Annotated in this window: 72 protein-coding genes and 2 other annotated features (1 of these 74 cut by a window edge); of the genes, 70 read left to right on the top strand and 2 right to left on the bottom strand. The window is 41.9% G+C overall.

The window, feature by feature from the left end:
* The 67 genes from clpC to LQ226_RS19950 all read left to right on the top strand — a co-directional run.
* Positions 1 to 1194, top strand: partial view of an ATP-dependent protease ATP-binding subunit ClpC gene (gene clpC, locus LQ226_RS20280; RefSeq protein ID WP_231419850.1) — the end only. Its footprint begins 1242 nt before the window's first position; only the last 1194 of its 2436 coding nucleotides appear in the window; its start codon lies beyond the left edge, outside the window; its stop codon occupies positions 1192 to 1194.
* Positions 1195 to 1410: 216 nt separating this feature from the next.
* Positions 1411 to 2793: a DNA repair protein RadA gene (gene radA / locus LQ226_RS20275; protein ID WP_231419849.1), complete on the top strand. Its 1383-nt coding sequence runs from the start codon at positions 1411 to 1413 to the stop codon at positions 2791 to 2793.
* Positions 2794 to 3867 (top strand): DNA integrity scanning diadenylate cyclase DisA, encoded by a 1074-nt coding sequence (disA, locus tag LQ226_RS20270; protein ID WP_231419848.1) that lies wholly within the window; start codon positions 2794 to 2796, stop codon positions 3865 to 3867.
* A gap of 162 nt (positions 3868 to 4029) precedes the next feature.
* A complete protein-coding gene (locus tag LQ226_RS20265) occupies positions 4030 to 5142 on the top strand; it encodes a PIN/TRAM domain-containing protein (RefSeq protein WP_231419847.1) in 1113 nt (370 codons plus the stop codon).
* Positions 5143 to 5186: 44 nt separating this feature from the next.
* Positions 5187 to 6437, top strand: a complete 1251-nt coding sequence (locus LQ226_RS20260; RefSeq protein WP_370635554.1) for a bifunctional 2-C-methyl-D-erythritol 4-phosphate cytidylyltransferase/2-C-methyl-D-erythritol 2,4-cyclodiphosphate synthase — start codon at positions 5187 to 5189, stop codon at positions 6435 to 6437.
* A 96-nt stretch (positions 6438 to 6533) separates the two neighbouring features.
* Positions 6534 to 8003, top strand: coding sequence for a glutamate--tRNA ligase (gene gltX / locus LQ226_RS20255; RefSeq protein WP_231419846.1), 1470 nt, complete (start codon positions 6534 to 6536; stop codon positions 8001 to 8003).
* 43 nt (positions 8004 to 8046) lie between these two features.
* Positions 8047 to 8264, top strand: a binding site (T-box leader).
* Between the two features lie 92 nt (positions 8265 to 8356).
* A complete protein-coding gene (gene cysE / locus LQ226_RS20250) occupies positions 8357 to 9028 on the top strand; it encodes a serine O-acetyltransferase (protein ID WP_231419845.1) in 672 nt (223 codons plus the stop codon).
* On the top strand, positions 9009 to 10409 hold the full coding sequence (cysS, locus tag LQ226_RS20245; RefSeq protein ID WP_231419855.1) for a cysteine--tRNA ligase: 1401 nt from the start codon (positions 9009 to 9011) through the stop codon (positions 10407 to 10409). The genes cysE and cysS overlap by 20 nt, the downstream gene beginning before the upstream one ends.
* Position 10410: 1 nt before the next feature.
* A complete protein-coding gene (locus tag LQ226_RS20240; RefSeq protein ID WP_231419844.1) occupies positions 10411 to 10824 on the top strand; it encodes a Mini-ribonuclease 3 in 414 nt (137 codons plus the stop codon).
* Positions 10821 to 11564: a 23S rRNA (guanosine(2251)-2'-O)-methyltransferase RlmB gene (rlmB, locus tag LQ226_RS20235; protein ID WP_231419843.1), complete on the top strand. Its 744-nt coding sequence runs from the start codon at positions 10821 to 10823 to the stop codon at positions 11562 to 11564. Before LQ226_RS20240 ends, rlmB begins: the two co-directional genes overlap by 4 nt.
* A 2-nt stretch (positions 11565 to 11566) precedes the next feature.
* Positions 11567 to 12076: an NYN domain-containing protein gene (locus LQ226_RS20230; RefSeq protein ID WP_231419842.1), complete on the top strand. Its 510-nt coding sequence runs from the start codon at positions 11567 to 11569 to the stop codon at positions 12074 to 12076.
* Between the two features lie 85 nt (positions 12077 to 12161).
* The gene (sigH, locus tag LQ226_RS20225; protein ID WP_231419841.1) at positions 12162 to 12818 is read left to right on the top strand and encodes an RNA polymerase sporulation sigma factor SigH; all 657 of its coding nucleotides are present in this window, start codon (positions 12162 to 12164) and stop codon (positions 12816 to 12818) included.
* Between the two features lie 60 nt (positions 12819 to 12878).
* Complete coding sequence (rpmG, locus tag LQ226_RS20220) at positions 12879 to 13043, top strand: 50S ribosomal protein L33 (protein ID WP_255688880.1); 165 nt, start codon at positions 12879 to 12881, stop codon at positions 13041 to 13043.
* Between the two features lie 38 nt (positions 13044 to 13081).
* Positions 13082 to 13255, top strand: a complete 174-nt coding sequence (gene secE, locus LQ226_RS20215) for a preprotein translocase subunit SecE (protein WP_036787619.1) — start codon at positions 13082 to 13084, stop codon at positions 13253 to 13255.
* A gap of 135 nt (positions 13256 to 13390) precedes the next feature.
* Positions 13391 to 13924, top strand: a complete 534-nt coding sequence (gene nusG / locus LQ226_RS20210; RefSeq protein WP_036787617.1) for a transcription termination/antitermination protein NusG — start codon at positions 13391 to 13393, stop codon at positions 13922 to 13924.
* Positions 13925 to 14068: 144 nt separating this feature from the next.
* Positions 14069 to 14494, top strand: a complete 426-nt coding sequence (gene rplK / locus LQ226_RS20205) for a 50S ribosomal protein L11 (RefSeq protein WP_036787615.1) — start codon at positions 14069 to 14071, stop codon at positions 14492 to 14494.
* 113 nt (positions 14495 to 14607) lie between these two features.
* Positions 14608 to 15303 carry a 50S ribosomal protein L1 gene (rplA, locus tag LQ226_RS20200; RefSeq protein ID WP_231419839.1) on the top strand — a complete coding sequence of 232 codons (696 nt, stop codon included), beginning with the start codon at positions 14608 to 14610 and terminating at the stop codon, positions 15301 to 15303.
* 48 nt (positions 15304 to 15351) lie between these two features.
* Positions 15352 to 15503 (top strand) — a sequence feature (ribosomal protein L10 leader region).
* A gap of 67 nt (positions 15504 to 15570) precedes the next feature.
* Positions 15571 to 16071, top strand: coding sequence for a 50S ribosomal protein L10 (gene rplJ / locus LQ226_RS20195; RefSeq protein WP_231419838.1), 501 nt, complete (start codon positions 15571 to 15573; stop codon positions 16069 to 16071).
* Positions 16072 to 16122: 51 nt separating this feature from the next.
* The gene (rplL, locus tag LQ226_RS20190; RefSeq protein ID WP_231419837.1) at positions 16123 to 16485 is read left to right on the top strand and encodes a 50S ribosomal protein L7/L12; all 363 of its coding nucleotides are present in this window, start codon (positions 16123 to 16125) and stop codon (positions 16483 to 16485) included.
* Between the two features lie 120 nt (positions 16486 to 16605).
* On the top strand, positions 16606 to 17220 hold the full coding sequence (locus LQ226_RS20185; RefSeq protein ID WP_231419836.1) for a class I SAM-dependent methyltransferase: 615 nt from the start codon (positions 16606 to 16608) through the stop codon (positions 17218 to 17220).
* 322 nt (positions 17221 to 17542) lie between these two features.
* Positions 17543 to 21091 (top strand): DNA-directed RNA polymerase subunit beta, encoded by a 3549-nt coding sequence (gene rpoB, locus LQ226_RS20180; protein WP_231419835.1) that lies wholly within the window; start codon positions 17543 to 17545, stop codon positions 21089 to 21091.
* A gap of 64 nt (positions 21092 to 21155) precedes the next feature.
* On the top strand, positions 21156 to 24773 hold the full coding sequence (rpoC, locus tag LQ226_RS20175; RefSeq protein WP_231419834.1) for a DNA-directed RNA polymerase subunit beta': 3618 nt from the start codon (positions 21156 to 21158) through the stop codon (positions 24771 to 24773).
* Between the two features lie 146 nt (positions 24774 to 24919).
* Positions 24920 to 25171, top strand: coding sequence for a 50S ribosomal protein L7ae-like protein (locus LQ226_RS20170; RefSeq protein ID WP_231419833.1), 252 nt, complete (start codon positions 24920 to 24922; stop codon positions 25169 to 25171).
* A 108-nt stretch (positions 25172 to 25279) separates the two neighbouring features.
* A complete protein-coding gene (rpsL, locus tag LQ226_RS20165; RefSeq protein ID WP_231419832.1) occupies positions 25280 to 25693 on the top strand; it encodes a 30S ribosomal protein S12 in 414 nt (137 codons plus the stop codon).
* Positions 25694 to 25748: 55 nt separating this feature from the next.
* Positions 25749 to 26219: a 30S ribosomal protein S7 gene (gene rpsG / locus LQ226_RS20160; protein WP_188655924.1), complete on the top strand. Its 471-nt coding sequence runs from the start codon at positions 25749 to 25751 to the stop codon at positions 26217 to 26219.
* A 45-nt stretch (positions 26220 to 26264) separates the two neighbouring features.
* A complete protein-coding gene (gene fusA / locus LQ226_RS20155; protein WP_231419831.1) occupies positions 26265 to 28343 on the top strand; it encodes an elongation factor G in 2079 nt (692 codons plus the stop codon).
* A 132-nt stretch (positions 28344 to 28475) separates the two neighbouring features.
* Entirely contained in the window at positions 28476 to 29666 is a 1191-nt protein-coding gene (gene tuf, locus LQ226_RS20150) for an elongation factor Tu (RefSeq protein WP_207528831.1), read from the top strand.
* A gap of 409 nt (positions 29667 to 30075) precedes the next feature.
* On the top strand, positions 30076 to 30384 hold the full coding sequence (gene rpsJ, locus LQ226_RS20145; protein ID WP_036787781.1) for a 30S ribosomal protein S10: 309 nt from the start codon (positions 30076 to 30078) through the stop codon (positions 30382 to 30384).
* 29 nt (positions 30385 to 30413) lie between these two features.
* Positions 30414 to 31043, top strand: a complete 630-nt coding sequence (gene rplC / locus LQ226_RS20140; protein WP_231419830.1) for a 50S ribosomal protein L3 — start codon at positions 30414 to 30416, stop codon at positions 31041 to 31043.
* A 24-nt stretch (positions 31044 to 31067) separates the two neighbouring features.
* Entirely contained in the window at positions 31068 to 31688 is a 621-nt protein-coding gene (gene rplD, locus LQ226_RS20135; protein WP_231419829.1) for a 50S ribosomal protein L4, read from the top strand.
* Positions 31688 to 31978 carry a 50S ribosomal protein L23 gene (rplW, locus tag LQ226_RS20130; RefSeq protein ID WP_231419828.1) on the top strand — a complete coding sequence of 97 codons (291 nt, stop codon included), beginning with the start codon at positions 31688 to 31690 and terminating at the stop codon, positions 31976 to 31978. The genes rplD and rplW overlap by 1 nt, the downstream gene beginning before the upstream one ends.
* 33 nt (positions 31979 to 32011) lie before the next feature.
* On the top strand, positions 32012 to 32842 hold the full coding sequence (rplB, locus tag LQ226_RS20125) for a 50S ribosomal protein L2 (RefSeq protein ID WP_231419827.1): 831 nt from the start codon (positions 32012 to 32014) through the stop codon (positions 32840 to 32842).
* A gap of 57 nt (positions 32843 to 32899) precedes the next feature.
* Positions 32900 to 33178 carry a 30S ribosomal protein S19 gene (gene rpsS, locus LQ226_RS20120; RefSeq protein ID WP_036787770.1) on the top strand — a complete coding sequence of 93 codons (279 nt, stop codon included), beginning with the start codon at positions 32900 to 32902 and terminating at the stop codon, positions 33176 to 33178.
* A 19-nt stretch (positions 33179 to 33197) separates the two neighbouring features.
* Positions 33198 to 33539, top strand: a complete 342-nt coding sequence (gene rplV / locus LQ226_RS20115) for a 50S ribosomal protein L22 (RefSeq protein WP_231419826.1) — start codon at positions 33198 to 33200, stop codon at positions 33537 to 33539.
* A 3-nt stretch (positions 33540 to 33542) separates the two neighbouring features.
* Positions 33543 to 34181, top strand: a complete 639-nt coding sequence (rpsC, locus tag LQ226_RS20110) for a 30S ribosomal protein S3 (RefSeq protein ID WP_231419825.1) — start codon at positions 33543 to 33545, stop codon at positions 34179 to 34181.
* 18 nt (positions 34182 to 34199) lie between these two features.
* Positions 34200 to 34634 (top strand): 50S ribosomal protein L16, encoded by a 435-nt coding sequence (rplP, locus tag LQ226_RS20105; RefSeq protein WP_231419824.1) that lies wholly within the window; start codon positions 34200 to 34202, stop codon positions 34632 to 34634.
* Entirely contained in the window at positions 34624 to 34821 is a 198-nt protein-coding gene (gene rpmC / locus LQ226_RS20100) for a 50S ribosomal protein L29 (RefSeq protein WP_036787762.1), read from the top strand. Before rplP ends, rpmC begins: the two co-directional genes overlap by 11 nt.
* Positions 34822 to 34849: 28 nt before the next feature.
* Positions 34850 to 35113: a 30S ribosomal protein S17 gene (gene rpsQ, locus LQ226_RS20095; protein WP_036787760.1), complete on the top strand. Its 264-nt coding sequence runs from the start codon at positions 34850 to 34852 to the stop codon at positions 35111 to 35113.
* A 43-nt stretch (positions 35114 to 35156) separates the two neighbouring features.
* On the top strand, positions 35157 to 35525 hold the full coding sequence (gene rplN / locus LQ226_RS20090) for a 50S ribosomal protein L14 (protein WP_036787758.1): 369 nt from the start codon (positions 35157 to 35159) through the stop codon (positions 35523 to 35525).
* 38 nt (positions 35526 to 35563) lie between these two features.
* Positions 35564 to 35875 (top strand): 50S ribosomal protein L24, encoded by a 312-nt coding sequence (gene rplX / locus LQ226_RS20085; protein ID WP_231419823.1) that lies wholly within the window; start codon positions 35564 to 35566, stop codon positions 35873 to 35875.
* Between the two features lie 25 nt (positions 35876 to 35900).
* The gene (rplE, locus tag LQ226_RS20080; RefSeq protein WP_036787754.1) at positions 35901 to 36440 is read left to right on the top strand and encodes a 50S ribosomal protein L5; all 540 of its coding nucleotides are present in this window, start codon (positions 35901 to 35903) and stop codon (positions 36438 to 36440) included.
* A 31-nt stretch (positions 36441 to 36471) separates the two neighbouring features.
* Positions 36472 to 36657: a 30S ribosomal protein S14 gene (rpsN, locus tag LQ226_RS20075; protein WP_036787751.1), complete on the top strand. Its 186-nt coding sequence runs from the start codon at positions 36472 to 36474 to the stop codon at positions 36655 to 36657.
* A 29-nt stretch (positions 36658 to 36686) separates the two neighbouring features.
* On the top strand, positions 36687 to 37085 hold the full coding sequence (gene rpsH / locus LQ226_RS20070; RefSeq protein ID WP_036787748.1) for a 30S ribosomal protein S8: 399 nt from the start codon (positions 36687 to 36689) through the stop codon (positions 37083 to 37085).
* A gap of 30 nt (positions 37086 to 37115) precedes the next feature.
* Entirely contained in the window at positions 37116 to 37652 is a 537-nt protein-coding gene (gene rplF / locus LQ226_RS20065; protein WP_231419822.1) for a 50S ribosomal protein L6, read from the top strand.
* A gap of 32 nt (positions 37653 to 37684) precedes the next feature.
* Entirely contained in the window at positions 37685 to 38047 is a 363-nt protein-coding gene (gene rplR / locus LQ226_RS20060) for a 50S ribosomal protein L18 (RefSeq protein WP_231419821.1), read from the top strand.
* A 20-nt stretch (positions 38048 to 38067) separates the two neighbouring features.
* Positions 38068 to 38574 carry a 30S ribosomal protein S5 gene (gene rpsE / locus LQ226_RS20055; RefSeq protein WP_231419820.1) on the top strand — a complete coding sequence of 169 codons (507 nt, stop codon included), beginning with the start codon at positions 38068 to 38070 and terminating at the stop codon, positions 38572 to 38574.
* A 13-nt stretch (positions 38575 to 38587) separates the two neighbouring features.
* Positions 38588 to 38770, top strand: a complete 183-nt coding sequence (rpmD, locus tag LQ226_RS20050) for a 50S ribosomal protein L30 (protein ID WP_231419819.1) — start codon at positions 38588 to 38590, stop codon at positions 38768 to 38770.
* Positions 38771 to 38802: 32 nt separating this feature from the next.
* On the top strand, positions 38803 to 39243 hold the full coding sequence (rplO, locus tag LQ226_RS20045; RefSeq protein ID WP_231419818.1) for a 50S ribosomal protein L15: 441 nt from the start codon (positions 38803 to 38805) through the stop codon (positions 39241 to 39243).
* A complete protein-coding gene (secY, locus tag LQ226_RS20040) occupies positions 39243 to 40535 on the top strand; it encodes a preprotein translocase subunit SecY (protein WP_231419817.1) in 1293 nt (430 codons plus the stop codon). The genes rplO and secY overlap by 1 nt, the downstream gene beginning before the upstream one ends.
* Before the next feature lie 44 nt (positions 40536 to 40579).
* Positions 40580 to 41233, top strand: a complete 654-nt coding sequence (locus LQ226_RS20035; RefSeq protein ID WP_231419816.1) for an adenylate kinase — start codon at positions 40580 to 40582, stop codon at positions 41231 to 41233.
* Positions 41230 to 41976: a type I methionyl aminopeptidase gene (gene map / locus LQ226_RS20030; RefSeq protein WP_231419815.1), complete on the top strand. Its 747-nt coding sequence runs from the start codon at positions 41230 to 41232 to the stop codon at positions 41974 to 41976. Before LQ226_RS20035 ends, map begins: the two co-directional genes overlap by 4 nt.
* Positions 41977 to 41992: 16 nt before the next feature.
* Positions 41993 to 42328 carry a KOW domain-containing RNA-binding protein gene (locus tag LQ226_RS20025; RefSeq protein WP_036787722.1) on the top strand — a complete coding sequence of 112 codons (336 nt, stop codon included), beginning with the start codon at positions 41993 to 41995 and terminating at the stop codon, positions 42326 to 42328.
* Positions 42306 to 42524, top strand: coding sequence for a translation initiation factor IF-1 (infA, locus tag LQ226_RS20020; RefSeq protein WP_036787719.1), 219 nt, complete (start codon positions 42306 to 42308; stop codon positions 42522 to 42524). The genes LQ226_RS20025 and infA overlap by 23 nt, the downstream gene beginning before the upstream one ends.
* A 39-nt stretch (positions 42525 to 42563) precedes the next feature.
* Positions 42564 to 42677, top strand: coding sequence for a 50S ribosomal protein L36 (gene rpmJ, locus LQ226_RS20015; protein ID WP_036787716.1), 114 nt, complete (start codon positions 42564 to 42566; stop codon positions 42675 to 42677).
* 24 nt (positions 42678 to 42701) lie between these two features.
* A complete protein-coding gene (gene rpsM / locus LQ226_RS20010; protein ID WP_231419814.1) occupies positions 42702 to 43067 on the top strand; it encodes a 30S ribosomal protein S13 in 366 nt (121 codons plus the stop codon).
* A 25-nt stretch (positions 43068 to 43092) separates the two neighbouring features.
* The gene (gene rpsK / locus LQ226_RS20005; protein WP_231419813.1) at positions 43093 to 43482 is read left to right on the top strand and encodes a 30S ribosomal protein S11; all 390 of its coding nucleotides are present in this window, start codon (positions 43093 to 43095) and stop codon (positions 43480 to 43482) included.
* A 180-nt stretch (positions 43483 to 43662) separates the two neighbouring features.
* On the top strand, positions 43663 to 44607 hold the full coding sequence (locus LQ226_RS20000) for a DNA-directed RNA polymerase subunit alpha (RefSeq protein WP_231419812.1): 945 nt from the start codon (positions 43663 to 43665) through the stop codon (positions 44605 to 44607).
* 43 nt (positions 44608 to 44650) lie between these two features.
* Entirely contained in the window at positions 44651 to 45010 is a 360-nt protein-coding gene (gene rplQ / locus LQ226_RS19995) for a 50S ribosomal protein L17 (protein ID WP_231419811.1), read from the top strand.
* Positions 45011 to 45181: 171 nt separating this feature from the next.
* Positions 45182 to 46021, top strand: coding sequence for an energy-coupling factor ABC transporter ATP-binding protein (locus LQ226_RS19990; protein WP_231419810.1), 840 nt, complete (start codon positions 45182 to 45184; stop codon positions 46019 to 46021).
* Positions 45997 to 46863, top strand: a complete 867-nt coding sequence (locus LQ226_RS19985; protein ID WP_231419809.1) for an energy-coupling factor ABC transporter ATP-binding protein — start codon at positions 45997 to 45999, stop codon at positions 46861 to 46863. Before LQ226_RS19990 ends, LQ226_RS19985 begins: the two co-directional genes overlap by 25 nt.
* On the top strand, positions 46860 to 47657 hold the full coding sequence (locus LQ226_RS19980; protein WP_231419808.1) for an energy-coupling factor transporter transmembrane component T family protein: 798 nt from the start codon (positions 46860 to 46862) through the stop codon (positions 47655 to 47657). The genes LQ226_RS19985 and LQ226_RS19980 overlap by 4 nt, the downstream gene beginning before the upstream one ends.
* Before the next feature lie 13 nt (positions 47658 to 47670).
* Positions 47671 to 48414, top strand: coding sequence for a tRNA pseudouridine(38-40) synthase TruA (gene truA, locus LQ226_RS19975; RefSeq protein WP_231419807.1), 744 nt, complete (start codon positions 47671 to 47673; stop codon positions 48412 to 48414).
* 163 nt (positions 48415 to 48577) lie between these two features.
* Positions 48578 to 49015 carry a 50S ribosomal protein L13 gene (gene rplM, locus LQ226_RS19970; RefSeq protein ID WP_231419806.1) on the top strand — a complete coding sequence of 146 codons (438 nt, stop codon included), beginning with the start codon at positions 48578 to 48580 and terminating at the stop codon, positions 49013 to 49015.
* 22 nt (positions 49016 to 49037) lie between these two features.
* On the top strand, positions 49038 to 49430 hold the full coding sequence (rpsI, locus tag LQ226_RS19965) for a 30S ribosomal protein S9 (protein ID WP_231419805.1): 393 nt from the start codon (positions 49038 to 49040) through the stop codon (positions 49428 to 49430).
* Positions 49431 to 49620: 190 nt separating this feature from the next.
* The gene (locus LQ226_RS19960) at positions 49621 to 50064 is read left to right on the top strand and encodes a DUF2521 family protein (RefSeq protein ID WP_231419804.1); all 444 of its coding nucleotides are present in this window, start codon (positions 49621 to 49623) and stop codon (positions 50062 to 50064) included.
* Positions 50065 to 50128: 64 nt separating this feature from the next.
* Positions 50129 to 50842 carry an N-acetylmuramoyl-L-alanine amidase CwlD gene (gene cwlD / locus LQ226_RS19955; RefSeq protein ID WP_231419803.1) on the top strand — a complete coding sequence of 238 codons (714 nt, stop codon included), beginning with the start codon at positions 50129 to 50131 and terminating at the stop codon, positions 50840 to 50842.
* A 100-nt stretch (positions 50843 to 50942) separates the two neighbouring features.
* The gene (locus LQ226_RS19950) at positions 50943 to 51995 is read left to right on the top strand and encodes an Mrp/NBP35 family ATP-binding protein (protein WP_231419802.1); all 1053 of its coding nucleotides are present in this window, start codon (positions 50943 to 50945) and stop codon (positions 51993 to 51995) included.
* 99 nt (positions 51996 to 52094) lie between these two features.
* Here the strand turns inward: LQ226_RS19950 and gerD are convergent, their stop codons facing one another.
* On the bottom strand, positions 52095 to 52745 hold the full coding sequence (gerD, locus tag LQ226_RS19945) for a spore germination lipoprotein GerD (RefSeq protein ID WP_231419801.1): 651 nt from the start codon (positions 52743 to 52745) through the stop codon (positions 52095 to 52097).
* 143 nt (positions 52746 to 52888) lie between these two features.
* Here gerD and LQ226_RS19940 point away from each other — a divergent pair, with 143 nt between their 5' ends.
* Positions 52889 to 53563 carry a KinB-signaling pathway activation protein gene (locus LQ226_RS19940; protein ID WP_231419800.1) on the top strand — a complete coding sequence of 225 codons (675 nt, stop codon included), beginning with the start codon at positions 52889 to 52891 and terminating at the stop codon, positions 53561 to 53563.
* Between the two features lie 14 nt (positions 53564 to 53577).
* Here LQ226_RS19940 and pdaB read toward each other — a convergent pair whose 3' ends face one another.
* On the bottom strand, positions 53578 to 54339 hold the full coding sequence (gene pdaB / locus LQ226_RS19935) for a polysaccharide deacetylase family sporulation protein PdaB (protein WP_231419799.1): 762 nt from the start codon (positions 54337 to 54339) through the stop codon (positions 53578 to 53580).
* 146 nt (positions 54340 to 54485) lie between these two features.
* On the opposite strand from pdaB, the gene LQ226_RS19930 reads away from it, so the two are divergent.
* Both LQ226_RS19930 and pgmB read left to right on the top strand, forming a co-directional pair.
* Positions 54486 to 54707, top strand: coding sequence for a hypothetical protein (locus LQ226_RS19930; RefSeq protein ID WP_231419798.1), 222 nt, complete (start codon positions 54486 to 54488; stop codon positions 54705 to 54707).
* Positions 54708 to 54770: 63 nt separating this feature from the next.
* A complete protein-coding gene (gene pgmB / locus LQ226_RS19925; protein ID WP_231419797.1) occupies positions 54771 to 55427 on the top strand; it encodes a beta-phosphoglucomutase in 657 nt (218 codons plus the stop codon).
* The last annotated feature ends 350 nt before the right edge of the window (positions 55428 to 55777 follow it).

Here is a 55777-nt window from a genome sequence, read left to right as displayed (position 1 = left end):
AACTTAAAAGAGTTAGAGCAGAAATTAGAAGAAGTTCGTAAAGAGAAAGATGCCGCTGTTCAAAGTCAAGAATTTGAAAAAGCCGCTTCTTTACGAGATAACGAACAAAAGCTTCGTGAAGAACTAGATAAGACAAAAGATGAATGGAAAGAAAAGCAAGGTCAGGAAAACTCAGAAGTTACAGTTGAAGATATCGCTTCAGTGGTGTCCATCTGGACGGGAGTTCCGGTTTCTAAATTAGCGAAGGATGAGAGTGAGCGTCTTCTGAATATGGAAGAAGTTCTGCATAACCGAGTGATTGGGCAGCAAGAAGCTGTTAAATCAATCTCGAAAGCTATCCGTCGTGCACGTGCAGGATTAAAAGATCCAAAACGTCCAATTGGCTCCTTTATCTTCTTAGGGCCAACAGGTGTCGGGAAAACCGAATTAGCGCGTGCGGTTGCTGAGTCTATGTTTGGTGAAGAGGATGCAATGATTCGAATTGATATGTCTGAGTACATGGAGAAACACTCCACGTCACGCCTTGTTGGTTCACCTCCAGGTTATGTTGGATATGATGAGGGTGGACAACTGACAGAGAAAGTACGACAAAAGCCTTATTCTGTTATCTTGTTAGATGAGATTGAAAAGGCTCACCCTGATGTCTTCAATACGTTACTACAAGTTCTTGAAGACGGACGATTAACGGATTCTAAAGGTCGTACTGTAGACTTCCGCAATACGGTCATTATTATGACTTCAAACGTCGGGGCTACTGAACTGAAAACGAACAAATATGCTGGATTCACCATGGGAGATGCTAATCAGGACTATAAGGACATGAAATCTAAAGTTATGGATGAAATGAAACGTGCATTCCGTCCTGAGTTCTTAAACCGTATCGATGAAATCATTGTCTTCCACTCTCTAGAGAAGGAGCATATGAAAGAGATTGTTACGTTAATGGTAGACCAACTTCAAAAACGTCTCACAGAATTGGATGTTGACTTTACTCTGACTGACAAAGCACTCAACAAAATTGCAGACGAAGGGTTTGACCCTGAGTACGGAGCTCGACCATTACGTCGTTCTCTGCAAAAAAATGTTGAAGATCTACTGTCTGAAGAGCTGCTAAAAGAGAACATCTCAACCGGTCAAAATGTTGTGATCGACGTGGATGACAATGGAGAATTTGCGGTTACCACTCATTCATGATCCGAAACAATAGATCATAAATAGATAATCATTTAAAATCGGAAGGTGAGAGCCTTCCGATTTTTTTATAAGGTAACGTATTGAAGGCGAATTCTAATGTGTTTTTAGGTAAATACGTAATGATATTGTAAAAACATTGTAACTGATTCATTCATAATACGTATGAGATAATAAGGAGAGTAAAAGGCTCTTCTTAGTAAGTAAGGAGAGATCGTTGTGGCGAAGCAAAAGTCAAAGTTTGTATGTCAAGAGTGCGGTTATGAAACTGCTAAATGGATGGGGAAATGTCCAAGTTGTAACCAGTGGAACACACTAGTTGAAGAACGGGTAGCATCTAAATCAACTGGAAGGCATACATTTGTAACAAGTGATGCACAAACTAGCAAGAAACCAGAAAAAATTACAGCAATCGAAACCAAAGAAGAGCCTCGTATTAAAACAGACATGCCTGAGGTGAATCGTGTATTAGGTGGCGGGATTGTACCTGGCTCCCTAGTGTTAATTGGGGGTGACCCCGGTATTGGTAAATCGACATTGTTGTTACAAGTGTCATCTCAACTTGCTCATAAACAAGATGTGAGTGTTCTGTATATATCAGGTGAAGAATCGACGAGACAAACGAAATTAAGAGCGGATCGTCTTGGTGTTTTATCTGATGATCTGTATGTGTTGTCAGAAACGAATATGGTAGATGTTGCTCACCATATTGATCAAATTCAGCCTTCATTTGTCGTGATTGACTCGATTCAAACAATCTATAAAGAGGACGTTAACTCTGCTCCTGGTAGTGTAACGCAAGTTCGTGAGTGTACAAGTGAACTTATGCGGATAGCTAAAAATAATGGTATTCCAATCTTTATAGTTGGGCACGTTACGAAAGAGGGGTCAATTGCCGGGCCACGCTTACTCGAGCACATGGTGGATGCTGTGCTTTACTTTGAAGGAGAGCGTCATCATACCTTCCGTATATTACGCAGCGTAAAAAACCGTTTCGGGAGCACTCATGAGATGGGAATCTTTGAGATGAAGGAAGAAGGGCTGAAAGAAGTAGCGAATCCTTCAGAAATATTCCTAGAAGAACGGTCACAAGGGGCAGCAGGTTCCGTGGTTGTAGCCTCTATGGAAGGCACTCGACCTGTGCTCGTTGAAATCCAGTCCCTTATATCGCCGACAAGCTACGGGAATCCACGGCGTATGGCGACCGGATTAGACCATAACCGTGTTCCATTGTTAATGGCTGTTTTAGAAAAGCGTGTAGGGTTACTTTTACAGAACCAAGATGCTTATGTAAAAGTAGCAGGCGGTGTGAAATTAGATGAACCAGCCATTGACCTTGCCGTGGCAGTAAGCATCGCATCAAGCTTTCAGGATCGCCCCTCTAAGCCAGATGATGTCCTAGTTGGAGAAGTGGGGCTGACAGGAGAGATTCGCCGAGTTGCACGAATTGAGCAACGTGTGCAGGAAGCAGCGAAGTTAGGATTTAAACGCGCGATTGTCCCGAAGAAGAATCTGAGCGGTTGGACTCTCCCTGATGACATCGAGATAATAGGAGTTAATTCAGTTCAAGAAGCTTTAAAAGCTACGTTGGGAGGCGCTTAGATGGAATGGGTAGAAGGAAAAGAGTCCATGATAGGAGACATTCTAAAATTTGTAGCACCTGGTACACCATTACGAGAAGGCATTGATAATGTCCTGCGCGCTAACACTGGTGGACTGATTGTACTTGGATATAATGATAAAGTGCAGCAACTTGTAGATGGTGGTTTTCACATTCAATCATCCTTTACACCTGCACACCTGTATGAATTGGCGAAGATGGACGGGGCGCTCATTTTAAATGAAAAAGCCTCCGAGATTCTATTTGCTAATGCACAATTAATACCTGATCCTTCGATTTCTTCAACAGAAACTGGAATGCGACATCGAACGGCAGAGCGGGTTGCTAAACAGACAGGTGAATTAGTTATTGCGATTTCCCAAAGGCGTAATGTGATTACCCTATATAAAAGTAATTTGAAATATTCTCTAAAAGACATTGGGGTTATCTTAACAAAAGCTAATCAAGCGATGCAGACGTTAGAGAAGTATAAGAATGTATTGGATCAGGGGGTAACCAACCTTGGTGCTTTAGAGTTTGAAGAGATGGTTACATTCTCTGAAGTCCTACAAGTTATTCATCGAATAGAAATGGTTCTCCGCATAAAGAATGAAATTTTGGGGTATGTAAATGAATTAGGTACAGAAGGACGTTTAATTCAGCTCCAGTTAACAGAACTGGTATCGAATATCGAAAATGAAGCTCGATTATTATTAAAAGATTATAGTAAGTATGGCGACTATGAGCCTCATTACATTTTAAAAAAGCTTCAAGAGGTGGCCAACACAGAGCTTATGGAAGATGCTAAAATCTTAAAGCTTCTAGGGTATCCTTCATCTACCAAACCGGATGACCCTGTCATTCCAAGAGGATACAGGATCTTAGATAAGATCCCACGACTCCCGTTCTTAATCGTAGAATCCATGGTGGATGAGTTTGGTACGTTAAATGATGTGGTGAAAGCTTCTCCGAAAGAGCTAGTAAAAGTAGATGGAATAGGGGAAGTCAGAGCGGGGAAAATCAAAGAAGGTTTAAACCGTATCCAAGAACAATTATTTATTGACCGTCACATTTGATCACACAATTGACACATTTTCAAATGTTTGCTATCATACAACGTTTATTTAATTGACTATATTTGTAAGGTGTGATACCGTTTCGACTATATAAATGGATTTAATTCTTTCATTATAATTTATAGAAAACATGGTAATACTGCATGTTAGGAGGTGACCGTGGTGCTTAAGAAAGTGGTCCAATTATTTATTGTTATCGCAGGTGGTACCATAGGATTTTTGTTTATACCAGACTTAGTTGTGAGTCTGTCTGATGTCGGCGAAAAATCCTGGATGGCCAATGAGTACATCGGGATGGTGCTAGGAGCCATAATATTATTTTTATTAACATTTTGGTTTGTTGATTATATTGTCGATTTCTTTATGTGGGTAGAAGAAACACTAGTGAAAGTGCCTGTAGCAGATTTGTTATTCGGAAGTTTAGGGTTAATTGTAGGGTTGATTGTAGCCTTCTTAGTAAATATCCCCCTTCAGGAAAATCCTATAATGGTAGTATCACAGGTATTGCCGATTTTCCTAACTGTGATATTAGGATATTTAGGATTTCAGGTAGGTTTCAAGCGACGTGATGAATTCATCAATCTACTTTCATTAGCCAACAAAAAGGAAAAAGAGAAAGATCGCAAGAAGACTTCCGAAGATGACGATGACGAGGGAGATTTCGCACCAAAAACTAAGATATTAGATACAAGTGTTATTATTGATGGACGAATCGCAGATATTTGTCAGACTCATTTTCTAGAAGGAACCATCTTAATTCCGCAATTTGTGCTCGAAGAACTTCAGCATATTGCTGACTCTTCTGATGTATTGAAGCGGAACCGAGGACGCCGTGGTTTAGATGTTCTGAATCGGATGCAAAAAGAGTTACCAGTAAACGTAGAGATCTACGAGGGTGATATTGAAGACGTTCAGGAAGTTGATAGTAAACTTGTGAAGCTAGCAAAGCTTATTAATGGCATAGTGGTAACGAATGACTTTAACTTAAATAAAGTTTGTGAGTTTCAAAATGTTCAAGTACTCAATATTAATGATTTAGCAAATGCCGTTAAACCTGTGGTATTACCAGGAGAAGAATTGACGGTTCAGGTCATTAAAGACGGGAAAGAGCAAAACCAAGGAGTTGCTTATCTTGATGACGGCACGATGATTGTCGTTGAAGAAGGTAAGGATTATATTGGGCGTACGATTGAGGTGCTCGTAACAAGTGTGTTACAAACCTCTGCTGGTCGTATGATCTTTGCAAAGCCTAAACTACTTGAAAAAGCCCTATAAAAAGGGTATAAACAAAATAGAGTTAAGCAAAAGTGATAACAGCCATGTTATCGCTTTTGTTTTGTATAAATTTTTATCATACGTATAGGATGGGGTTTATGAGTTCGTATCAAGTTATCATACTAGCTGCCGGACAAGGCAAACGAATGAAGGCAGGCCGCAATAAGCAGTTCTTATCCATTGATGGAAAGCCGCTTCTCATTCATACTGTTGAAGCTTTTAATCACGATGATTTATGTGATAAGCGGATCTTAGTGATTAATCCAAATGAACGGTCAGAGATAGAAGAGTTATTACGAGAGTACGGATACGAGGACCTGGTTACACTTGTGGACGGTGGGAAAGAGCGACAGGACAGCGTCTTGGCTGGGCTAGAAGCAGTCTCTCGTCAAGATTCCATTGTTCTTATTCATGACGGGGCAAGACCTTTTGTGACGTATGAGTCCATTCAGAAGTTGGTCAAGGAAGCAGATCACCATGGAGCAGCCCTTTTGGCTGTGCCAGTAACGGACACCATTAAGCAGTATCAAGGCGGAGTACTTACAACGTTAAAGAGAGATGAACTCTGGGCTGCTCAAACTCCTCAAGCCTTTCAATATTCATTGATTATTGAAGCGCATCAAAAGGCTAAAAATGATCAGTACCTTGGGACAGACGATACGTCTCTAGTAGAACGAATCGGAGGACATATTGAAGTGGTTCAAGGGAGTTATGATAATATTAAGCTTACAACACCTGAAGATATTGAAAAAGCTGAAACGATCATTCATAAACGCTCTGCTAGCACAAGAACGAAGGAGGAAATGGATATGTTTCGTGTCGGACAAGGATTCGATGTTCATCAATTAGTAGATGGAAGACCTTGTATCATTGGTGGTGTAGAAATTCCATACGAAAAAGGATTGCTCGGTCATTCAGATGCTGATGTATTGTTACATACTGTAGCGGATGCATGCCTGGGGGCGATCGGTGAAGGGGATATTGGAAAGCATTTTCCCGATACAGATCCGGAATTCAAGGATGCAGATTCAATGAAGTTGCTTGAGCATGTATGGCAGATCGTTCAGGAGAGAGGATATGAGCTTGGGAATATTGATTGTACCATTATAGCTCAAGCTCCGAAGATGTCTCCTTATACGGCTTCTATGCAGGCAAATATTGCGCGCATACTAGGAGCGGAATCTTCACAAGTTAACGTTAAAGCTACAACGACGGAAAAATTAGGGTTTCCTGGACGTAAAGAAGGAATTGCTTCACAAGCCACGGTTTTACTTACACGCTCACAATCGCTATAATGAGCATGGTAATTAACAAATTTCGTTATCAAGCACGTGCTTGAGATGATAAAATGAAGGTAGACTATCATTCGGTAGAAAGAAGGGAAACTAATCATGACAAATGAAATTCGTGTGCGTTATGCGCCAAGCCCAACCGGTCATCTACATATCGGAAATGCGCGTACAGCACTTTTTAATTATTTATATGCACGCCATCTAGGTGGTAAATTTATTATTCGTATTGAAGATACGGATGAGAAGCGTAACGTAGCTGGTGGGGAACAAAGCCAGATGCAATACTTAAAATGGCTTGGGATCGACTGGGACGAGAGTGTTGATGTTGGCGGCGAGTATGGACCATACCGCCAAATGGAACGCCTTGACCTTTATCAAAAATATATTGATGAACTATTAGACCGTAATCTTGCGTATAAATGTTATATGACAGAAGAAGAATTAGAAGCAGAGCGTGAAGGGCAGCGTGAACGAGGAGAGGTTCCGATGTATTCGGGAGCTCACCGTGATCTGACAGAAGATCAAATAAAACAGTTCGAAGCAGAAGGTCGTCAACCTAGTATTCGTATTCGCGTACCTGAAGGTGTAACCTACAAGTGGAATGACCTTGTTCGCGGTGAAATCACATTTGATTCTAGTGATTTCGGTGATTGGGTTATTGCTAAGAAAAATGGAACACCAACGTATAATTTTGCTGTGGCTGTGGATGATTATCTTATGAAGATCACAGACGTTTTACGCGGTGAGGAGCACATTTCCAATACGCCAAAACAAATGATGGTGTACGATGCACTTGGTTGGGAAGCACCGCGCTTTGGCCACATGGCATTAATTCTAAATGAGCAACGCAAGAAGCTAAGTAAACGCGACGAGCATATCCTTCAGTTTATTGGTCAGTATGAACAACTTGGTTATCTGCCTGAGTCGTTATTTAACTTTATTACCCTTCTTGGCTGGTCTCCTGTTGGGGAAGAAGAGATCTTCACATCAGACCAATTAATTGAAATCTTTGATTCAAATCGCTTATCCTCTTCGCCGGCAGTGTTTGATCCTCAAAAGTTAAAATGGATCAACAATCAATACATTAAAGCGGCTGATCTAGATCGTGTTGTGGAGTTAGCTCTTCCTCACCTAGTTGAAGCAGGTCGCCTGCCAGAAGATATGAACGATGAACAGCGTACTTGGGCTCGTGAATTGATCGCTCTTTATCAAGAGCAACTCAATTATTCAGCTGAGATTGTTGAACTTACTGAATTATTCTTTAAAGAAGAAATTGATTATGATGAAGAAGCAATGGCTGTTCTTAAAGAGGAGCAAGTACCAGAGGTGCTAGAAACGTATAGTCAAAAGCTAGATGACTTAGAGGCCTTTGAACCTGATGCGATTAAAAAAGCCGTAAAAGCTGTCCAAAAAGAAACAGGGCACAAAGGAAAAAAACTATTCATGCCTATTCGTGTAGCGACTACTGGCCAGACTCATGGTCCAGAGTTACCAAATGCGATTCATTTGTTAGGGAAAGACACGGTTCAGAAACGACTAAAAAATGCCGTTGAGCAGCTTCAGGCATAGAAATTCACATTTTTCGTGAAATGTAATATAGTAGCATTAATAACCTAGAACGTTGAAGAGGAGAAGTAAAAGGGTCGCTTCTTTTAGCAGAGACAATCACCCCGGCTGAAAGTGGTTGAAGGAGCTCTTTTGAAATGCACCTCTGAGTCTCATGTTGAATTGTAGTAAATATGAGCGGTACTCTCCCGTTATGAGAGGCGAGTTGGAGATAATGTTGTATTATCTCAAACAGAGTGGAACCGCGCAAAAAGCGTCTCTGTGTTTTAAAGCACAGAGGCGCTTTTTTTCTGTCTCGCATAAAGGTTTGCCGTTTGTTCACCTTATGCTCATGATGAAGTATTGGAGGGATATGAATGGGGCTATTCCAGATGCTCAAGGAAGATGTTGATGTTGTATTTGATCAGGATCCGGCAGCCAGAAGTCGTTTCGAAGTCATTCTAACTTACTCAGGACTGCATGCAATATGGGGACATCGTCTTGCTCATGCCTGTTATATAAAGAAATTTTTCTTCTTAGCACGAGTGATTTCACAATTGAGTCGTTTTTTCACAGGGATTGAGATTCACCCAGGTGCCCAAATTGGCCGTCGCTTTTTCATTGATCACGGCATGGGCGTAGTCATTGGAGAAACGTGTGAAATCGGAGATAATGTGACCCTATTCCAAGGGGTTACATTAGGTGGTACCGGAAAAGAAAAAGGCAAGCGACACCCAACTCTTAAAGATCACGCCCTTGTCGCTACAGGAGCTAAAGTTCTTGGTTCCATCACCATCGGGGAAAACTCAAAAGTGGGAGCAGGTTCGGTGGTATTAAACGATGTACCTGATAATTCTACTGTGGTTGGTATACCAGGGACGATTGTAATTCGTGACGGGAAGAAAGTGCGAAAAGATTTAGATCACCATAAGATGCCTGACCCCGTGGCTGACCGATTTGAAAAGATGGATGAAGAAATTACCCGATTACAAAAACAAATAGAAGATATGAAACAAGGAGTGAAACATGATGGGGATTCAGATCTATAATACCCTTACACGTCAGAAAGAAGCGTTCAAACCGATTGAAGAAGGAAAGGTCAGCATGTATGTATGTGGCCCAACGGTTTACAATTACATTCATATTGGAAATGCGCGCCCTGCAATTGTGTTTGATACGGTCCGTAAGTATTTTCAGTACCAAAATTATGACGTTCAATACGTATTGAATTTCACGGATGTAGATGACAAGTTAATTAAAGCAGCCAATGAATTAGGCTCTGAAGTTCCTGAGATTGCAGAGCGATTTATCGAAGCGTATAAGGAAGATGTTGGGGCCTTTGGTGTGGAAGAAGCGGTTCATCATCCGCGTGTAACAGAGAATATGTCTGAAATTATTGAGTTTATCAACACGCTGGTTGAGAAAGGTCATGCTTATGAATCAGGTGGAGATGTTTATTTCCGAACTCGTTCCTTTGATTCTTACGGAAAACTTTCACAGCAATCAATAGATGAGCTTCGAACTGGAGCCCGTATTGAAGTGGGAGAGAAGAAGGAAGACCCGCTCGATTTCACACTTTGGAAGACAACGAAAGATGGCGAAATTGCTTGGGACAGTCCTTGGGGTGAAGGGCGACCTGGCTGGCATATTGAATGCTCGGCTATGGCGAAGAAATACCTTGGCGATACGATTGATATCCATGCAGGGGGACAGGACTTAACCTTCCCTCACCATGAAAATGAAATTGCTCAATCTGAAGCTTTAAACGAAAAGCAGTTTGCAAACTACTGGATGCATAATGGCTACATTAAGATTGAAAACGAAAAGATGTCCAAATCACTCGGGAATTTCGTTCTCGTTCATGACATTATCAAACACCATGACCCGCAAGTGATCCGCTTCTTTATGCTAAGCGTTCATTACCGTCATCCGATTAACTTTAGTGAGGCCCTTCTTGAAGGGGCAAAGAATAGCCTGGACCGGATTAAAAATGCTTATGAAAACCTTGAACACCGTAAACAATCCAGCACGGATCAAACAGATAACGATACGGAGTGGCTTGAGAAGACAGAAGGGTATAAAGAAACATTTATCAAGGAAATGGATGATGATTTCAATACGGCAAACGCCATTTCTGTTCTGTTTGACGTAACAAAGGATGCGAACGTTTACCTGCAATCATCCCATACTTCTGAAAAAGTGATTTCAGCCTTTCAGCATACACTCACTGAATTAGCGGGCGTATTAGGAATCCGTGTTGCTACAGAAGATGAACTTCTTGATGAAGAAATCGATGCTTTAATTCAAGAACGAATTGATGCCCGGAAGAATCGTGATTTCCAACGAGCGGATGAAATTCGAGACAATCTGAAAGAACAAGGGATCTTTTTAGAAGATACGCCTCAAGGAACCAGATGGAAGAGAGGTTAATATGAACCAGCAAGAAGTCGATGTAAGACAATTGAAAAGCTTAACCCTCGCCTATATGGGAGATGTCGTGTACGAACAATTTGTCAGGGAACATCTGATCAGGAGCGGAAGCGTTAAACCGCAGCAGCTGCACCAAGCTGCGGTGCGCTTCGTTTCTGCTAAATCCCAATCCGCTGTTATTCGTACCTGGCTCGATGGTGACTTATTGACAGAAGCGGAAGAAGCTGTTGTGAGAAGAGGGCGAAACGCCAAGGGTGGCTCCACGCCAAAGAATACAGATGTACAAACCTATCGATACAGCACAGCTTTTGAAGCTCTGTTAGGATATTTGTATTTCTTAAATCAGAATGACCGCTTGGTCGAATTAGTAACACTAGCTATACAACATGTAGAAGAAAGGAGCGCGACAACATGAAAGAAGAGTGGATTATTGGGAAGAATGCCGTGTCTGAGGCTCTTAAATCGGGCAGGTCCATTAATAAAGTCATGGTTTCCGATCAACTCCAACATAAAGCAACTCAGAACCTCCAAAAGATTGCTAAGGAGAACGGTGTTCAAGTTCAAAAAGTTCCAAAGAAGAAGCTTGATCAACTCGTAGATGGCAGCCATCAGGGGGTTATTGCTTCCGTTGCTGCATATGACTACAGCGAGCTAGATGACTTATTTGAACACGCCAGAAGAAAAGGAGAAGCTCCCTTTTTCTTAATTCTAGATGAAATAGAAGACCCCCATAACCTTGGTTCCATCCTTCGCACAGCCGATGCTTCAGGCGTACACGGAGTGATCATTCCTAAAAGAAGATCGGTAGGGTTAACCGCGACTGTAGCGAAAACGTCTACTGGAGCCATTGAATATATCCCTGTCGTTCGTGTAACCAATTTAGCTCGTACCATAGAAGATTTAAAGAAAGAACACGTGTGGGTGGTAGGTACAGACGCTAAAGGAGAAGAAGACTACCGTGAACTAAAAGGGGACATGCCTGTCGCGCTTGTCATTGGAAGTGAAGGAAAAGGCATTAGCCGTTTAGTAAAAGAAAAGTGCGATTGGTCCGTTCGTCTGCCAATGGTAGGTCACGTTACATCCCTTAATGCTTCCGTTTCCGCTAGTTTACTCATGTATGAAATCCACAGAAAACGCCACCCATTGGGTGAGTAATAATGGAAGTTCTCATTGTAGATGGATATAACATTATCGGGGCTTGGCCAGAGCTTCAATCTCTGAAAGATTATGATCTCGGCCAAGCCCGTGATCTATTAATTGAAAGAATGGCGGAATACCGAGCTTTTTCTAAGAACCGGGTTATCGTTGTATTTGATGCCTATTATGTACAGGGAATCGAGAAAAAACGAAAAAATTACGATGTAGAAATTGTGTTCACCAGAGAAAATGAAACAGCAGACGAACGGATAGAAAAGCTCGTTCAGGAAGTTAAAAATATTCGGACCCAAGTATATGTAGCAACATCGGATTACACAGAGCAGCGTACGATCTTTGCGCAAGGGGCTTTAAGGCTCTCAGCCAGAGAGCTCCACATCGAAATGAAAAATATAGAAAAAGAAATCCAAAACGAAGTGAAGTCTTACAATCAGGTTCAAAACAAGTCTAAAATACCGATAAAAAAGGAAGTATTAGATGTGTTTGAAAAGTGGCGCCGAGGTGAAAAGTAATGCCAGCTTATGTTGACGCTTTTGAAACGCTTACTGTATAATATTTCTATATATCGAGTGAAGTACGGTCGGGGGGAATCCTTACGTGATCATCGGACAAGTGGAGAAGGACATCAAGAATTTGGATTTTGAACAATTGTCAGACGAGGATGTCGTTGTTTTTGTGCATGAAGGAGATAGTCGAGCTTTAGAACATTTGATTAACAAGTATAAAAATTTTGTACGTGCTAAAGCCCGCACCTATTTTTTAATTGGCGCAGATCGAGAAGATATTGTGCAAGAAGGGATGATCGGGTTGTATAAAGCAATTCGTGATTACCAGGAGGACAAGCTTTCTTCGTTTAAAGCCTTCGCAGAACTTTGTGTAACTCGCCAAATTATTACTGCTATCAAAACTGCCACTAGACAGAAGCATATTCCGCTTAATTCTTATGTTTCTTTAGATAAGCCTATCTATGATGAAGAGTCCGATCGAACATTATTGGACGTAATTGCCGGTGCGAAAGCTTTAGATCCCGAGGAACTGATCATTAATCAAGAGCGATTTGGGGATATGGAGTATAAAATGTCAGAATTGTTAAGTGATTTAGAAAGAAAGGTTCTGAGTTTATACTTGGACGGGAGATCCTATCAGGAGATCTCGGTAGATTTAAACCGCCATGTGAAGTCTATCGATAACGCATTACAACGGGTGAAGCGAAAGCTTGAGCGGTACTTGGAAATCAGTGAAATTACGCTCTAGCGCTACGTTGACAGCCTTATAATCCCATGGTACATTAATGGAAGTGACTAAAACCCTGGAATGGGGCGGAGAAAAATGCGAAAAAAGGTAGTCTTAGCGTGTGTTGAATGTGCAAGTCGTAACTACTCAACCAATAAGAACTCGAGCATCAATTCAGAACGACTTGAAGCACGAAAGTATTGTAAGAATTGCGGCAAACACACCCTGCACCGGGAGACAAAATAACGAGGAAGCCTTACGGGTGAAAGTTTGGGGGTACTAGCATGTTCAAGTTTTTCAAAAACGTTTCTCGAGAAATGCAAAAAGTCAGTTGGCCTAAAGGGAAAGAACTTTCTAAATACACTGTAACGGTTATTTCTACCGTGGCTTTTGTTGCTGTCTTCTTTGCAGTAGTAGACTTAGGGATTTCGTGGATTCTTGAATTGATTACCGAATAAAGCACTTATGTTTATGTTATAATGTTATTAATACGTTTCTTGCTCAAAAAACCCGTTTAACGGGTTTTTTCATGTTGACCAAAAAACGAAACTTAATGATGAGGGAGGGAAGGGCAAACCGTTTGTCCTGAAACTATGGAAAAAAGATGGTATGTTGTACACACTTATTCTGGTTACGAGAATAAAGTGAAAACAAATTTAGAGAAACGTGTGGATTCTATGGGAATGGAAGATAAGATCTTCCGTGTAATTGTCCCTGAAGATGAAGAGACGGAAATTAAAAACGGTAAACGTAAGACCGTTAAAAAGAAAACTTTCCCTGGCTATGTGTTAGCGGAAATGGTTATGACGGATGATTCGTGGTATGTTGTACGCAACACACCAGGAGTAACAGGTTTCGTTGGATCTACTGGTTCAGGTTCGAAGCCTACCCCTCTCTTGGAAGAAGAAATGGAAACAGTTCTTAAGCGAATGGGTATGGATGAACCGCTCCAGGACATTGGCTTTGAAGTGAAAGAAAGTGTTCGAGTAACAGAAGGACCTTTCGCGAACTTCACTGGTTCTATTGAATCCATTGACTTGGACAAGCAAAAAGTAAAAGTCCATGTTAATATGTTCGGGCGCGAAACCCCGGTTGAGCTAGAGTTCTCTCAAATTGAAAAATTATAATGGGGACCCCCTTGCATTCTTTCTGGAAAAATGCTAGAATTTTTATGTTCTTTATGCCTCGAGAAAGAGGTTTTATGTGTATATGATTGAGTGGGAGGGGGATACCCCCTGTAACCACATCACGGACTTAAGGAGGTGTGTCTCGTGGCTAAAAAAGTTATTAAAGTTGTAAAACTACAGATTCCTGCAGGTAAAGCCAATCCGGCTCCGCCAGTTGGACCAGCACTAGGTCAAGCAGGTGTTAATATCATGGGTTTCTGTAAGGAATTTAACGCACGTACAGCAGATCAAGCTGGTATGATCATTCCGGTTGAAATTACGGTGTTTGAAGACCGTTCATTTACATTCGTCACTAAAACTCCGCCTGCTGCCGTTCTTCTTAAAGATGCGGCTGGCATTAAATCCGGATCAGGCGAACCAAACCGCAATAAAGTTGCAACAATTAAGCGCGACAAAGTACGCGAAATTGCTGAAACAAAAATGCCTGACCTAAATGCTGCTGACGTGGATGCAGCTATGCGCATGGTTGAAGGTACAGCGCGTAGTATGGGACTTGTTATCGAGGACTAATCCCACAGCGGCTCTGGATTGAGTAAGGTTGCGAGGTGGGGGATTTTCCACATTTCGCAACCTTTATTCGTGGGAGGTAAAACCGTTAAAACCACAATGAGGAGGAAAATGAAATGGCTAAAAAAAGCAAACGTTACCAAGAAGCTTTAAAATTAGTAGATAAATCAAAAGCTTACGACTCTCAAGAGGCGGTTAAGCTTGTAAAAGAAACAGCAAAAGCAAACTTCGACGAAACAGTAGAAGCTGCGTTCCGTCTAGGAGTAGACCCTAAGAAAGCGGATCAACAAATCCGCGGTGCTATGGTTCTACCACACGGTACTGGTAAATCCCAGCGCGTTCTAGTTTTCGCTAAAGGTGATAAAGCGAAAGAAGCAGAAGCAGCGGGTGCAGACTTCGTAGGTGAACAAGACCTAATCAACCAAATCAACCAAGGTTGGTTTGAATTTGATGTAGTTGTAGCAACTCCAGACATGATGGCTGAAGTTGGTAAACTAGGTCGCGTACTTGGACCAAAAGGTCTAATGCCTAACCCTAAAACAGGAACTGTAACATTCGATGTTGAAAAAGCTGTTAACGAAATCAAAGCAGGTAAAGTTGAATACCGCGTTGATAAAGCAGGAAACATCCATGTACCAATTGGTAAAGTTTCCTTTGAAAATGACAAGTTAGTTGAGAACTTCACAGCGATCACTGAGACGCTAATGAAGGCGAAGCCTCAGGCTGCTAAAGGAACTTACATGCGGAACGCATCAGTAGCTTCTACTATGGGCCCTGGTGTTCGCGTAGATGTTTCTTCTTTCAAAAGCTAATTTGGCATTGACTTTTCAATAGCGCTTAGCTATAATATTCAATGTTGCAAATATGAATACGTTATACCGTAGACAGTAGGTGCGCTTGTCGCTTAATTTCCTACCGAGGTGTGTTGATATACGTGATAGTTGTTCGCTGATAGCTATCATCAACTCATGTGCCTTCTTGTCTACCTTGAAGGCACATTTTTTATGAATTATATCGCGAGCCTTTTATGAACCTTGGCACCCTAACGGTATGATGAAAAGTCAATAGGAGGTGGAACGATGAGCAGAATTATTGAACACAAGAAACAGCTTGTTTCTGAAATCGCTGATAAACTTCAGAACAGTAAATCTACAGTACTTGTAGACTACCGCGGTTTAGACGTTGATACGGTAACGAATCTTCGTCAACAACTACGTGAAGCTGGCGTTGACTTCAAAGTGTACAAAAACACAATGACTCGCCGTGCGACAGCAGAAGCAGAACTGACTGACCTTGATGAGGTATTAGTTGGCCCAACAGCACTTGCTTTCAGTGAGGACGATGCTGTATCTCCGGCTAAGATCATCAACAGTTTTGCTAAAGAAAACGACGCTCTTGAAATCAAAGGTGGCGTAATCGAAGGTAGCGTAGCAAGTGTTGAACAAATCAAAGAACTTGCAGAGCTTCCAGACGCAAACGGACTTGTATCTATGCTTCTTTCTGTACTACAAGCTCCAATGCGCAACTTCGCGCTTGCAACGAAAGCAGTTGCAGACCAAAAAGAAGAACAAGGCGCTTAATTGCCTAATAGGCACGTCTAATAATTATATTTATTACAAGGAGGATATATCATGACTAAAGAACAAATTATCGACGCGATCAAAGAAATGAACGTTCTTGAACTTAATGATTTAGTAAAAGCAATTGAAGAAGAATTTGGAGTAACTGCTGCGGCACCTGTAGCTGTAGGTGGCGGCGGCGCTGCTGAAGCTGCTGAAGAGCAAACTGAATTTGACGTTGTTCTAGAAGACGCTGGAGCTTCTAAGATCAAAGTTGTTAAAGCAGTTCGCGAAATCACTGGCCTTGGACTTAAAGATGCTAAAGACTTAGTAGATAACGCTCCGAAACCAGTTAAAGAAGGCGTTTCTAAAGAAGAAGCTGAAGAAATGAAAGCTAAACTTGAAGAAACAGGCGCTAAGATCGAACTTAAGTAAGAGAAAGCACAAAAAGCTCGCTGTATAACGGCGAGCTTTGCTTTTGTTATACATTAACTCATGGGCATATGCCTATATGGTTAAGTGTAAAACAAACTGCAAGATGGGTAGGTGTTATGAATGTCAGAACACTATTATTCAAGAAATCCTGAATCTAAGAGTGCTCCAAAGTCATGGACGTTCAACTTACGAGGAAGAACGCTTAACTTTAGCACAGATCAAGGAGTATTTTCTAAAGACGAAGTAGATTTTGGGTCTAGAACCTTAATAGAAACATTTACTGAGCCAGAGATCAACGGAGAATTTCTTGATCTGGGCTGTGGATACGGCCCCATCGGTCTTTCACTCGCTCTGGATTTCCCAGATCGTAAAGTTGTTATGGTAGATGTAAACGAGCGAGCAGTTCAATTAGCTCAAGATAACGCAACGAAGAATAACGTAACCAATGCAGATATACGACAAAGTGATCAATTTTCTGCTATACAACATCAGAGCTTTGCGGCAATCGTAACAAATCCACCAATTAGAGCAGGAAAGAAAGTTGTACACTCCATGTTTGAACAAAGTCACCAGGCATTATTGCCAGGCGGCGAGTTATGGGTTGTCATTCAGAAGAAACAGGGTGCCCCATCTGCTCAACAACGTTTAGAAGATTTGTTCGATCAGGTCACAGTAGAAAAGAAGGCAAAAGGCTACTTCATCTTAAAGGCGAAAAAGTTTGACTCTAAAATATAGTTGTGATAGTATTGAAAAATGCCAATATATAAGTTTCTATGTCAAGAGTTTTTTTAAACTTTTTACGTATAAATGCCTTCCGTTAGGCAAGACTGGTAAAATCGAATAAACAAATCGTATATTGTGGTTTTCTTATAGAAACCCTTTTTTCTTTTGTCTAACGTTAGAGAAACGGAATTGTTCAATTACATTCGCCTAGTGCGAATGTATTTATAGATTAACCTGGTGCAGGAATGATCTTTCTGTACTAGCTAGTTCGGCATGCCATTTTTGCCGGACAATTTTTTCTTTATTAAAATGCTTGATTTGAGGGGTGAATCAGTTGACAGGTCAACTAGTTCAGTATGGACGACACCGCCAGCGCAGAAGTTATGCGCGTATCAGCGAAGTACTCGAGTTACCAAACTTAATTGAAATTCAAACTGCTTCCTATGATTGGTTCTTGGAAGAAGGTTTGAGGGAGATGTTCCAAGACATTTCACCGATTGAGGACTTTACAGGCAACCTTTCTTTAGAGTTTGTAGATTACACTCTCGGAGAGCCTAAGTATCCTGTAGATGAATCAAAAGAGCGAGATGTCACCTATTCAGCTCCTCTTCGTGTTAAAGTACGCTTGCTTAATAAAGAAACTGGCGAAGTGAAAGAGCAGGAAGTATTTATGGGTGATTTCCCACTAATGACGGGTACAGGTACTTTCGTCATTAATGGTGCAGAGCGTGTTATCGTATCTCAGTTAGTTCGTTCTCCAAGTGTCTACTTTAGTCCAAAAGTAGATAAGAACGGTAAGAGAGGGTATACAGCTACTGTAATTCCTAACCGCGGTGCTTGGTTAGAGTTTGAAACAGATGCAAAAGACGTAGTTCACGTACGTATTGATCGTACTCGTAAACTTCCGATCACCGTCTTATTGCGTGCACTAGGATTTGGTACAGACCAAGAGATTATTGATCTTATTGGTGACAACCAATACCTTAAGAATACGCTTGAGAAGGATAATACGGAAAACAGTGAAAAAGCTCTTTTAGAAATTTATGAGCGACTTCGCCCTGGTGAACCACCAACAGTAGAGAATGCGAAGAGTTTACTTGTTTCACGCTTCTTTGATCCAAAGAGGTATGATCTTGCACACGTAGGTCGTTACAAGATTAATAAGAAGTTACACATCAAGAATCGCCTATTTAACCAAGTGTTAGCTGAATCATTAGCTGATCCGGAAACAGGTGAAATCCTTGCAAATAAAGGGGATAAACTAGATCGTCGTTTATTAGATAAGATTCTACCATACCTAGAAGGTTCTGAAGAGAATCTAGGGGATGAAATCGTAGAACCTCATGATGGCGTGCTAGATGACCCTATGAAGATTCAAAACGTTAAGATTGTAGATCCAACAGATCCTGAAGGAGAAAAAACACTTAACGTCATTAGTAATGCTAATGTGGATGACAGTACTAAGAACATTACGCCTTCTGATATCCTTTCAGCGGTAAGTTACTTCTTTAACTTACTTCATGATGTAGGTGGCACGGACGATATTGACCACTTAGGTAACCGTCGTCTACGTTCAGTTGGGGAGCTTCTACAGAACCAATTCCGTATTGGTCTATCTCGTATGGAGCGTGTAGTACGTGAGCGTATGTCCATTCAAGACACAGCTTCTATTACTCCACAACAACTGATTAACATCCGCCCGGTCATTGCATCCATTAAAGAGTTCTTTGGTAGTTCTCAGCTATCACAGTTTATGGACCAAACGAACCCACTTGCAGAGTTAACGCACAAACGCCGTCTGTCCGCACTAGGACCTGGTGGTTTAACGCGTGAGCGCGCAGGTTTCGAGGTACGTGACGTTCACTACTCTCACTATGGTCGTATGTGTCCGATTGAAACGCCAGAGGGACCAAACATTGGTCTTATTAACTCTCTTTCATCTTATGCAAAAGTAAACAAATTTGGCTTTATTGAAACACCATATCGTCGTGTGGACCCTGAAACAGGGAAGGTAACAGCTCAAATTGATTATCTAACTGCTGATGAAGAAGATAACTACGTTGTTGCTCAGGCAAACGCGAAGTTAGAAGAAGATGGCTCATTCCAAGATGAAGAAGTAATTGCTCGCTTCCGTGGTGAGAACACGGCTGTTAAACGTGAACGTATTGACTATATGGACGTTTCACCAAAACAGGTCGTTTCTGCTGCGACAGCTTGTATTCCTTTCTTAGAAAACGATGACTCCAACCGCTCCCTAATGGGTGCGAACATGCAACGTCAAGCTGTACCATTGATGGAACCTGAATCTCCACTAGTTGGTACAGGTATGGAATATGTCTCTGGTAAAGACTCAGGTGCTGCTGTTGTAGCGCATCACGAGGGAATTGTAGAACGTGTTGATGCTAAGGAAGTTCTTGTTCGTCGTATTTCAGTTGTAGACGGTAAAGAAGTAGAAGGCGATTTAGATCGCTATCGTTTCCAGAAGTTCATCCGTTCGAACCAGGGTACATGTTATAACCAGAAGCCTATTGTTAGCGCTGGTGATCGTATTGAAAAAGGAGAAATCCTTGCTGATGGTCCTTCTATGGAAAAAGGTGAACTTGCACTAGGTAAAAACCCTCTTGTTGCCTTTATGACATGGGATGGTTACAACTATGAGGATGCGATTATCATGAGTGAACGTCTTGTTAAAGATGACGTTTACACTTCTATTCATATTGAAGAGTATGAATCAGAAGCACGTGATACGAAGCTTGGACCTGAAGAAATTACTCGCGACATCCCGAACGTTGGGGAAGACGCGCTTAAGAATCTTGATGATCGCGGTATTATCCGCGTTGGTGCGGAAGTAAGTGACAGTGATCTGCTAGTTGGTAAAGTAACACCTAAAGGTGTAACAGAACTTTCAGCAGAAGAACGCTTGCTACACGCAATCTTCGGAGAGAAAGCACGTGAAGTACGTGATACATCTCTAAGAGTTCCACACGGTGCCGGTGGTATTGTGCTTGATGTTAAGATCTTCAACCGTGAAGATGGAGACGAATTACCTCCTGGTGTAAACCAGTTGGTTCGTGTTTACATCGTTCAGAAGCGTAAGATCTCTGAAGGTGACAAAATGGCCGGTCGTCACGGTAACAAAGGTGTAATCTCTAAGATTCTTCCAGAAGAAGATATGCCTTATCTACCAGATGGCACACCAGTAGATGTCATGTTAAACCCACTCGGTGTACCTTCTCGTATGAACATCGGTCAGGTACTAGAGTTACACTTAGGTATGGCTTCTCGCCTACTAGGTGTCCGAATGGCTACGCCAGTATTTGATGGTGCTCGTGAGGAAGACGTTTGGGAAACATTAAAAGAAGCTGGAATGGCTCGTGATGCGAAGACAATTCTTTATGATGGACGTACGGGTGAACCGTTTGATAACCGTGTATCAGTAGGTGTCATGTACATGATTAAACTTGCGCACATGGTTGATGATAAACTTCACGCGCGTTCTACTGGACCATACTCCCTTGTTACGCAACAACCATTGGGTGGTAAAGCTCAATTTGGTGGACAGCGTTTCGGTGAGATGGAGGTTTGGGCTCTTGAAGCTTACGGTGCTGCTTATACACTTCAAGAAATCCTAACCGTTAAGTCCGATGATGTTGTTGGACGTGTTAAAACGTATGAATCAATTGTTAAAGGTTCAAATGTACCTGAACCAGGTGTACCAGAATCATTTAAAGTATTGATTAAAGAGCTACAGAGTTTAGGTATGGATGTTAAGATGCTAACAGCTGATGAATCTGAGATTGACTTACGTGATATTGAAGAAGAAGAAGCGCAGTCAGCTGAAAAGCTGAATGTAGATGGCGATCCTAAAGACGCAATAGAGTAAGAGCTTATGACACTGGACTCTAAGCTTAGGGTAAAACCTGGAGATTATAAGGGAGGTAGGCCCCTTGCTAGATGTAAACAACTTTGAATATATGAAGATTGGTTTAGCTTCACCTGATAAAATCCGTTCGTGGTCATTTGGTGAAGTGAAGAAACCAGAAACCATTAACTATCGTACGTTAAAACCGGAAAAAGACGGTTTGTTCTGTGAACGCATTTTTGGTCCTACAAAGGACTGGGAATGTCACTGTGGTAAATACAAGCGAGTTCGTTATAAAGGGATCGTTTGTGACCGCTGTGGAGTAGAAGTTACCAAAGCGAAAGTACGTCGTGAGCGTATGGGGCACTTAGAATTAGCTGCCCCTGTCTCTCACATTTGGTACTTCAAAGGAATTCCAAGTCGTATGGGACTTGTTCTTGATATGTCACCACGTGCTTTAGAAGAAGTCATTTACTTCGCTGCATATGTGGTAACAGACCAAGGTGATACAGCTCTTGAAAAGAAACAGTTACTTTCTGAGAAAGAATACCGTACGTACCGCGAGAAGTACGGGAAGTCCTTCCAAGCCATGATGGGTGCTGAAGCCATTCGTAGATTGCTTCAAGATATCGATCTTGAGAAGGAAGTTGACACGCTTAAGGAAGAACTGAAAACAGCCCAAGGCCAGCGTCGTACACGCGCTATTAAACGTTTAGAAGTATTAGAAGCATTCCGTGGTTCAGGAAATGATCCGTCTTGGATGATCCTAGACGTGCTTCCTGTCATCCCGCCGGAACTTCGCCCGATGGTACAGCTTGACGGTGGACGCTTCGCAACTTCTGATTTAAACGATCTTTATCGTCGTGTAATCAACCGTAACAATCGTTTGAAGCGTTTATTAGATCTTGGAGCACCTACGATTATCGTTCAAAACGAAAAACGTATGCTTCAGGAAGCTGTGGATGCTTTAATCGATAACGGCCGTCGTGGTCGTCCAGTAACTGGACCAGGAAATCGTCCTCTAAAATCCCTTTCTCATATGTTGAAAGGTAAGCAAGGTCGTTTCCGCCAAAACTTACTTGGTAAACGTGTAGACTATTCAGGTCGTTCTGTAATCGTCGTAGGACCTAGTCTGAAGATGTACCAGTGTGGTTTACCTAAAGAAATGGCTTTAGAATTATTTAAACCATTTGTTATGCGTGAACTTGTTGACCGTGGACTAGCACACAACATTAAATCTGCTAAGCGAAAAATTGAACGTATTCATCCAGAAGTTTGGGATGTCCTAGAAGAAGTTATTAAAGAGCACCCAGTGTTACTGAACCGTGCCCCTACACTTCACCGTTTAGGTATCCAAGCGTTCGAACCTACTCTTGTAGAAGGTCGTGCAATTCGCCTGCACCCATTAGTATGTACAGCTTATAACGCTGACTTTGATGGTGACCAAATGGCTGTTCACGTTCCATTATCTGCAGAGGCGCAAGCAGAGGCTCGTATCTTAATGCTAGCTGCTCAGAACATCCTTAACCCTAAGGACGGTAAACCAGTTGTAACACCTTCACAGGATATGGTATTAGGTAACTATTACCTGACACTTGAGCGTGAAGAAGCAGTTGGGGAAGGCAAAGTATTTAAAGATACAAACGAAGCACTAATTGCTTACCAAAATGGTTATGTTCACTTACACACACGTGTAGCTGTGCATGCCCGTTCATTAAATAATGGCACATTTACTGAAGAACAGAATAACCAGCTTCTATTAACGACAGTTGGTAAACTGATCTTCAATGAAATTCTGCCTGAATCCTTCCCTTATATTAATGAACCGACTCAAAGTAACCTTGAAGGCAAAACGCCTGAAATGTACTTCATTGAGAAGGGAACAGATGTAAGAGAGGAAATTAAGAAGCGCGAATTAGTTCCTCCATTTAAGAAGAAGATTCTTGGGAACATTATCGCAGAAGTCTTCAAACGCTTTAAGATCAGTGAAACGTCTAAAATGCTTGACCGCATGAAGGACCTAGGTTTCGCTTACTCTACAAAAGCTGGTATCACGGTTGGTGTATCTGACATTGTGGTACTTCCAGAGAAACAAGAGATTCTTGAAGAAGCTCAAGGTAAAGTTGATAAAGTCATGAAACAGTTCCGTCGTGGTTTAATCACTGATGATGAGCGTTACGATCGTGTTATTGCAATTTGGTCAGCGGCCAAAGATGATATTCAAGATCGTCTAATGCAATCACTTGATCCAGCCAACCCGATCTTCATGATGAGTGATTCCGGAGCTCGTGGTAACGCATCTAACTTCACACAGTTAGCGGGTATGCGTGGACTTATGGCCAACCCGGCTGGTAAGATCATTGAACTTCCGATTAAATCAAGTTTCCGTGAAGGTCTGACGGTACTAGAGTACTTCATCTCTACACACGGTGCTCGTAAAGGTCTTGCCGATACGGCACTGAAGACAGCCGATTCAGGTTACCTAACTCGTCGTTTAGTTGACGTTGCTCAAGACGTAATCGTCCGCGAAGACGACTGTGGTACTGATCGAGGATTAGAAGTAGCGTCTCTTACTGAAGGTACAGAAATGATTGAACCGCTAATCGACCGTTTAATCGGACGTACAGCGTTCAAAAAGGTTCATAACCCAGAGACAGGCGAAGTGATGGCTAAACGTGATCAAATTATTACAGAAGATATGGCCCGTTCCATTGTTGATGCTGGTGTTGAAAAAGTAACAATCCGCTCAGCGTTCACATGTAACACGCGTCATGGTGTATGTAAGAAATGTTACGGCCGTAACTTAGCAACTGGATCTGAAGTAGAAGTAGGAGAAGCAGTTGGAATTATTGCTGCACAATCAATTGGTGAGCCTGGTACACAGCTTACAATGCGTACCTTCCACACAGGTGGTGTAGCAGGGGATGACATCACACAGGGTCTTCCTCGTATCCAAGAGCTATTCGAAGCCCGTAACCCGAAAGGTCAAGCTGTTATCAGTGAGATCCATGGTACGGTTGAAGAGATTAATGAAGTGAAAGAGAAATTAGAGATCACAGTACAAGGCGAAGTTGAAAAACGTAGTTACACGGCTCCTTATGGCGCCCGTATGAAAGTAACAGTTGGAGATTCCGTCAAGGCTGGTGAAGAACTAACAGAAGGTTCTGTAGATCCGAAAGAACTACTGAAAATCCAAGGTGTAGAAGGCGTTGAAATGTATCTTCTACGTGAGGTTCAGAAAGTATACCGTATGCAGGGTGTAGAAATCGGGGATAAACACGTTGAAGTAATGGTTCGCCAAATGCTTCGCAAAGTACGTGTCCTTGATGCTGGTGATACAGATGTACTTCCTGGCTCACTACTTGAGATCCACCAATTCCGTGATGCTAACCGTGATGCCCTTATTGAAGGTAGCCAACCTGCTGTTGGTCGTCCTGTTCTGCTTGGTATTACGAAAGCATCTCTTGAAACGGATTCCTTCTTATCTGCCGCATCATTCCAGGAGACAACACGTGTCCTAACGGATGCAGCGATTAAAGGTAAACGTGACGAATTGCTAGGACTTAAAGAAAATGTTATTATTGGTAAGTTGGTTCCGGCAGGTACGGGGATGCCTCGCTATCGTTCCGTGCAACCAGCTTCTGATGAATTAACTGAAGATATGATTAAAGCTGAAGAGCCTGAAGAGATTCCACAGTCTTAATTTCGGTTTATTAAGCTGATGAAGCAAGTGATAATCTAGGAGGCATCTAGAAAAAATATACGAACCACGTTGACATTATGAGTAGCGGGTGATACTATATTCTAGGTGCTTCCATTTATCCTTGTTACTTTGGAGGATATAGTTAAATGTCTTATGAAAAAGTAGCACAGGCTAAGTCGAATGTAGTAATTGGAACAAAGCAAACCATGAAGGCTATAAAACATGGTCAAGTTCAAGAAGTTATTGTTGCTGATGATGCTGATCAGCATGTAACGGCTAAAGTACTGCGACTCGCAGAAGAGTTTGAAACTCCGTTCGCACGAGTGGACTCAATGGAGAAATTGGGAAAAGCTTGTGGAATTGATGTGGGAGCAGCTGTAGTAGCGATAAAGCAATAAAGTTTTGGCGGTAAGGCAAACTTTCGCGAAAGCTTTGTTTTTTGCTTATTTATGAACCACCTGGATGTGTGGTATTACAAAAGCTAAATTTGAAGGGAGGAAAATCTAATGCCTACTATTAACCAATTAGTACGTAAAGGTCGCGTTTCTAAAAAGAAAATGTCAGACTCTCCAGCGCTTAACAAAGGCTATAACAGCTACAAGAAGAAGTTCACTAACCTGTCTTCTCCACAAAAGCGTGGTGTTTGTACACGTGTTGGTACGCTAACACCTAAGAAACCGAACTCTGCACTTCGTAAATATGCGCGTGTTCGTTTAACGAACAGCATTGAAGTGACAGCGTATATCCCTGGTATCGGCCACAACCTACAAGAGCACAGTGTTGTTCTTATCCGTGGCGGACGTGTAAAAGACTTACCAGGTGTACGTTACCACATTGTACGTGGTGCTCTTGACACTGCAGGTGTTGAAGGCCGCATGCAAGGTCGTTCTAAATACGGAACGAAAAAACCTAAAAAATAAGGCAAGTTAACTTGCACTTAATAAAACTTTAGTAAGATTGAAAGGAGGGGACCGTATGCCACGTAAAGGACCAGTACCAAAGCGTGATGTATTGCCAGACCCAATGTACAACTCAAAGCTTGTAACTCGCCTGATCAACCAAATCATGGTGGATGGTAAACGCGGTAAAGCACAAAAAATTCTTTATAAAGCATTCGAACTAGTACAAGAGCGTAGTGGAAACGACGCTATGGAAACTTTCGAACAAGCTCTTAAGAACGTAATGCCAGTACTAGAGGTTAGAGCACGTCGTGTAGGTGGATCTAACTACCAAGTACCTGTTGAAGTACGTCCAGAGCGCCGTCAAGCACTTGGACTTCGTTGGGTTGTTAACTATTCTCGTCTACGCGGTGAGAAGACAATGGAAGAACGTCTAGCTAACGAAATCCTAGATGCAGCAAACAACACTGGTGCTTCTGTTAAGAAGCGCGAAGATGTTCACAAAATGGCTGAAGCAAACAAAGCGTTTGCTCACTACCGTTGGTAAGAACGAACATCAAACTATATCACCCAATAGGGAGGAGAAGAACGCATGCCTAGAGAGTTCTCCTTGGAAAGAACACGTAATATCGGTATCATGGCACACATCGATGCTGGTAAAACCACTGCTACAGAACGTATCTTGTTCTATACAGGCCGTATTCACAAGCTAGGTGAAACGCACGAAGGTGCGTCTCAGATGGACTGGATGGAGCAAGAGCAAGACCGTGGTATCACAATCACTTCTGCAGCAACAACTGCAGAGTGGAAAGACCACCGCATCAACATCATTGATACACCTGGACACGTAGACTTCACAGTAGAAGTTGAACGTTCCCTACGTGTACTTGATGGTTCTGTGGCTGTATTAGATGCTCAATCTGGTGTAGAACCACAAACAGAAACAGTTTGGCGTCAGGCTACTACCTACGGTGTTCCACGTATTGTTTTCATTAACAAAATGGACAAAGTAGGAGCTGACTTCCTATACTCTACTGGTACTCTTCAAGATCGCCTTGGTGCGAATGCTCACCCAATCCAATTACCAATTGGTGCAGAGGATGAGTTTGAAGGGATCATCGATCTTATCGGAATGCAAGCTTACTTCTACGAAGATGACTTAGGTACACGTCTTGAAGCACGTGAAATCCCTGATGAATATAAAGAGCAAGCTGAAGAATACCGCGGTAAGCTTATTGAAGCAGTTGCGGAATCCGATGAAGAATTAATGATGAGATACCTTGAGGGTGAAGAATTCACAAACGAAGAGCTTATGGCAGCGATCCGTCAAGCTACTCTAAACGTTGATTTCTACCCTGTTCTTTGTGGGTCTGCCTTCAAGAACAAAGGTGTTCAATTATTAATCGATGCTGTACTTGACTACCTTCCTTCACCACTAGACGTACCTCCAATCGAAGGTTTCGTTCCACGTACTGAAGAAGCAGTAGTTCGTAAAGCAGATGACAAAGAGCCATTCTCAGCTCTTGCCTTTAAGGTAATGACAGACCCATACGTTGGTAAGTTAACATTCTTCCGCGTATACTCTGGTGTATTATCTTCTGGTTCATACGTGAGAAACTCTACGAAAGATAAGCGTGAGCGTGTAGGTCGTATCCTACAAATGCACGCAAACTCTCGTGAAGAGATCTCTGAAGTATACACAGGAGATATTGCTGCTGGTGTAGGTCTTAAAGATACGGCTACAGGTGACACTCTATGTGATGAGAAGAACCTTGTAATCTTAGAATCCATGGAATTCCCTGAGCCAGTTATCTCTGTTGCGATCGAACCGAAGTCTAAAGCTGACCAAGATAAGATGTCAATTGCACTTGGTAAACTAGCTGAGGAAGATCCAACATTCAAGACGGAAACAAACGTAGAGACTGGTCAAACGATCATCTCTGGTATGGGTGAACTTCACCTAGACATCATCGTTGACCGTCTTCGTCGCGAATTCAAAGTTGAAGCGAACATTGGTAACCCACAAGTTGCTTATCGTGAAACGTTCCGCGGTTCTGCGAACGTTGAAGGTAAGTTCGTACGTCAGTCTGGTGGTCGTGGACAATACGGTCACGTTTGGATGACGTTCGAGCCTAATGAAGAAGGCGCTGGCTTCGAATTCCAAAACAAAGTTGTTGGTGGTGTAATTCCTCGTGAATACATCGCATCAGTTCAACAAGGTGTCGAGGAAGCTATGGAAAACGGTGTAGTTGCCGGTTATCCACTAATCGACATTAAAGCAACGCTATTTGATGGTTCTTACCACGATGTAGACTCCAACGAAATGGCATATAAAGTTGCTGCTTCTATGGCACTTAAAGAAGCGAAAAACAAGTGTAAACCAGTTCTTCTTGAACCAATGATGAAAGTTGAGATTGTTATCCCTGAAGAATATATGGGAGACATCATGGGTGACGTAACTTCCCGTCGTGGACGTGTAGAAGGTATGGATACTCGCGGTACAGCTCAACTTGTTAAAGCATTTGTACCTCTTTCTGAAATGTTCGGTTATGCAACAAGCTTACGTTCTAACACTCAAGGTCGCGGAACGTACACTATGCACTTCTCTCATTACGAAGAAGTACCGAAGAGCATTTCTGAAGAGATTATCAAGAAAAATTCTGGTCAATAATTGATTTTTTCGTAAATCTCAAGTATAACTTGTATTGTACGTATAGGAGCTAAAGACCTTAAGGTTTTAGCTCCTGTACAACAAATATATTTACAATAACATTTTCTTATATTTAAAGGAGGAAGTTTTAGAATGGGTAAAGAGAAATTTGACCGTTCCAAGTCCCACGTTAATATTGGGACTATTGGACACGTTGACCATGGTAAAACTACATTAACAGCAGCAATCACTACTTGCTTACACCAGCGTTCTGGTTCTGGTACAGCAATGGCGTACGACCAAATTGACGGTGCTCCAGAAGAGCGCGAGCGCGGTATTACAATCGCAACAGCTCACGTTGAGTACGAAACTGAAACTCGTCACTATGCACACGTTGACTGCCCAGGTCACGCTGACTACGTTAAGAACATGATCACTGGTGCGGCACAAATGGACGGCGCGATCCTAGTTGTATCTGCAGCTGACGGTCCAATGCCACAAACTCGTGAGCACATCCTACTTTCTCGCCAGGTTGGTGTACCTGCGATTGTAGTATTCCTTAACAAGTGCGACATGGTAGACGACGAAGAGCTACTTGAACTAGTAGAAATGGAAGTACGTGACCTTCTTGGCGAATACGACTTCCCTGGTGACGATGTACCAGTAGTTAAAGGTTCTGCTCTTAAAGCTCTTGAAGGCGAAGAGCAATACGTTAACGCGATCTTCGAACTTATGGACGCTGTTGACGAATATATCCCAACTCCAGAGCGTGACAACGACAAGCCATTCATGATGCCTGTTGAGGACGTATTCTCAATCACTGGCCGTGGTACAGTTGCAACTGGCCGTGTTGAGCGTGGATCTGTTAAAGTTGGCGATGAAATTGAAATCATCGGTATGGCAGAGGAAGCATTCAAGACTACAGTAACTGGTGTTGAAATGTTCCGTAAGCTTCTTGACTATGCTGAAGCTGGTGACAACATCGGTGCACTACTTCGTGGTGTTAACCGTGACGATATCAACCGTGGTCAAGTACTAGCTAAGCCTGGTACAATCACTCCTCACCATAAGTACAAAGCAGAAGTTTATGTACTTTCAAAAGAAGAAGGTGGGCGTCATACTCCATTCTTCAACAACTACCGCCCACAGTTCTACTTCCGTACTACGGACGTAACTGGCGTTATCCAACTTCCTGAAGGCGTAGAAATGGTTATGCCTGGGGACAACGTAGAAATGGAAGTTGAACTTATTTCTAAAATCGCTATCGAAGATGGAACTAAGTTCTCAATCCGTGAAGGTGGCCGTACAGTAGGCGCTGGCGTTGTATCTACAATCATTGAATAGTCTTTTAATGAATAAAGCAGTGAGCTATAAAGCTCGCTGCTTTTTTTATGCTCGAAAATCAAAAACGACTTTCTTCTATATAATATGAGCACGATGGATGATCATGAATGAAACCTCCAAGTTCATAAGGGTTGGAAGTTAAATTACAGAATAACTGAAGAAAAAAGGTATGCCCCCTTGAAAAGAAGGACATACCTTTGTATAATATAAAAAGTGCGATCACATATGAAAATACATTTTGTTATTGCATTCGAGCCCATTATTTATTATAATGAATAATGTTGGTCATAAAAGGCGATGAAGCGAAAGGTTGCTGAAACACCCGGCCCCTTTGCCATGGCGGGTAGTTCAGGTTAAATTTTCGTGGAGAATGTCTGTTACTAAAATAGGCGAAAAAGGAGGGAAAATAATGGCAAAAGAGAAGATTCGTATTCGTTTAAAGGCGTATGATCACCGTATTCTAGATCAATCCGCTGAAAAGATTGTGGACACTGCAAAGCGTTCAGGTGCTAATGTATCTGGTCCAATCCCGCTTCCGACAGAGCGTTCCATCTACACAGTGCTTCGTGCGGTACACAAATACAAAGATGCTCGTGAGCAATTTGAAATGCGTACACACAAACGTCTAATCGACATCGTAAATCCAACACCACAAACGGTTGACTCGCTAATGCGTTTAGATTTACCATCTGGTGTGGACATCGAAATTAAATTATAAACTATATGAATAAATAGGAGGTGTGACGGATGACGAAAGGAATCTTAGGTCGTAAGATCGGCATGACACAGCTTTTCGATGAAACTGGCGAACTAGTACCAGTAACAGTAGTTGAAGCTGACCAAAACGTCGTGCTACAGAAGAAAACTGCTGAGAATGACGGTTATGAAGCTGTACAAATCGGTTTTGCGGACAAACGAGATAAACTAGCTAACAAAGCTGAGAAAGGCCATGCTGGTAAAGCAGAGGCTGCTCCTAAGCGCTTCGTTCGTGAATTCCGTGATGCAAACCTTGAAGACTACGACTTAGGTCAAGAGGTTTCTGTAAACGTATTTGCAGCTGGTGATGTAATTAACGTTACTGGTATTTCGAAGGGTAAAGGCTTCCAGGGTGCTATCAAGCGCCACAACCAAGGTCGCGGACCTGAAACTCACGGTTCTCGTTACCACCGTCGTCCAGGTTCTATGGGTCAAATGGATCCAGGACACGTATTCAAAGGTATGGCTCTTCCAGGTCAAATGGGTGGCGAACAAGTTACTATCAAAAACCTTGAAGTAGTTAAGGTTGACGAAGAACGCAACCTACTTCTTATCAAAGGTAACGTACCTGGTGCGAAGAAGTCTTACGTGAAAATCACAAGTGCAAATAAGGCTAACTAATACAATACGAAGGGAGGATATGTCATGCCTAAAGTAGCACTATTTAACCAAAGCGGTTCTCAAGTAGGCGATGTTGAGTTGAATGAGTCCGTTTTTGGTATTGAGCCAAACACACATGTAATGAACGAAGCTGTTTTAATGCAACGCTCTTCATTACGTCAAGGTACTCATTTAGTTAAAAATCGCTCTGAAGTAAGTGGCGGAGGACGCAAACCATGGCGTCAAAAAGGAACTGGACGTGCGCGTCAAGGTTCAATCCGTTCACCACAATGGGTAGGTGGAGGAACAGTATTTGGTCCTACACTACGTAGCTACAGCTACAAACTACCTAAGAAAGTTCGTCGTTTAGCTTTAAAATCTGCTCTTTCTCAAAAAGCTGCTGACAACGACCTTATCGTTCTAGAGAGTCTTTCTCTTGAAGCTCCTAAAACTAAAGAAGTTGTTAACATGCTTAAAGGGCTAGATGCTGAAAAAGCGATCATCGTTACAGCTAACGTTGAAGAGAACGTAGTACTATCAGCTAATAACATTCAAGATGTTAAGGTACTAACTGTTGAACAAGTTAACGTACTTGACTTGTTAACGCATGACAAGCTGATCTTAACTAAGGATGCAGCTGAAAAAGCAGGGGAGGTGCTTGCATAATGAAGAACCCACGTGATATTATTAAGCGCCCTGTAATTACAGAAAGATCTGCGGATCTAATGGCTGAGAAAAAATACACGTTTGAAGTTAGCCCAAAAGCTAATAAAACTGAAATCAAAGAAGCGATCGAAGTTATCTTTGGTGTTAAAGTTGAAAAAGTAAACACTATGAACCTTAATGGTAAATTCAAGCGTATGGGACGTTATGGAGGTTACCGTGCCGACCGCAAAAAAGCAGTCGTTAAGTTAACTCCAGAAAGCCAAGACCTTGAATTCTTCGAAGGTGCTTAAATAAAAATTGATAAATAAAGGAGGGAAATAAAGATGGCGATTAAAAAGTTTAGACCAACTACAAACGGTCGTCGCAGCATGTCAGGTTCTGATTTCGCTGAGATCACTACTGATCAACCAGAAAAATCCTTGCTAACTCCACTACACGGAAAAGGTGGACGTAACAACCAAGGTCGGTTAACAGTTCGTCATCAAGGCGGCGGTCATAAGCGTCAATACCGTATTATCGACTTCAAACGCGACAAAGATGGAATACCAGGACGCGTTGCTACAGTTGAGTACGATCCTAACCGTTCCGCTAACATTGCTCTAATCAACTACGTGGATGGTGAAAAGCGTTATATCCTAGCTCCTAAAGGTCTTCAAGTAGGAACTCAAATCATTTCAGGTTCTGAAGCAGACATTAAAGTAGGTAACGCTCTTACACTTCAAGACATCCCAGTTGGTACAACAGTTCACAACATTGAACTTAAACCAGGACGCGGTGGACAAATCGCACGTTCAGCTGGTGCTTCAGCACAAATTCTTGGACGTGAAGGTAAGTACACTCTAGTACGTCTTAAATCTGGTGAAGTTCGCTTAGTTCTTGGTACTTGCCGTGCTACAGTAGGTCAAGTAGGTAACCTTGAGCATGAACTTATCAACGTAGGTAAAGCTGGTCGTTCTCGTTGGAAAGGTATCCGCCCAACAGTTCGTGGTTCTGTTATGAACCCAGTAGATCACCCACACGGTGGTGGTGAAGGACGCGCTCCAATCGGTCTTCCATCTCCAATGTCACCATGGGGTAAACCTACACTTGGCAAGAAAACACGCAAACGCAACAAGTCGTCTGATAAATATATCGTACGTCGTCGTAAAAAATAATCGGGATAGACGTCGGGTGAATTAGCTCGACTGTCAATCACGAAGGGAGGTTTATGCATGGGTCGTAGCCTAAAAAAGGGACCTTTCGTTGATGATCATTTAATGAAAAAAGTTGAAGGATTGAATGAGAGCGGACAACATCAGGTTATTAAAACTTGGTCTCGTCGTTCTACTATCTTCCCTAACTTTGTGGGTCATACTATCGCAATTTATGATGGACGCAAACATGTACCTGTATATGTTACAGAAGACATGGTAGGCCACAAACTTGGTGAATTCGCACCAACACGTACGTTCAAAGGCCACAGTGGCGATGATAAGAAAACAAAACGCTAAATGAGAGGAGGCACACAAGATGCAAGCCAAAGCCGTTGCGAAATCCGTTCGTATTGCTCCTCGTAAAGCTCGTTTGGTTATTGATTTAATTCGAGGAAAAAAGGTTGGGGAAGCAATTGCAATTCTGCGTCACACAGAGCGCGGAGCTTCACCAGAGATTGAAAAAGTACTAAACTCTGCTATTGCAAATGCGGAGCATAACAATGAAATGGACCCGGATAGTCTAGTAGTATCTGAAGCTTTTGTTAACGAAGGCGTAACTCTTAAACGTTTCCGTCCACGTGCGATGGGACGCGCAAGTCAGATCAACAAACGTACTAGTCATATCACGGTCGTTGTATCAGAAAAGAAGGAGGGATAATCAGTGGGTCAAAAAGTTAATCCAGTAGGTCTGCGTATTGGTGTCATTCGTGACTGGGAGTCAAAATGGTACGCTGGCAAAGACTATGCAGATTTACTTCATGAAGACATTAAGATTCGTGAATATGTAGAACAGCGTCTACAAGATGCTTCTGTATCTACTATTGAAATCGAACGTGCTGCGAACCGCGTTAACGTTACTATCCACACTGCGAAGCCAGGTATGGTAATTGGTAAAGGTGGTTCTGAGGTTGAAGCACTTCGTAAATCTCTAAATGATCTATCTGGCAAACGTGTTCACATCAACATCGTTGAAGTGAAGAAAGCTGATTTAAATGCAACATTAGTTGCTGAAAATATTGCACGTCAACTAGAAAACCGTGTATCATTCCGTCGCGCTCAGAAACAAACTATCCAACGTGCTATGCGTGGAGGAGCGAAAGGAATTCGTACTCAGGTATCTGGTCGTCTAGGCGGAGCAGACATTGCTCGCGCAGAATCTTACAGTGAAGGTACTGTACCACTACACACACTTCGCGCAGACATCGATTACGGTACTGCAGAAGCTGACACAACTTACGGTAAGTTAGGTGTCAAAGTGTGGATCTACCGTGGAGAAGTCCTTCCATCAAAACGAAACTAAGGAAGGGGGAAAAGCATAATGTTAATGCCAAAACGCGTAAAATATCGTAAGCAGCACCGTGATAGCTTAGCTGGCCGTGCAAAAGGCGGTACATCAGTAGCATTCGGTGAATTCGGACTACAGGCTGTAGAACCAGCACGTATTACAAGCCGTCAAATCGAGGCAGCACGTATTGCAATGACTCGTTACATGAAACGTGGCGGTAAAGTATGGATTAAAATCTTCCCAGATAAGCCTTACACAGCGAAGCCCCTAGAAGTACGTATGGGTTCCGGTAAAGGTGCACCTGAAGGTTGGGTAGCAGTTACGAAGCCAGGCAAGATCATGTTTGAAATTGCTGGAGTTTCAGAAGAAGTAGCACGTGAAGCATTACGTCTTGCTTCTCACAAACTGCCGATCAAAACGAAGTTTGTAAAACGTGAAGAAATTGGTGGTGAGATCAATGAAGGCTAATGAAATCAGAGAACTAACCACTGCCGAAATTGAACAAAAAGTTACGTCTCTTAAAGAAGAGCTATTTAACCTACGCTTCCAGCTAGCAACTGGTCAACTTGAAAACACTGCTCGCATCCGTCAAGTACGTAAGTCAATCGCGAGTATGAAAACCGTTGTTCGCGAAAGAGAGCTAGGCGCTAAATAATCGATAATCGAGAGGAGGTTAGCCTCAAATGAGTGAACGCAATAATCGTAAGGTTTACACTGGCCGTGTTGTTTCAGATAAAATGGACAAAACGATTACTGTATTAGTTGAAACGTACAAATTCCACCAACTATATGGTAAACGTGTTAAATATTCTAAGAAATTCAAAACTCACGACGAGCAAAATGCTGCAAAACTTGGCGATGTCGTTAAAATTATGGAAACTCGTCCGCTATCCGCTAGCAAACGTTTCCGTTTAGTTGAAATCGTTGAAGAATCAGTTATTATCTAATATTGTTCGTAGGGGATGAAACCCGAAGGGAGGTAACAACCGTATGATTCAACAGGAAACTTCTTTAAAAGTTGCAGACAACTCTGGTGCTCGTGAAGTTCAAACCATTAAAGTATTAGGTGGATCTGGCCGTAAGACTGCCAATATTGGTGATATTATTGTTTGTTCAGTGAAACAAGCAACACCAGGAGGCGTTGTCAAAAAAGGTGAAGTAGTACGCGCGGTTATCGTACGTACAAAGAGCGGTGTTCGCCGTAAAGATGGATCTTATATCCGTTTCGATGAAAATGCTGCAGTAATCATCCGTGATGACAAAGGCCCACGTGGTACTCGTATTTTCGGACCTGTTGCACGTGAACTTCGTGATAAGAAATTCATGAAGATTGTATCACTTGCGCCAGAAGTATTATAAATACTCGAACTATTGCCTTGTAAGGAGGTGCCACAACAATGCATGTAAAAAAAGGTGACAAAGTCATGGTGATCACTGGTAAGGATAAAGGCAAGCAGGGAACGATCCTAGAAGCTTACCCGAAAAAAGAGCGTGTCCTTGTTGAAGGCGTAAATGTTGTTAAAAAACATGCGAAGCCATCACAAGACAACCCTCAGGGCGGTATCCTAAGCCAAGAAGCACCGATTCATGTGTCGAACGTTTTACCAGTTGACCCTAAATCAGGTGATGCTACACGCGTCGGTTATGAAGTGCGTGATGGAAAGAAAGTTCGTATCGCTAAAAAATCAGGTGAAGCTTTAGATAAATAAATAGCGATGAAAGGAGGGCTACGTGATGAATCAACTTAAACAACAATATCAAGATGAGATCGTATCAAGCTTGATGAATAAATTCGAATATGACTCTGTGATGGAAGTACCGAAGGTCGAAAAGATCATCATTAACATGGGTGTTGGTGACGCAGTACAAAACGCAAAAGCGTTAGACAACGCTGTTGAAGAGTTAGAATTAATCTCTGGTCAAAAACCACTAATCACAAAAGCGAAGAAATCAATTGCTGGTTTCCGTCTACGTGAAGGAATGCCGATTGGCGCGAAAGTAACCCTTCGTGGTGAGCGTATGTATCAATTCCTACAAAAATTAATCGCTGTTTCTTTACCACGAGTACGTGACTTCCGCGGTATCTCAAACAAAGCGTTTGACGGTCGCGGTAACTACACTCTAGGTGTTAAAGAGCAATTAATTTTCCCAGAGATCAATTATGATAAAGTAAGCAAAGTACGCGGAATGGACATTGTTATTGTTACAACTGCTAACAATGACGAAGAAGCGAGCGAATTACTAACTCAATTCGGTATGCCTTTCCAGAAATAAGCTACTCAAGCTTTAATAAGGAGGGAAAATTGTGGCTAAAAAATCAATGATCGCGAAACAACAGCGTAAACAAAAGTTTAAAGTACAAGAGTACACACGTTGCGAACGTTGTGGTCGCCCACATTCTGTACTACGTAAATTTAAGCTTTGCCGAATTTGTTTCCGTGAACTTGCATACAAAGGTCAAATTCCTGGTGTCAAAAAAGCAAGCTGGTAATCCCCAATTAGGGAAGGAGGTAATCTAAAATGGTCATGACAGATCCAATTGCAGATATGCTAACTCGCATTCGTAATGCGAACATGGTACGTCACGAGAAGCTTGAAGTACCTGCTTCTAAGCTAAAAAAAGAAGTTGCGGACATTCTTAAACGTGAAGGCTTCGTTCGTGATTACGAAATGGTTGAAGACGATAAACAAGGAATCTTACGTATTTTCCTTAAGTACGGTGCTAACAACGAGCGTGTTATCACTGGATTAAAACGAATCAGTAAACCTGGTCTTCGTGTTTACGCGAAAGCTGATGAGCTTCCACGCGTATTAAACGGTCTTGGAGTAGCAGTCGTATCTACTTCAAATGGTGTTTTAACGGACAAGGAAGCACGCCAACAAGCTATTGGCGGCGAAGTGCTTGCTTACGTTTGGTAATAAACAATTGAATGACAGGAGGTGCACAGTATGTCCCGCGTAGGTTTAAAACAACTACAAATCCCTGAAGGTGTTGAAATCAGCATGAATGGGGACGAAGTTACAGTTAAAGGCCCTAAAGGTGAATTAACTCGTACTTTCCATCCAGACATGACGATCAGCATTGAAGACAATATTTTAAGCGTTGCTCGCCCAAGCGATAACAAAGAACATCGTTCTTTACATGGTACCACTCGTAGTCTTATCGGAAACATGGTTGAAGGTGTTTCTAAAGGTTTCGAAAAGAGCCTTGAAATCCAAGGTGTAGGTTACCGTGCGCAGAAGCAAGGTGAAAAAATTATCATTAACGCTGGTTACTCTCACCCAGTTGAGGTAGAAAAGCGTGAAGGTATTGAAATCGAAGTACCATCTAACACAAAAGTAACTATTAAAGGTATCGATAAAGAACTAGTTGGCGCTGTTGCTGCAAATATCCGCGCTATCCGCCCACCGGAACCTTACAAAGGTAAAGGTATCCGTTACGAAGGCGAACAAGTTCGTCGTAAAGAAGGTAAGACTGCTAAATAAGTTTCGTTAGGGAACAGAAAGGAGTGACCTGAATGATCACAAAAGCTGACAAAAATGCTGTGCGTAAGAGAAGACATGCACGTGTGCGTAAAAAAGTAGCTGGTACTCCGGAACGTCCACGTTTAAACGTTTATCGTTCAAACAAACACATTTACGCTCAAATTATTGATGATGTAAATGGTGTTACACTAGCTAGCGCTTCTACAGTAGATAACGAGTTCAATCTTGAAACTACTGGAAACGTTGAAGCTGCGACAAAAGTTGGTCAAATGGTAGCTGATCGTGCGAAGAACAATGGCGTTTCTACTATTGTATTCGACCGCGGAGGTTATTTATATCACGGACGTGTGAAAGCTCTAGCTGACGCTGCTCGCGAAGCAGGACTAGAATTTTAATAGTAAAAGGAGGGACAGAAATGAGTACAAACGTAGTAGATCCTAACAAATTAGATCTAGAAGAACGCGTTGTTACTGTCAACCGTGTTGCAAAGGTTGTTAAAGGTGGACGCCGCTTCCGTTTTGCTGCATTGGTTGTAGTAGGAGACAAAAATGGTCATGTTGGATTCGGTACTGGTAAAGCCCAAGAGGTTCCAGAAGCGATTCGTAAAGCAATTGAAGATGCGAAGAAAAATCTAATCACTGTACCAACAGTTGGTACTACAATTCCACACGAAATCAACGGACGTTTCGGTGCTGGAAACATCCTTATGAAACCTGCTGCAGAAGGTACAGGAGTTATCGCAGGTGGACCCGTACGTGCGGTACTTGAGCTTGCAGGTGTAGGTGACATCCTATCTAAATCATTAGGTTCAAACACACCAATTAACATGGTACGTGCTACACTAAACGGACTTAGCGAACTTAAGCGTGCAGAAGACGTTGCGAAACTTCGTGGAAAGTCTGTAGAAGAACTGTTAGGATAAGGAGGGAAATCATATGTCTAAAAAATTAGAAATTACCCTCACTCGCAGTGTGATTGGCAGACCAGAACCACAGCGCTCTACTGTAAAGGCGCTTGGTCTTAAGAAAATTCGCCAAACCGTAGTTCACGAAGATACTCCAGCTGTACGTGGTATGGCGAACAAAGTATCTCACCTAGTGACGGTAAAAGAAGTATAACGATCAAATAACGTATAAGAGGAGGTGCTACAATGAAACTTCATGAACTGAAGTCAGCAGAAGGTACTCGTAAAACACGTAATCGTGTAGGCCGTGGTATGGCTACAGGTAACGGAAAAACTTCTGGACGTGGTCATAAAGGACAAAAAGCTCGTTCCGGTGGCGGTACTCGCCCAGGTTTCGAGGGAGGTCAAATGCCTCTATTCCAACGCCTACCAAAGCGTGGTTTCACAAACATTCACCGCAAAGAGTTTGCAGTTGTAAACCTTGATGCGTTGAATCGTTTTGAAGAAGGTACAGAGGTCACTCCTGAGCTTTTACTTGAAACAGGCGTGGTTAGCAAACTTAATTCTGGCATCAAAGTACTTGGTAAAGGTAACATTGAGAAGAAACTAACTGTAAAAGCTCATAAGTTCTCTGCTTCCGCGAAAGAAGCGATCGAAGCAGCGGGCGGTCAAACTGAGGTGATTTAATGTTCCGGACAATCTCCAATTTTATGCGCGTGAGTGATATACGACAAAAGATCATCTTCACTCTTTTAATGTTAGTCGTATTTCGACTTGGAACATTTATACCTGTTCCATTTACAGATAAGAACGCCATTAACTTTATGAATGAAAATAATGTTTTTGGCTTCTTAAATACGTTTGGGGGCGGAGCCCTTCAACAGTTCTCCATTTTTGCAATGGGAATCATGCCGTATATCACGGCCAGCATCATTATGCAGCTTTTGCAGATGGATGTTGTTCCTAAATTTGCAGAGTGGAAGAAACAAGGTGAAGTTGGCCGTCGTAAATTAGCTCAGTTTACCCGCTATGGAACGGTTGTTCTTGCTTTTATTCAAGCAATTGGAATGTCAGTCGGCTTTAACGCTATGACTGGCGGACAATTGATCTTAGATCCAGGCGCTATGAAGTTTGTTGTCATTGCACTTGTATTAACAAGTGGAACAACATTCTTAATGTGGCTTGGGGAGCAAATCACAGCTCATGGTGTAGGTAACGGAATTTCCATCTTAATCTTTGCAGGGATTGCAGCTGGTATTCCGGGTGGAGTAAACCAGCTTTATGAGAAATACATTGCCGGTGCAGGTGAACAGCTATTTCTCAATATCGTAATCGTAGCATTGATTGCACTAGTAACAGTTGGAATTGTCGTTGGAGTTATATTCATTCAACAAGCGTTGCGTAAAATTCCTATCCAATATGCGAAGCGATTAGTAAATCGTTCTCCAGTGGGTGGTCATTCTACGCACCTTCCGATAAAAGTAAATGCTGCAGGGGTTATCCCAGTAATCTTCGCTATCTCATTTATCGTTGCACCGCGTACAGTCGCAGGGTTCTTCGGTGATAATGAAGTAGCATCCACTATCCAGTATATCTTTGATTATCAGAACTGGACTGGAATGATTATTTATGTAGCTTTAATTATTGCCTTCACGTATTTCTACACATTCGTTCAGGTTAACCCGGAACAAATGGCAGAAAACTTGAAGAAGCAAGGTGGATATATCCCAGGAATTCGTCCTGGTAAGAACACCGAAACTTATTTGACTCGTGTACTTTACCGTTTAACATTTGTAGGATCCCTTTTCTTAGCTGTAATTGCTGTATTACCAATTATTCTAGGAAACATTGCGGGATTACCACAAAGCGTTCAAATTGGTGGTACTAGTCTACTCATCGTAGTTGGTGTTGCACTAGAAACGATGAAACAATTAGAAAGTCAATTAGTGAAACGTCACTATAAAGGCTTCATTAAATAAAAGGATTAGGTGCTAATCCACCATATGAGAGCGAGGGGAACATTTTGAACTTAATCTTAATGGGTTTACCAGGTGCTGGTAAAGGTACCCAGGCAGAGAAGATCGTTGAAAAATACCAAATCCCTCATATCTCAACAGGAGATATGTTTCGTGCTGCGATTAAAGAAGGAACAGACCTAGGTAAAGAAGCTAAGTCCTATATGGACCAAGGTGCTCTTGTGCCTGACGAAGTGACAATTGGTATTGTTCGCGAACGTCTTGGCAAAGATGATGCTAAAGAAGGCTTCTTACTAGACGGTTTCCCAAGAACAATCGCACAAGCAGAAGCGCTTGAAACAGTTCTTTCTGATTTAGGCTCTACCTTAGATTATGTTCTTCATATCGATGTAGACCAAGATCAGCTTGTCGAACGTTTGACTGGACGCAGAATTTGTCCAACATGTGGCGCCACTTATCATGTAACATTCAACCCTCCTAAAGTGGAAGGGAAATGCGATCATGATGGCAGCGAACTCATTCAGCGTGATGACGACAAGCCAGAAACCGTACGCAAGCGTGTTGAAGTAAACCTTGAAAACACTAAACCACTTTTAGACTTCTATGAAGGTAAAGGATATTTAGTTACAATCAATGGAGATCAAGAAATTGATCAAGTCTTCCATGATATTGATAACAAGCTCGGAGGCTTATCTAAATGATTATTACAAAAACGCCACGTGAATTAGATATCATGCGTGAAGCCGGCCGAATAGTCGCACTCACGCACCAGGAATTGCAAAAGCATATTGAACCTGGTATCTCTACCAAAAAACTTGATGAGATTGCAGAAGAATTCATCCTCAGTATGGATGCAATTCCTTCTTTCAAAGGTTATAATGGATTCCGTGGCAGTATTTGTGTATCTGTCAATGAAGAGCTGGTACATGGAATTCCAGGTGATCGCCAACTAAACAATGGAGATATTATCTCAATTGATATTGGCGCTAAATATAAAGGCTATCATGGAGATTCTGCCTGGACTTACCCAGTAGGGGAAATCGATGAAGCAACACAGGAACTACTTGATGTAACAGAAGAGTCCTTGTTTAAAGGTCTGGATGAAATTAAACCGGGCGTTCGCTTATCTAATATTTCTCATGCTATTCAATCATTCGTAGAACCTAAAGGTTTCTCTATTGTTAGAGAATATGTAGGCCACGGAGTTGGGCAAGAGCTTCATGAAGATCCACAAATTCCACACTACGGCCCACCTAATAAGGGGCCGCGACTTAGACCAGGAATGGTTTTAGCCGTAGAGCCAATGGTCAATGCTGGTGAACGTTATGTACGGACACTTGCTGACAACTGGACAGTAGTGACGGAAGATGGTAAGATGTGTGCCCACTTCGAGCATACTATTGCTATAACGGATGAAGGTTTTGAGATTTTAACTAAAGCCTAAGTGAAGGTGATCGTTTTTGAACGAAGCGGATTCGAGTCCACGAATAGGTCAGGTTGTTCGTGTTTTGCAAGGACGTGAGGTTGAACAATATATGATTATCATCGGATTTGTTGATGATCGTTTTGTGATGCTCGCAGACGGAGAAAAACGAAAGTACGACAGGCCGAAGAAGAAGAATATTCAACACATTGAATGTACTGAGTATGTTTCTCCTGAGGTCGAAAATAGCCTTCTAGAAACTGGTCGCGTAACGAATGGCAAACTTCGTTTTGCCTTATCAAAATTTGTAGATGAAGCAGTGACTGATTTGAAGAAGGGAGATCAACTCGATGGCGAAAGAAGATGTAATTGAAGTAGAAGGAACAATCGTTGACACATTGCCTAATGCAATGTTTAAAGTTGAGTTAGAGAACGGTCATACCGTACTCGCTCACGTTTCCGGTAAGATACGCATGCATTTCATTCGTATTCTTCCAGGAGATAAAGTGACGGTTGAACTTTCTCCATATGATTTAAGTAGAGGACGTATTACCTACCGCTATAAATAATAACGCGGGAATGCTCCGATCTAAAAGGAGGTATGGATGATGAAGGTAAGACCATCTGTAAAACCAATTTGCGAAAAATGCAAAGTTATCCGTCGTAAAGGTAAAGTAATGGTAATTTGCGATAATCCTAAGCATAAACAAAAACAAGGATAAGTACTAAAGGAGGTGCACTGCTGAATGGCACGTATTGCTGGTATTGACATTCCACGTGACAAACGTATTGTCATTTCATTAACGTATGTATACGGCATTGGACACACTACTGCTAAAAATGTTTTAGCGGAAGCTGGCGTATCTGAGGATACTCGTGTTCGTGACCTAACAGAAGATGAATTAGCTAAGATTCGTACAGCTCTTGAGAGCTACACTGTAGAAGGTGATCTTCGTCGTGAGAACTCTCTTAACGTGAAGCGCCTGATCGAAATCGGTTCCTACCGTGGAATCCGTCACCGTCGTAGTCTTCCACTTCGCGGTCAGAAAACGAAAAACAACTCTCGTACGCGTAAAGGTCCACGTCGTACAGTTGCAAACAAGAAAAAATAAGGTATAAAGGAGGTAAGCTAACCCTATGGCTCGTAAAACAAACACTCGTAAGCGCCGTGTGAAAAAGAATATTGACACGGGTGTCGCGCACATCCGTTCTACGTTTAACAACACTATCGTTACGATTACTGACGTTCAAGGTAACGCAGTATCTTGGAGTAGTGCTGGTTCTCTTGGTTTCAGAGGTTCTCGTAAATCTACTCCATTCGCTGCACAAATGGCATCTGAAGCAGCTGCAAAAGCTGGTATGGAGCACGGTTTAAAATCTGTAGAAGTAACGGTTAAAGGCCCTGGTGCTGGCCGTGAAGCTGCAATTCGTGCACTTCAAGCTACAGGACTAGAAGTTACAGCCATTGTTGATGTAACTCCAGTACCTCACAATGGTTGCCGCCCACCAAAACGTCGTCGTGTATAATTTACCTGTATAGAATTTGTCACCCTGTCTATAATGGGTTATGATAGCTAAAAAAGCAGTATAAACGTTTTTAGCCTATGATCGAATAAACTATGTATAAACGGGGACTGCCTACCTGAGGAATTTCGGTTAGACTTTGTCTAACCGGGGTTTCGACGTTTTGAAGGAGGGTTTTAATTAATGATCGAGATTGAAAAGCCAAAAATTGAACTGGTTGAGATCAGCGATGATGCAACGTTTGGTAAGTTGGTCGTCGAACCGCTTGAACGTGGATATGGTACAACACTAGGGAACTCCTTACGTCGTATTCTACTATCCTCACTTCCGGGCGCTGCAGTAACATCTGTCCAGATTGAAGGAGCACTTCATGAATTCTCAACAGTAGATGGTGTAGTCGAAGACGTAACCACTATTGTCTTAAATCTTAAGCAATTAGCTCTTAAGATTTACTCTGAAGAGACGAAAACTTTAGAGGTTGATGTTTCTGGACAGGGAAATGTAACAGCAGCTGACATCACGCATGATTCTGATGTAGAGATCTTAAACCCTGAGATCCACATTGCAACGTTACAATCAAACGCAAATCTCCGTATGAAGATTACGGCAGAAAAAGGACGCGGCTATCGTCCTGCAGAAGCAAACAAATTTGATGAACAGCCGATCGGCGTCATCCCAGTTGATTCTATCTTCACTCCAATTTCACGTGTTACCTACCAAGTGGAAAACACTCGTGTAGGCCAGGTGACAAATTTTGATAAGCTGACGTTAGACATTTGGACTGACGGAAGCATTCGACCAGAAGAAGCTGTTTCATTAGGTGCTAAAATCTACATGGAACACTTAAACATTTTCGTTGGACTCACTGATGAAGCGCAAAACGCTGAAATCATGGTTGAGAAAGAAGAAGACCAAAAAGAAAAAGTCCTTGAAATGACAATCGAAGAACTTGATTTATCCGTGCGTTCTTACAACTGCCTCAAGCGTGCAGGTATCAACACGGTTCAAGAGCTTGCACAAAAATCGGAAGAGGATATGATGAAAGTTCGTAACCTTGGACGTAAATCTCTTGAGGAAGTTAAGCATAAGCTCGAAGAACTTGGCTTAGGCTTACGTAAAGACGATTAATCATTGTCGATAGAGAGAAACTCTGCAAAGGAGGGGAACTGACATGGCTAGAAAACTAGGTCGTACAACTGACGTACGTATGGCATTGCTACGCAACTTAGCAACTGACCTAATTATTCATGAACGTATTGAAACTACTGAAGCGAAAGCGAAAGAGCTTCGTTCTGTTGTAGAGAAAATGATTACACTTGGTAAGCGTGGAGATCTTCATGCTCGTCGCCAAGCTGAATCTTTCCTATACAAAGCACAAGCTGATGAGGAGAGCGGTCAAACTGCACTTCAGAAGCTATTCACAGACATCGGTCCACGTTACGAAGACCGTCAAGGCGGTTACACTCGCATCATGAAACTTGGTGCCCGTAAAGGTGACGGTGCAAAAACTGCGATTATCGAATTAGTATAATCCTACTTGGAAAAAGGGCAGGACAGAATCTCTTTTGAGGTTATCCCAGCCCTTTTTTTATACGTTTTAAAGTTAATTCGATGTACCCCAGATTCGACAAGTTACGTAAAACCAGGGAATGATTTGTCATATTTCCGGGGAAATACGAGAGAAGAGCGGAGGAGGTAAGAGATGGAGAAGAGTTTCTTAGAATTTCAAAACGTCTCTTTCCAGTATCGAGAAGACAGCCCTATGGTTTTGAATGACGTCTCCATTCAAGTAAATCAAAATGAGTGGGTCGCTGTGATCGGCCATAATGGTTCAGGTAAGTCAACTATGGCTAAGCTTATGAACGGATTGCTCTTCCCAAATGCAGGTGAAGTGCATGTTGATGGGCTCGAGCTTTCTGAAGAGAATATTTGGGAGATTCGTCGTAAAGTAGGGATGGTATTCCAAAATCCAGATAACCAGTTTGTGGGGACTACGGTTAAGGATGATGTTGCTTTCGGGCTTGAAAACCATGGAATCCCTCGTGAGGAAATGGTGAAAAGAATTGCCCAAAGCTTAAAAGCTGTTGGGATGGAAGAGTATGAGGATCATGAACCCCATCGATTATCAGGTGGCCAGAAACAGCGTGTAGCCATTGCGAGTGTGCTGGCTGTCGCGCCTTCTATGATCATTCTTGATGAAGCAACAGCTATGTTAGATCCAAAAGGGAGAAAAGAGATTATGCATACGGTCAACCAGGTGCGACAGGAACGGGATGTTTCAATTGTAACGATTACACATGACTTAAATGAAGTAACGCTCGCTGATCGGGTTGTGGTTATGAATGATGGGGATGTTTGGTTTGAAGGGACTCCAAGGGAACTGTTTGAACATAGAGAAGACTTACAGACTATTGGTTTAGACATTCCTCTTGTGTCAAAGTTCGCTCATGAGTTACACCAGCTTGGGCTGAATATATCAAAGCAACCTCTAAATCACGAAGAATTGATGGATGAAATATGGACATTACATTCAACAACGTAAGTTATATCTATCAACCCAATAGCCCTTTTGAACATCGAGCACTTGAAAATCTCTCTTTTGAAATTTCATCTGGGTCCTTTGTGGCTGTGATTGGTCACACGGGTTCTGGTAAATCTACCCTTATTCAACATCTAAACGGATTGTTAGCTCCTACCCACGGGAGTGTGACGGTTGGTGACGTTACGTTACAAGCCGGGTCAAAACCGAAGAACTTAAAAGCCCTTAGAAAGCAAGTTGGGGTTGTGTTTCAATATCCAGAACACCAATTATTTGAAGAAACCATTGAAAAAGATATTTCTTTTGGACCGGCCAACTTCGGTGTGTCAAAAGAAGAAATCGAACAACGCGTCCAAGAAACCATTGGAGCAGTAGGATTGTCATCAGATATGTTAGAGCGTTCTCCATTCGACTTAAGCGGTGGTCAAATGCGCCGCGTCGCTATTGCGGGAGTGCTTGCAATGAATCCTCGCGTTCTGGTGTTAGATGAACCAACTGCAGGGTTAGACCCTAAAGGACAACGTGAGATTATGGATATGTTCTATCAGTTGCATCATGAGAAAGAGCTCACGACGGTTCATGTTACACACAGTATGGAGGATGCTCTTGCTTATGCTGATTACGTGATTGTGATGCACAAAGGTCAATTGTATATGCAAGGCAAACCATTAGAAGTGTTCAAAGAAAAGGACGCTTTAAATAACGTCGGACTAGACGTACCTGAGATTATAGAGTTAACAGATAAGATGAATAAACGTTTTGGTCTTTCTATTGAATATAAGAATCAAACGATTAAAGAACTGGCCGAAGAAGTTGCCCAGCACCTAAAGGGGGCGTCTCAATGAACAGTTCCATGGTTATCGGACAATATGTCCCAGGGAACTCACCTGTCCACCATATGGACCCAAGAGCTAAGATTACAATCATCTTTTTCTTTGTGATCGTCGTCTTTTTCGCTAACTCGGTGGCGAGTTATGCAGCCCTTGGATTATTTGCCCTCATTAGTGTAGCGATTACGAGGATTTCCCCGCGCTTTATTGCTAAGGGTTTGAAGCCAGTTTGGTTTTTAATCATCTTTACGTTCCTCTTACACCTCGTGGTTACGAAAGAGGGAACGGTGCTATTTTCTATATTAGGTTTTGATGTTTATTCAGGTGCACTTATACAAGGTGTTGCGATTTCGTTACGCTTTTTCTTATTAATTCTGATTACATCGTTACTGACTCTTACGACCACGCCGATTGCTATAACTGATGCTATTGAGAGTATGCTTCATCCTCTGAAAAAGGTGAAATTTCCTGTACACGAATTAGCCTTGATGATGTCTATATCTTTACGATTTATACCGACGCTTATGCAAGAGACGGAAAAGATATCAAAAGCTCAAGCCTCAAGAGGTGTTGACTTTAGAACAGGGCCGGTTAAAGAACGATTAAAAGCCATTGTCCCTTTGTTGGTCCCTCTTTTTGTAAGCGCGTTTAAGCGTGCTGAAGAATTAGCTATGGCGATGGAAGCTAGAGGATATCAAGGAGGCGAAGGTCGGACAAAGCTTCGGGAACTTGTTCTACGTAAAGTGGATTATACAGTCCTTGTTTTGTTTGCCATTGTCATCATTGCAGTATTTTTAACTAGAGCATAGAGGTGTAAGCACTATGGTTCGTGTTGCTTGTGTGGTAAGCTACGATGGTACTCATTTTTCCGGTTTTCAAGTTCAACCGAACGGGAGAACGGTTCAAGAAGTGATTGAGAGAGCGTTGAAGAAGATTCATAAGGGGGAAGAAATTCGTTTGCATCCCTCTGGTCGAACAGATGCAGGCGTGCACGCACGTGGACAAGTGCTTCATTTCGACTCCAACCTAGACAACCCTAATATGAATTGGAGAAAGGCTTTGCAGTCGTTAATGCCAGATGATGTGGTGATTCAACGAGCGGAACCGGTCTCTGATGATTTCCATTCGCGCTATAACAGTAAAAAGAAAGAATACCGGTATCGAGTATTACACCGGGACATCCCTGATGTATTCCGGAGAGGTGTAACATTTCATTACCCTTACAAGCTAAATATAGAGGCTATACAAGAGGCGTGTGCTATTGTAGAAGGGACGCATGACTTTACGTCCTTTTGTTCAAAGAAAACGACCATGAAGGGCGACTGTGTCCGTACTCTGTATTCCGTTCGCTGTGAAGTGGTGGATGACGAGCTGATCTTTACGTTTATAGGGAATGGTTTTCTTTACAATATGGTACGTATTTTGGTTGGAACATTTCTTGAGATTGGTTCCGGAAAAAAACAAGTATCAGATTTAAATAAAATTTTGGAAACAAGAGATCGAGATATGGCTGGCAAAACGGCGCCGCCACAGGGGCTGTTTCTGTGGAATGTAGATTATTTGTAAAAACAACGTCCCCAGGTGTAACATACCCTTGACATTAAATAGTAAAGTATTATAATATGATCTATGGCATTTTATTTCTATACCACGATTGGCCCCGGAATCTAATTGTGTTGAGAATAAAATATACGTTAACGAGATAACGAAAATCAGGAGGGAACTGACCATGCGCACAACTTTTATGGCAAACGAAAGCAACGTTGAACGCAAATGGTATGTTGTTGATGCTGAAGGTCAAACACTAGGTCGTTTGGCTAGTGAAATTGCAGCAATCCTTCGCGGTAAGCATAAAGCAACTTACACTCCTCACGTTGATACTGGCGACCATGTCATTATCGTAAACGCTGAGAAGATCGAACTTACAGGTAAAAAACTGACGGACAAGATGTACTACCGTCACACAAATTATGTTGGTGGACTTAAAGAGCGTAACGCTTTAGAAATGCGTACGAACTATCCACAACAAATGATCGAGCTAGCCGTTAAAGGTATGTTACCTAACGGAAGCCTAGGACGCAAAATGGGCAAAAAGCTACATGTTTATGCAGGTCCTGAACACAAGCATCAAGCACAAAAACCAGAAGCATATGAGCTTCGCGGTTAATTAATAAGGAGGTTGACTACAGATGGCACAAGTACAATACTACGGTACCGGACGTCGTAAAACTTCTGTAGCGCGTGTACGTTTAGTTCCAGGTACAGGCCGTATCGTGATTAACAAACGTGACTCAGAAGATTATTTCCCATATGAAACGCTACGTGTGATCACTAAACAACCTTTAGCTGTGACTGAAAACGAAGGCAACTATGACGTTTATGTAAACGTTGATGGTGGTGGCTTCACAGGTCAAGCTGGTGCAATCCGTCACGGAATTGCACGCGCGTTGTTAGAAGCAGATCCAGAATACCGTACGACTCTTAAGCGTGCAGGTCTACTTACACGTGACCCTCGTAAGAAAGAGCGTAAGAAATACGGTCTTAAAGCTGCTCGTCGTGCTCCACAATTCTCAAAACGTTAATTTTATATTTACGTTTTCCAAAACCCTGGTCTTTACGACCAGGGTTTTTTTGTATTGATTTACTTTATTATAGGAAAGCAGCGGTTGCCCTTGAAGTAGCGTAATTTTTCCAGTCAAGGGAAGTGTTATAGTCCAGAATGATTGAGGCTGATACCGAATACACTAATAAGCAATATGGAGGTGATTCGGTATGTCGGTTGTATCTATTGATCGGCTCCGTTTAAATAAACAGTTAGCTTTTGAACGTAACTTGTTACGTGAATTGACCTTTACTGAGGTTCAAAATGATGTTTCTAGACGATTCCAGCGTTTCTTTCATTCCTTTCAGGTTTATGAGTCAGCCATCAAAGAAGAAGCGGTTGAGCAAGCTATGGAGGCTTATTTACTAGGGGCTGAGGCCAGCCAATTCCTCCTCATGGGGGAAAGTATAGATGCGATTGAGAAGCGTTATAAGGTGGAGCTTGGGACGATTGCACTCGATTTCTTTGATTATCTGGAATACTGGCAGCAAGCTTCTGGTGTAAATGGGTGGTTTGCTGTAAAAGCGGAAAAGAGCTGTGAAGATTTCGTTGATACCTGGTGGAAGATTGGTTTAGAAAGAGGAGAACGGCGCAGGCGACTGAAGCTCGATTAGAGGGTCATATTCCCCTCACTTGTCCCATATATTGAGAAGTAGCTAGGACGAGGAGGAGACAAGGATGGGAAAAGCTTTTAAAATTTCTAGTTGGTTGATTGGTTTAGTGGTTCTCATAGTTCTTTTACGTTATCCAATTGAAACGAATGATTCTTGGCAAACATGGTCCCTTCCCCTCGCTGGTAAGGTTGTGGTGATCGATCCAGGGCATGGTGGTGTCGATGGCGGGGCGGTAGGGAGTGATCAAACACTTGAGAAAGAAATTACGCTTGAAGTCTCTAAAAAACTACGGGATTACTTGCAGCAAGCGGGAGCACTTGTTTATATGACTAGGGAAAAGGATATGGATCTTGCTGATGAAGACGAGAAAATTATATCTAAACGTAAGTCACAGGATTTAAGAAGGCGCGTGGAGTTTATTAATGAGAAAGAAGCGGATTTTTATGTAAGTGTTCATCTGAATGCTATTCCTTCTCCTAAGTGGCATGGGGCACAGTCTTTTTACAATGCCTCTTCACCAGAAAGTGAGCAGCTTGCAAAGTTTATTCAAAGTGAAATAAAGAGGAACCTTGAAAATACGAATCGGAGTGCATTAGCGATCAGCAATATGTATTTACTACGTAGTACAGAGGCTCCGGGGGCTCTTGTTGAAATTGGCTTTTTATCAAATATTCATGAGCGGGACTTGTTAAAGACAGATGAGTATCAAAATAAGGTGGCGGCTTCCGTTTATGAAGGGGTCTTACGTTACGTCACAGAAGAGGAAGCACCTGAGTAACCTTACTGAAAATTTCTAATTATCAAGCACTGTCATCCGTGATTTCTGCCTTTTTATGTTATACTACAACTTAGACATTATAGAAGGTTGGTGACAGAATATGATAACACAAGAACAAGTGGTGGATCTGCTACATCCTTTGCATGATCCTCATTTACATAGAACATTAGAAGAAACAGGCGGTATTGAAGAAATTAAAATTAAAGAAGAAAAGAATCATGTAAGCGTCAAGATTGCTATCGCGCAGCCTAATACAGCTGAACAGATGCAATTTCAACAAGAAATTGTAAACGTTTTAAAAGGGGCTGGTGTTGCAACGGTAGGTTTACGATTCAATCAGTTATCTGATGAAGTGATTGAGCAATATGCTGTAGCTAGTAATGAGAGTGAGTCATTACTTGAAGGAAATACAGGGACGACCTTTATTGGTATTGCAAGTGGTAAAGGGGGCGTAGGGAAATCAACGGTTACTGTGAACCTTGCGACTTCTTTAGCGCGTCTTGGTAAAAAGGTTGGAATTATTGATGCTGATATTTACGGGTTCAGCGTTCCCGATATGATGGGGATTGAAGAGCGCCCGGTAGTAAGAGGAGAGCAAATTATTCCTGTTGAGCGGTTTGGAGTCAAAGTGATTTCCATGGGCTTTTTTGTTGAGGACAACTCTCCAATTATTTGGAGAGGTCCAATGTTAGGGAAAATGCTGACGAGCTTCTTTAAAGAGGTAGAGTGGGGCGACTTAGATTACCTACTTATAGATCTTCCGCCAGGGACAGGGGATGTTGCGTTAGACCTTCATTCAATGTTGCCATCTTGTAAAGAAGTCATCGTTACAACTCCACACCCAACGGCAGCTTTTGTTGCAGCACGTGCGGGTCAGATGGCCATCAAGACAGAACATGAGATTTTAGGGGTTATTGAGAATATGGCCTATTTCCAGAGTGCTCTTACTGGTCAAAAAGAGTTTGTTTTCGGTCAAGGGGGAGGACCTAAGCTAGCTGAACAGCTACAGACGGAAGTACTTGGACAACTTCCTCTTCAACAGCCATATGAGGAAGAAGATATCTTTGCCCCTGGTGTTTACCAAGCGGATCATCCAACGGGTAAGATCTTTTTATCAATAGCAAATAAGATGATTAAAAAGATGGAAGCTTAATGCATAAAAAGGGTGCCTCGAAAGGGCACCCTTTTTATTTCTATCACTGCGATTCAATCCAGCTTATACGTTGCTAAACGGACGCTTATGCTTTAGACCTTACTCATTTCCTCCGGAGGATTGTTGATCTTGCTTTGATCCGCTACTTCCGCTGGAGCTTTTTTCACCTTGCGAGCCGCCTTCTTGGGATTGTCCTCCTGATTTCATTTCTTCAGCAGCTTTTAGGACAATTTCGCTCATCTTGGCTTTAAACATAGGGGTTTCCATTGTCTCCTGAATCGTCTTTTCTAAGTGTTCACGGAATTGCTGGCTTTTCATAACAGTCAGCATTTGTTTCTCCATATCCGGATTTTGGAGTAGCTCTAACATGCTTTTTTGGTACTGTGAGTCTTTCATAAGGGACTTCATGATTTTCTTTTGTTCTTCTGAGAGGGACTCAGCGAATTTCTTCGAGAATTGGGGATTTTGGAACAATTCTTCCCAGAACTTTTTTCCCTTATCTGAAGTAATGGTATCTTCGATGCTTGTTTTTACAACATCGGATTCCAGAACGACTTGCTGTTTCATTTCTTTATCAGATAATACTTCTGTAATGGCTTTTTTGCCATCATCGGTCTTTAATATATCTACAACCATTTTCTTGGTTTTATCATAATCGGCTTGTTCTCCACCAGATGAGGAGTTGCCTGAACAAGCTGTCAGTACGGCCATTAGTGCGAGTAGGATTGCTATGCTCTTCATCCTAATCATGAGAACGCTCCTTTCAATCACCTTACATATACTTAATATGAGATAATTGAAAGAAAATATACACACGTTTTAGCGTGAAAACGCTTGTTTTTATGGTAAAATACCATAGGATTGATTTACGGAAAAAAATAGGGGGATAAAACGTGACAAGTCGTAAATGGGTGAATTTGTTTCTAACGACTTTATTATGGGGAGGGGTTATCACCCTTGTCGTTAGTTTCTTTGTACAAAGTGAACATTATGCAACAGCACTTAACCCTTTTAGTATATGGGAAGTCATTATTTTAACGCTTATGTATCTTGGATTAGGGTTTATTTTTAGCGTAATTAGCCAGATGGCGTTTTTTGCATACCTGACCGTTCATCAGTTCGGATTAGGGATGTTTCGTAAGCTATGGGGACCCATACAGGTCGTCTTGATTGCTTTTACTTTATTTGATTTAGTTTATTTCCGTTACAAGAGCGTTTCCGGGGAAGCGGGTCTTGCTACATTCTTTGTGTTGCCTGCTGCTTTACTCTTGTTCGGTTGGGCAGTCGCTTATGTGAAATCAAGAGAGACGAATGCCAAAGCATTTTTACCGGCCTTGTTCTTTATGGTCGTTATCACTTCCGTGGAACTCGTTCCTGCCTTTCAAGCAGATGATCCTGATTGGGTCATGCTTATGCTGCCTGCTGTCTTATTCTGTAACACCTATCAGTTATTAATTCTTCACAGGATCAATGAAGGACAATCGAAAGAAGAAGCGATTCCTGAGGCTGGATCGACTAAACCACCTCAAAAAAAGAAAAAAAAGAGAAAGAAAAAAAGCAAACGTTAGGAGCGTTTGCTTTTTTATTTGATAGAACTGGACTTTGCGTCTGTCTTAGAGATCATTTCAGATATTGATACAAATTCGTATCCTTTTTGTTTTAATCCCGGGAGGACCGTCTTAAGTGCTTCGTTAGTTTGCTTAACAGAATCGGAGGCATGAAGGACGATAATGTCCCCTCCCTGTGTTTCCTTCATGATTTCATCGACAATCGTTTGAGTACCAGGGTTCTTATAATCTTCAGGATTAATGCTCCACTGCACTACTTTAAAGCCAAGATCTTCTGCGAGGGTTAATACCTCTTTATTAAAGTGCCCGCTAGGAGGGCGTAAGAGGTTCACCTCTTCATATCCTAATTTCTTAAAGGTTTCTTTAGCATATAGTAAATCTTTCTTAACTTGGGTAATATCTTGTTTTAAGTAACTCTTATACCGATATCCCATCATTCCTAGATCATGTTTGTTCTCTGTAATTTCTTTAAGAATATCTGGGTGTTTCTCAGCCCATTCCCCGCTCACAAAGAATGTAGCCTTCACGTCATTTTTCTTAAGTGATTCCAAGATCGGGTATACTTCCTCTTGGCCCCAGCTGATATTAAACGTAATGGCTACATCCTTACTTTTCGAGCTGCTACTAATAAGTGCTCTTGGTCCTTTGTCAGTCGAGAAAACAGAAAAGGCATTATCTCGTTCCACCCACAAAAAGATTGCGCAGAATAAAGCTGCAACAATAACTAAGCCCCATTTCTTTATGCGGTTCCCGTTCCAAGCATAAAAGTGTTCCATCTCACACCTCTCCTTATCTTTCGGAAATCCCTGCTTAGTACAACTTATGAGTGTAGGGGACAAATATGAACAAGCATCTAAATCATTTCATAAATTGGATATAAATGGACATGATAGGGAGGAACATATCAAAAAGAGGTGAGTACATGCTAGGACTTTTATTAAGGGATATGGAACGAAAAGAGATCGAGTATTTACTGAAGCGAGAGATGGATGAACTTTTAATGGATTTAGAAGATCATCGCATTGATCATGTAGTAAAAAGGGCTATGGAAGAGCGCTATAAAATTTTGTACCAATTATTCACCCGATTAGCCACTAAACATGACTGTATACGGTATGTACTGCCAAAGCGAAAACACAAATAAGTGAACTCTCCCTTATGTATGATACAATATTTATGAAATCGCTTTTACATAGGGGTGAGGGAAATGAAAGAAATAAAAGCTATTATATTTGATTTAGATGGTGTCATTACAGATACAGCTGAATACCACTATTTAGCCTGGAAACAACTCGCTGATGACCTGGGCATTCCCTTTGATCGAATCTTTAACGAACGTTTAAAAGGAGTTAGCCGCATGGACTCCTTACAAATGATTTTAGATCACGGTGGGATTGTGCTTGCTGAAGAGGAAATCGAAGCGCTGGCTCATAAGAAAAACGAACACTATAAAACGTTTATCGGAAAAATTACCCCAGATGATCTTCTTCCGGGTATATTACCATTTTTAACACAGGTAAGAGCTGCGGGTATCCCAACAGCTTTAGCATCTGCCAGCAAAAATGCTCGTCCCGTCATTCGTCAACTTCGCATTGAAAGCTATTTAGATACTGTTGTCGATGCAGCTTCTGTTGAAAGAGGAAAGCCTGATCCGGAGATTTTCTTAAAAGCTGCCCAGCAATTAAATGTAAACCCAGAACAATGTGTGGGGATAGAAGACGCTGAAGCGGGAGTGAAGTCAATAAAGACAGCAGGCATGTTTGCAGTTGGTGTAGGGACAAAAACCGCTATGGCTGAAGCGGACTGGATTATAGATCATCCATCACAGCTTACATTAGAGGCACTTAAAAGCCATTATAAGTAGGGATGAAAATCCTTCTGAAGATTTTTTAGAAGGATTTTTTAATTTTTTTTGAAAAACACTTGCCAAATAGTTTTATACCATGGTAAGATATTTTTTGTTGTCAGCGAGATAAACACTTCAAAAAAGTTAACAGCAAAAACAAATCAACTTTTTTCGAAAAAGTGATTGACGGAAACGAGATAAAATGTTATATTAGTTTTTGTCGCTGAAACACAGCGAAACAATTTGATCCTTGAAAACTGAACGAAACAACATGTAACGTCAATGTCTTTAAATTGATTTTTAAAGCCAGTAATCATTTATTTTGATGCTAGGCAGACTCACATTTTATGGAGAGTTTGATCTTGGCT

The organism is Pontibacillus sp. HN14 (genome assembly GCF_021129245.1).
Classification (GTDB): domain Bacteria; phylum Bacillota; class Bacilli; order Bacillales; family BH030062; genus Pontibacillus.
The sequence above is the reverse complement of the archived record's forward strand: the minus strand, read 5'-3'. Positions and strand labels throughout refer to the sequence as shown.

Excerpts from the sequence above, each read along its gene's own strand:
- disA (WP_231419848.1), top strand. The coding sequence starts at position 2,794 with ATGGAATGGGTAGAAGGAAAAGAGTCCATGATAGGAGACATTCTAAAA.
- LQ226_RS20260 (WP_370635554.1), top strand. The coding sequence starts at position 5,187 with ATGTTATCGCTTTTGTTTTGTATAAATTTTTATCATACGTATAGGATG.
- gltX (WP_231419846.1), top strand. The coding sequence starts at position 6,534 with ATGACAAATGAAATTCGTGTGCGTTATGCGCCAAGCCCAACCGGTCAT.
- cysE (WP_231419845.1), top strand. The coding sequence starts at position 8,357 with ATGGGGCTATTCCAGATGCTCAAGGAAGATGTTGATGTTGTATTTGAT.
- cysS (WP_231419855.1), top strand. The coding sequence starts at position 9,009 with ATGGGGATTCAGATCTATAATACCCTTACACGTCAGAAAGAAGCGTTC.
- LQ226_RS20240 (WP_231419844.1), top strand. The coding sequence starts at position 10,411 with ATGAACCAGCAAGAAGTCGATGTAAGACAATTGAAAAGCTTAACCCTC.
- rlmB (WP_231419843.1), top strand. The coding sequence starts at position 10,821 with ATGAAAGAAGAGTGGATTATTGGGAAGAATGCCGTGTCTGAGGCTCTT.
- LQ226_RS20230 (WP_231419842.1), top strand. The coding sequence starts at position 11,567 with ATGGAAGTTCTCATTGTAGATGGATATAACATTATCGGGGCTTGGCCA.
- rpmG (WP_255688880.1), top strand. The coding sequence starts at position 12,879 with ATGGGGCGGAGAAAAATGCGAAAAAAGGTAGTCTTAGCGTGTGTTGAA.
- secE (WP_036787619.1), top strand. The coding sequence starts at position 13,082 with ATGTTCAAGTTTTTCAAAAACGTTTCTCGAGAAATGCAAAAAGTCAGT.
- nusG (WP_036787617.1), top strand. The coding sequence starts at position 13,391 with ATGGAAAAAAGATGGTATGTTGTACACACTTATTCTGGTTACGAGAAT.
- rplA (WP_231419839.1), top strand. The coding sequence starts at position 14,608 with ATGGCTAAAAAAAGCAAACGTTACCAAGAAGCTTTAAAATTAGTAGAT.
- rplJ (WP_231419838.1), top strand. The coding sequence starts at position 15,571 with ATGAGCAGAATTATTGAACACAAGAAACAGCTTGTTTCTGAAATCGCT.
- rplL (WP_231419837.1), top strand. The coding sequence starts at position 16,123 with ATGACTAAAGAACAAATTATCGACGCGATCAAAGAAATGAACGTTCTT.
- LQ226_RS20185 (WP_231419836.1), top strand. The coding sequence starts at position 16,606 with ATGTCAGAACACTATTATTCAAGAAATCCTGAATCTAAGAGTGCTCCA.
- LQ226_RS20170 (WP_231419833.1), top strand. The coding sequence starts at position 24,920 with ATGTCTTATGAAAAAGTAGCACAGGCTAAGTCGAATGTAGTAATTGGA.
- rpsL (WP_231419832.1), top strand. The coding sequence starts at position 25,280 with ATGCCTACTATTAACCAATTAGTACGTAAAGGTCGCGTTTCTAAAAAG.
- rpsG (WP_188655924.1), top strand. The coding sequence starts at position 25,749 with ATGCCACGTAAAGGACCAGTACCAAAGCGTGATGTATTGCCAGACCCA.
- fusA (WP_231419831.1), top strand. The coding sequence starts at position 26,265 with ATGCCTAGAGAGTTCTCCTTGGAAAGAACACGTAATATCGGTATCATG.
- tuf (WP_207528831.1), top strand. The coding sequence starts at position 28,476 with ATGGGTAAAGAGAAATTTGACCGTTCCAAGTCCCACGTTAATATTGGG.
- rpsJ (WP_036787781.1), top strand. The coding sequence starts at position 30,076 with ATGGCAAAAGAGAAGATTCGTATTCGTTTAAAGGCGTATGATCACCGT.
- rplC (WP_231419830.1), top strand. The coding sequence starts at position 30,414 with ATGACGAAAGGAATCTTAGGTCGTAAGATCGGCATGACACAGCTTTTC.
- rplD (WP_231419829.1), top strand. The coding sequence starts at position 31,068 with ATGCCTAAAGTAGCACTATTTAACCAAAGCGGTTCTCAAGTAGGCGAT.
- rplW (WP_231419828.1), top strand. The coding sequence starts at position 31,688 with ATGAAGAACCCACGTGATATTATTAAGCGCCCTGTAATTACAGAAAGA.
- rplB (WP_231419827.1), top strand. The coding sequence starts at position 32,012 with ATGGCGATTAAAAAGTTTAGACCAACTACAAACGGTCGTCGCAGCATG.
- rpsS (WP_036787770.1), top strand. The coding sequence starts at position 32,900 with ATGGGTCGTAGCCTAAAAAAGGGACCTTTCGTTGATGATCATTTAATG.
- rplV (WP_231419826.1), top strand. The coding sequence starts at position 33,198 with ATGCAAGCCAAAGCCGTTGCGAAATCCGTTCGTATTGCTCCTCGTAAA.
- rplP (WP_231419824.1), top strand. The coding sequence starts at position 34,200 with ATGTTAATGCCAAAACGCGTAAAATATCGTAAGCAGCACCGTGATAGC.
- rpmC (WP_036787762.1), top strand. The coding sequence starts at position 34,624 with ATGAAGGCTAATGAAATCAGAGAACTAACCACTGCCGAAATTGAACAA.
- rpsQ (WP_036787760.1), top strand. The coding sequence starts at position 34,850 with ATGAGTGAACGCAATAATCGTAAGGTTTACACTGGCCGTGTTGTTTCA.
- rplN (WP_036787758.1), top strand. The coding sequence starts at position 35,157 with ATGATTCAACAGGAAACTTCTTTAAAAGTTGCAGACAACTCTGGTGCT.
- rplX (WP_231419823.1), top strand. The coding sequence starts at position 35,564 with ATGCATGTAAAAAAAGGTGACAAAGTCATGGTGATCACTGGTAAGGAT.
- rplE (WP_036787754.1), top strand. The coding sequence starts at position 35,901 with ATGAATCAACTTAAACAACAATATCAAGATGAGATCGTATCAAGCTTG.
- rpsH (WP_036787748.1), top strand. The coding sequence starts at position 36,687 with ATGGTCATGACAGATCCAATTGCAGATATGCTAACTCGCATTCGTAAT.
- rplF (WP_231419822.1), top strand. The coding sequence starts at position 37,116 with ATGTCCCGCGTAGGTTTAAAACAACTACAAATCCCTGAAGGTGTTGAA.
- rplR (WP_231419821.1), top strand. The coding sequence starts at position 37,685 with ATGATCACAAAAGCTGACAAAAATGCTGTGCGTAAGAGAAGACATGCA.
- rpsE (WP_231419820.1), top strand. The coding sequence starts at position 38,068 with ATGAGTACAAACGTAGTAGATCCTAACAAATTAGATCTAGAAGAACGC.
- rpmD (WP_231419819.1), top strand. The coding sequence starts at position 38,588 with ATGTCTAAAAAATTAGAAATTACCCTCACTCGCAGTGTGATTGGCAGA.
- rplO (WP_231419818.1), top strand. The coding sequence starts at position 38,803 with ATGAAACTTCATGAACTGAAGTCAGCAGAAGGTACTCGTAAAACACGT.
- secY (WP_231419817.1), top strand. The coding sequence starts at position 39,243 with ATGTTCCGGACAATCTCCAATTTTATGCGCGTGAGTGATATACGACAA.
- map (WP_231419815.1), top strand. The coding sequence starts at position 41,230 with ATGATTATTACAAAAACGCCACGTGAATTAGATATCATGCGTGAAGCC.
- infA (WP_036787719.1), top strand. The coding sequence starts at position 42,306 with ATGGCGAAAGAAGATGTAATTGAAGTAGAAGGAACAATCGTTGACACA.
- rpmJ (WP_036787716.1), top strand. The coding sequence starts at position 42,564 with ATGAAGGTAAGACCATCTGTAAAACCAATTTGCGAAAAATGCAAAGTT.
- rpsM (WP_231419814.1), top strand. The coding sequence starts at position 42,702 with ATGGCACGTATTGCTGGTATTGACATTCCACGTGACAAACGTATTGTC.
- rpsK (WP_231419813.1), top strand. The coding sequence starts at position 43,093 with ATGGCTCGTAAAACAAACACTCGTAAGCGCCGTGTGAAAAAGAATATT.
- LQ226_RS20000 (WP_231419812.1), top strand. The coding sequence starts at position 43,663 with ATGATCGAGATTGAAAAGCCAAAAATTGAACTGGTTGAGATCAGCGAT.
- rplQ (WP_231419811.1), top strand. The coding sequence starts at position 44,651 with ATGGCTAGAAAACTAGGTCGTACAACTGACGTACGTATGGCATTGCTA.
- LQ226_RS19990 (WP_231419810.1), top strand. The coding sequence starts at position 45,182 with ATGGAGAAGAGTTTCTTAGAATTTCAAAACGTCTCTTTCCAGTATCGA.
- LQ226_RS19985 (WP_231419809.1), top strand. The coding sequence starts at position 45,997 with ATGGACATTACATTCAACAACGTAAGTTATATCTATCAACCCAATAGC.
- LQ226_RS19980 (WP_231419808.1), top strand. The coding sequence starts at position 46,860 with ATGAACAGTTCCATGGTTATCGGACAATATGTCCCAGGGAACTCACCT.
- truA (WP_231419807.1), top strand. The coding sequence starts at position 47,671 with ATGGTTCGTGTTGCTTGTGTGGTAAGCTACGATGGTACTCATTTTTCC.
- rplM (WP_231419806.1), top strand. The coding sequence starts at position 48,578 with ATGCGCACAACTTTTATGGCAAACGAAAGCAACGTTGAACGCAAATGG.
- rpsI (WP_231419805.1), top strand. The coding sequence starts at position 49,038 with ATGGCACAAGTACAATACTACGGTACCGGACGTCGTAAAACTTCTGTA.
- LQ226_RS19960 (WP_231419804.1), top strand. The coding sequence starts at position 49,621 with ATGTCGGTTGTATCTATTGATCGGCTCCGTTTAAATAAACAGTTAGCT.
- cwlD (WP_231419803.1), top strand. The coding sequence starts at position 50,129 with ATGGGAAAAGCTTTTAAAATTTCTAGTTGGTTGATTGGTTTAGTGGTT.
- LQ226_RS19950 (WP_231419802.1), top strand. The coding sequence starts at position 50,943 with ATGATAACACAAGAACAAGTGGTGGATCTGCTACATCCTTTGCATGAT.
- gerD (WP_231419801.1), bottom strand. The coding sequence starts at position 52,745 with ATGATTAGGATGAAGAGCATAGCAATCCTACTCGCACTAATGGCCGTA.
- pdaB (WP_231419799.1), bottom strand. The coding sequence starts at position 54,339 with ATGGAACACTTTTATGCTTGGAACGGGAACCGCATAAAGAAATGGGGC.
- LQ226_RS19930 (WP_231419798.1), top strand. The coding sequence starts at position 54,486 with ATGCTAGGACTTTTATTAAGGGATATGGAACGAAAAGAGATCGAGTAT.
- pgmB (WP_231419797.1), top strand. The coding sequence starts at position 54,771 with ATGAAAGAAATAAAAGCTATTATATTTGATTTAGATGGTGTCATTACA.